Origin of the sequence: Kitasatospora sp. NPDC058218, from assembly GCF_042882445.1 — a bacterium.
In the GTDB taxonomy this organism is placed as follows: Bacteria; Actinomycetota; Actinomycetes; order Streptomycetales; family Streptomycetaceae; genus Kitasatospora.
In genome coordinates this window covers 39809-96871 of record NZ_JBHVWC010000019.1, presented here as the reverse complement: position 1 = coordinate 96871, position 57063 = coordinate 39809, and the positions used below count along the sequence as shown (strand labels likewise).

The window sequence follows — 57063 nt, the reverse complement described above, 5'->3', positions numbered from 1 at the left end:
TGGTTGTCCAGGGTCTTCTGAAGGAGGATCAGAGTCGTGGTTCAGAACCCCGCTCGCCGTACCGCTCTCACCGATGCCGCCATCGACGTGCTCGCCCGTGAGGGCGCCCGCGGGCTCACCTTCCGCGCGGTCGACGCCCAGGCGGGCGTCCCCGCCGGCACCGCGTCCAACTACTTCGCCAACCGCGACGAGCTGCTCCACCAGACCGCCCGCCACATCCATCACCGGCTCACCCCGGAGCCAGCCGTCATCGCCGACCTGCTGCGTGCCCCGCGCGACCGCGACCTGGTCGCCGCTCTGATGCAGGACCTGCTGGGCCGGATCACCGTCGAGCGCGCCGGCTACCTGGCCCTGCTCGAACTGCGCCTGGAGGCCACCCGTCGGCCGGACCTGCGCAGTGAGCTCGGCGAGACGGTCCGCGAGCAGCTGGAGGCGAACATCGCCTACCACGTGGGCGAGGGCCTTCCCGGGGATCGCGACACGGTCGTCGTCCTCTACCTCGCGATGACCGGCCTGATCGTCGAACACCTCACCCTGCCCGAGGTGTTGGGTGCCGATGACCTCGCCGCGCTGGTCGGGACGCTGGTCGAGCGGATCGTGCCGAGCGCGTAGCGGTCCCGGTCGGCGCCCGGTGTCCTGTCGCCGATCGGTGCACGACCATCGCGCGGTCCACGATCGCTGACCGGGCCCCTAGTGACGCTCGTGGTCCGAGCGGTGATCGGTTCCGTGTCGGCGATCTGATCCCGTGTCGGTGCTCGGAGTGCTCCGAGCAGTGCCCGGATCCCTGTCGGCGCCCGGCTCCGGAGCGGGCGCCGCAGTCCGGGTCGACGGCCGCAGAGGCCGCGCGGGAGCTCGCTACCCGCTACCCGCCACGCGCTCAGTCGGCGGGGCCGGCCCAGCTGACGAGCAGCGCGCTGAGGGCGACCCCCGGGCCGAGGCCGAAGACGAGGCCGCGCGCGCCGGTGGCCGGGGGCGTCCGGTGGGTCCGGGCCAGGACGGAGAAGACCGTCGCTCCGCCCAGGTTGCCCTCCTCGGCGAGCACCGCCTTGGAATGCCGGAGGAAGGCCTCGTCCACGCCGAGCAGCGTGCCCAGGCGGTCGACTATGGCGGGCCCGCCGGGATGCAGCACACCGAAGTCGAGCTCCCGGCCGCCGTGCCGGTCCAGCCACGCGAGCAGGGCCGGCCCGAGGTCGGTGACCGAGCGGAGCGAGGCCCGGGTGGAGGCGAAGTGGTCCCCGCGCTCGTCGGTCAGCTTGCGGTACCGGTCGGTGGTCCGCGGGATCGTGTACTCGAAGCTGTGACCGAGGCGCAGCCCGGGCGTGCGCCGCTCGCCGGTGACGACGGCCGCACCGACCGTGTCCCCCCAGAGCCCCTTGTAGATCTGGTCCTCGATCGAGGTCTGGGTGTCCTGGTAGAGCGAGGAGAGGGATTCGCCGGCGACCACCAGGACGACACCCCCGGGGTTCCCGGCCAGGTACTCCTGGGCGGCGATCAGCACGTGCGCGCCGCCCGCGCAGGCCAGCTGCGTCATGGGTCGGCGGCGGATGTCCGGGCGGAGTCCGAGCTGCTGCTGGAGGAGGATGTCCAGCCCCGGCACCCCGTCGCCGGTCGCGCTGCTGACGACGATGCAGTCGACGTCCTCGGCGTTCACGCCCGCGTTCGCCATCGCCTCGGTGGCGGCGTGCTCGGCGGCGGCCAGCAGGTCGGCCATGGTGGTGCTCTTGCGCTCGGCGGCGGTGCGGTCGGGCGAGGTGACGACCTCGTACGGCTGGAAGTACCGGCGGGTGCCGGGCAGGTTGCTCAGGGCCATCCGCACGGTCTGGGCCTGCCGGGGCGGGTAGTCGGGGTTGCGGGCGAGGATGTCGTCGCGGATCCGCTCGGCCGGGACGACGTGGGGGCCCGCGACCAGGGCCGGTCGGCTGACGTACGCGGTGGTCGGGGTAGGCATGTCGCGGTGTCCTCGGAGCGGTCCGTGCCGCGTCCGGGTGGACGGGGCAGCCGGCACCCGTGCGGCGGACGCACGGAGTGCGTCGACATGTCGTGACGCACCGTGACGCTCTCGGGGGCCCCGCCCGGATACTGACGTACACACGCTACCCGCCCATCCCCGGTACTTCCGCCGCACGGTGGGCCTGATGGGGGTCGTGCACCGGCCGGCTCCGGGGCTCCGGTCCAGCGCAGGGCGCCGCTACGGTCACTCAGAGTCGTCATGCGGAATGGGAGTGCTGCGGCCCGCCGCTCCGTTCGGCGCTCTTCCACGGCCCGGGCCTAGCCGCGGCCGACGTAGGGCATGGCGCTCGGCATCACCGTGATCGACGGGATGTTCACGCCGAGCGGCAGCGCCGCCATCGTCACCACGGCCTCCGCGACATGGCGGACGTCCATGGTCGGTTCGACCCGGAGGCTGCCGTCGGCCTGGCGGGCGGCGGGCTGCTCCCTGTCGCCGGGCGTCACGTTCCCGATGTCGATCTGCCCGCAGGCGATGTCGTACCGGCGCCCGTCCAGGGAGAGTGACTTGGTCAGGCCGGCCACCGCGTGCTTCGCGGCGGTGAACGCGATCGAGTCGGGGCGGGGGACGTGGGCCGACGGCGCGCCGTTGTTGATGATCCGTCCGCCGCGCGGCGACTGCTCCTTCATCATCCGGTACGCGGCCTGGGCGCAGAGGAAGCTGCCGGTGGCGATGGACCCGAGCACCCGGCCCCAGTCCTCGGCGGCGACGTCCTCGGTCGGGATGTAGGGCATGGTGTCGGCCGCGTTGTTGAACAGGAGGTCGAGCCGGCCGAAGCGCAGCGCGACCTCGGCGAACAGCCCGCGTACGGCCGCGGGGTCGGTGATGTCCGCGGCCAGCGGAACCAGGCGGTCCGCGAGGGACGGCCCGGCCAGCCGGGCGGTCTCCTCCAGGGCCTCCTTGCGCCGGCCGACCAGGACGACTGACCAGCCGTCCGCCGCCAGGGCCAGCGCGCAGGCCCGTCCGACGTTGCTGCCCGCCCCTGTGACCACCGAGATCTTCCCGATCATGAATGCAACTCCCTCGATATTGCGAGAACATGACGAGAGATCAGTTTTCGATTGAACGGCGATGGTCGTCAAGGGCGTCCATCCGGCCGGGCGCCGACGCTCGCCGGGCCAGCACGACCGGCTCGCCGGTCGGTCGGTCGTGCCCCTACCACCGCAGCCGAACCACTGGGACAGGAAGAGCGGATGACCCCTCGACGGACCTTCAACGCCGTACCCGACGCCGGCACACCGGTGGGGCCCCGGACGGACACCAGCCGAGCCTTGTTCGACCGGGCCGGGAAGTCCCTGGCCGGTGGCGTCAGTTCGTCCTCCCGCATCACCTCCACCGGTCCGCACCCGTACCCCCTGTACATCGAACGCGGCTCCGGCGCGCGCATCTGGGACGCCGACGGCAACGAGTACGTGGACTTCCTGATCTCCTACGGCAGTGCCGTCCTCGGCCACGCCGACCCCGGCCTCGCCCGGGCACTGGGCGGCGTCCTGCAGACCGGCACCATGTTCGGCACCTGCAACCTGCCGGAGATCGAACTGGCCGAGCAGATCCAGCGGATGGTGCCCTGCGCCGACCTGGTGCGGTACGCCAACTCGGGCTCGGAGGCGATCCAGGGGGCGGTCCGGGCGGCCCGTGGCTTCACCGGGCGGTCCAGGATCCTCAAGTTCGAGGGGCACTACCACGGTTGGGTGGACACGCTGGCGATCTCCAACCGGCCGACCGCCGACGAGGCCGGCCCCTACGAGGCGCCGGCGGCCCTGCCGCACTCCCCGGGGATCCCGGCGGGCGTGGTGGCGGACGTGCTGGTCTGCCCGTGGAACGACCCCGCGGCGCTGCGCACCGTGCTGGACGCGCACCAGCGCGAGATCGCGGCGGTGATCTGCGAGCCGATCGTCGCCAACAACGCCTGCACCATGCCGGCTCCGGGCTTCCTGGAGGTGCTGCGCGAGGAGTGCACCAGGCGGGGTCTCCTCCTGATCTTCGACGAGGTGTGTACGGGCTTCCGTACCGGCCCGGGCGGTGCGCAGGCCCTGTTCGGCGTCGTTCCCGACCTGGCGGTCTACTCCAAGGCGCTCGGCGGCGGACTGCCCATCGCGGCCTTCGCCGGCCGGGCCGACGTCATGGGCGAGGTGGCCGCCAACCGGGTGAAGCACGGCGGGACGTACAACGGCTCGCCGCTCTGCGCCACCGCCGCCCTGGTGACGCTCACCCGGCTCGCGGACCCGGCGGTCACCGACCGGATCGACGCGGCCGGCCGGCGCATCATGACCGCCGTCCGCAGGGCCGCCCACGACCACGGCGTCCCGTGCGCGGTGCAGGGCGTCGGTGCGATGTTCCAGGTGGTGTTCTCCGCCGACGGCGCGCCGACCAGGCAGTACCGGGACACCCTCGCGCTGGACCAGGGGCGCTACGACGCCTTCCGGTACGCCCTGGTGACACGCGGCATCCACGTCAACGCGTACGGGCTGGCCTGCTGGTTCGTGTCGGCGGCGGTGACCGAGGACGACATCGGCGCGACCTGTGCGGCGATCGACGAGGCGTTCGCGACGATCCGCTGAGGCCGACGCCCCGCTCGGCCGCCGGGGGCGGCACCGTCCAGGACGCCGCCCCCGGCAGTGCCGCCGCCGCGCGGTGGCTCAGCCCGCCGTCCCGATCGCCGCCTGGCCGAGCCGCTCCGCCAGTTCGCCGAAGGCGGCGCCCAGCTCCTCGTCCGCGACCCCGCCGGCGTAGGCCTGGAAGGCGAGCGCCGCCTGGGCCTGTACAGCCGGGGTGGCGTAGCCGGGGTCGATCGGGTACGGCTCGCCGGGCGGCCAGGGGAAGGGCCAGTGCCGGGGCCACGGGATGCGCCGGTCCGGTGGGGTCGGGCACCAGTCGTCCCCGACCTCGGTGAGGATGGTGCGCGGGTCCCCGCCGGACAGGCGTGCGGTGATGGCCGCGTTGGCCACCGCGTTGACCGTTCCGGCGACGGCCAGGCGCAGTTCGGTCGCGCCGGGCGGGATCGGCTGCGGGTTGAGCCCGGCCTCTCCACTGCCGTGCGCCGCCAGGTGGAGGTGGCGGGTGGGCCCGAGGACGGGCAGGTGCGGGCGGATGCCGTCCAGGGCCTCGGGGTGGAGCCGGCCCAACAGTTGGAGCAGTGTGGCGGCCTGGCTGACGAGGGTCATCGGGAACCCCTTTTCCGGGGTGGTGGGAGTCGCTGCCGGTAGCCGATCGTATGCGGAGCGGGGCGGCGTGCGGGTGGCGACACACCCTCAGTGCGCGGCGGCCAGCAACTCCCTGGTGTAGTCGGTGTGCGGGGCGGTGAACAGCCGGTCGCGGTCGGCGGACTCGACCAGCCGGCCGCCGTGCATCACCGCGACGCGGTCGCAGAAGTGCCGCACCACGGCGAGGTCGTGCGAGACGAACAGGAAGGCGACGCCCAGGCGTTCGCGCAGCTCCATCAGCAGGTTGAGCACCTGGGCCCGGACCGAGACGTCCAGGGCGGAGACCGGTTCGTCGGCGATGATCAGCCGGGGTTCGGGGGCGAGCGCCCGGGCGATGCCGATCCGCTGGCGCTGGCCGCCGGAGAACTCGTGCGGGTAGCGGTCCAGGTGCGCGGCCGGCAGGCCGACCTGCTCCAGCAACTCGGCGGAGCGCTCGCGCCGTTCGGCCGGGCCGAGGGAGGTGTGCAGGCGCAGCGGCGTGTCGAGGGTCTGGGCGACGGTGCGGCGCGGATTGAGCGAGGCGTACGGATCCTGGAAGACCAGCTGGATCTCGCGGCTGAGCCGGCGGCGCAGTGCCCGGTCGGGGGTGGTGGCGTCGACGCCGTCGTAGCGCACCCGGCCGGCGCTCACGGGTTGCAGGCCGGCCAGCACCCGGGAGGTGGTGGACTTGCCGGAGCCGGACTCGCCGACCAGGCCCAGGGTCTCGCCGGGGGCGATCCGCAGGCTCAGCCCCTCCACCGCGCGGACGGGCTCGCCGCGCCGGCCGGTGAGGCCGCGCCGCCCGGGGAAGCGGACGGCGAGGTCCTCGACCTCGACCAGCCAGCGGTCGGGGGCGGCGCTCACCCGTTCCGCGAAGGAGAAGGACGGCGACGGGTCGTCGACGGTCGCCAGCGGTGTGCCCGGCACGGTCTCCCGGGTGAGCGCCGCCCCCACCAGGGCCCGGGTGTAGGGCTGTTGCGGCGCGGCCAGCAGCTCGGCGGTCGGCGCCGACTCCACCTGTTCGCCGTCGCGCAGCACCAGCGTCCGGTCGGTCGTCCCGGCCACCACGCCGAGGTCGTGGCTGACCAGCAGCACCGCCGTGCCGTGCTCGCGCTGCAACTCGCCCAGCAGGTCGAGGACCTGCCGCTGGACGCGGGCGTCCAGCGCGGTGGTCGGCTCGTCGGCGATCAGCACGTCGGGGTCGTTCATCAGCGCCATGGCGATCATCACCCGCTGGCGCATGCCGCCCGAGAAGAGGTGCGGATGGTCGCGGACCCGGGCGGCCGGGATGCCGACCCGGTCCAGCATGGCGGCGGCCCGCCGCCGGGCCTCGGCACGGCCGGCGCCGGGGTGGTGCAGCCGGTACATCTCGGCCAACTGCGCGCCCACGCCGTGGAACGGGCTGAGCGAGGTGAGCGCGTCCTGGAAGACCAGGGCGATTCGGCCGCCGCGCACCTGGCGCAGCACCTCCTCGTCCGCGCCGACCAGCTCCTGGCCGCCAAGCCGGATCGAGCCGGTGACGGTGGTGGTGCGCGGGTCGTGCAGGCCGAGCACGGCGAGGCCGGTCGCGGACTTGCCGGAGCCGGACTCGCCGACCAGGCCGAGGACTTCGCCCCGGGCGAGGTCGAAGGAGAGGCCGCGGACGGCCCGGACGGGCGCGCCGCCGCGCGGGTCGGCGAAGGACACCGACAGGTCGCGGACGCTCAGCACCGCTTCGGTGGAGGGGGTCATCGGAACACTCCAGAGGGGGTCAGCTGAGGCGGATGCGCGGATCGAGCCAGGCCACCGCGAGGTCGGCCAGGGCGACGAACAGCACCACGAAGCAGGCGGCGAGCAGCACGGCGCCGACCACGGCCGGCAGGTCCTGCCCGGAGACGGCCTCGGCGGCGAAGGTGCCGACGCCGTTCAGCCCGAACACGGTCTCGGTGATCACCGCGCCGCCGAGCAGCGCGCCGGCCTCCAGCCCGAGCAGCTGCACGAGCGGGCCGGCGGCGCCGCGCGAGGTGTACTTGAGGTGGGTGCGCAGCCGGCCGAGGCCCTTGCCGCGCGCGGTGCGGACGTACTCCTCGTTCATCGTCTCCAGCAGCTGGGAGCGCGAGAGCCGGGCGAAGACGGCCGAGTTGACGAAGCCGAGGACCAGCCAGGGCAGCAGCATCCCGCCCGCCCAGGCGGCCGGGTCCTCGGTCGGCGGCGTGTAGGAGGGCAACGGCAGCAGGCCGGTCGAGTAGACCAGTGCCCACTGGGCGACGTACCCGAGGAAGTAGATCTGCACGCTGGCACCGACCAGGGTGAAGCCGGATAGCAGCCGGTCCGTCCTGGTCCCGTGGCGCAGGGCGGAGACGAATCCGGTGCCGAGGCCGAGCAGCACCAGGACGGCGAGCGCGCCGGCGGTGAGCGAGAAGGTCACCGGCAGGTGGTCGACCAGGGCCTCGGTGACGGGCTGGTGGAGCCGGTAGGAGTAGCCGAGGCAGGGCGCCTCGCAGTGGATGACCGAGCCGTCGACGTCGGCGATGTCCCGCCCGGCGACGACCCCGGCGAGGTAGTCGGTGTACTGGGTGAGCAGCGGCTGGTCCAGGCCCATGCTCTGGCGGACGGACGCGACCTGGCCGGAGTCGCAGCGCGGGCCGCAGGCCGCGCGGGCCGGGTCGGCGGGGGCGGCGTAGAAGAGGGCGAAGGCGGCGGCGGAGACCGCGACCAGGACGGCGAGGGCCTGGAGGGTCCGCCGCAGGGCGAAGGAGAGCATGGCCGGTCCGGGGTCGAGGAGGGGACGGGAGGAGGGAGGAGGGGAGGGCGAGCGGGAGGAGGGGCGGAAGGGGGGCCGGCGGCCCGGCCCGCCGCACGGGCCGAGCCACCGGGGGCGTCAGGACGTCAGGACTTGAGGTAGAGCCAGGCCAGGCTGACCGAGCCGTAGATCGGGTGGACGAACGCCCCGCCGACGTTGCTGCCGCGCAGCTGGTTCATGGTCGGGTAGGCGAAGGGCAGCACCGGCACGTCCTTCATCACGGTCTGCTCCAGCGCGTACAGCTCCTTGGCCTTGGCACGCGGCTCGCCGATCTGGTTGATCCGGTCGATCTCCTTGTCCACCTCGGCGTTGTGGTAGCGGGCGGAGTTGAGGTCGCTGTTGGCCCGGCCGTCGAAGGAGAACGGGACCAGCGTGGACGGGGTAGGCCAGTCGACCGAGCTGGTCTCCTCGAACAGGTCGTACGGGGAGTCGGCGCGGTGCGCCTCGTCCAGCAGCGCCTTGGCGTCGATCGGCTTCGGCACGATGGTGATCCCGGCCTTGGCGAAGCCCTCGACCAGCACCTGGGCGACCCGCTGCCCGTTCGGCGTGTTGGCGTACGCGTAGGTCAGGGCGGCCGGCGGCTGCTTGGCCTTGGCGAGCTCCTGCTTGGCGGCCTCCGGGTCGCCCTCCGGCTTGGCCGGGTACAGGTCGTACTTCTGCCAGTCGACCAGCGCGGGGGAGCTGAGCGTGGTGGCCAGCTCGCCGACCCGGGTGCCGCCCTGGACCTGGCGCGCCTGCTGGCGCGGGTAGGCGAGGTGCAGCGCCTTGCGGACCTGGACGTCCGGCACCCGCTCGTTGTTGATCACGAGCTGGGTGACGAAGGCGCCCTGCCGGCCGGAGACCACCAGCTCCTTGGCCTCGGGGTCGGTGTCGACGCTCTGGTAGAGCTCGGGGGAGAGCTGGGTGGCCACCGTGGTGGCGTCGGCGCCGCCGTCCCGGCCGGAGAGGATCTCCTGGTTGATGTTGAGCGCCTCCTTGCCGAAGGTGAAGACGAACTTCTCCGGGTACTGGTTGCGGATCGGGTCGGTCTCCGCCTTCCAGTGCGGGTTGCGCTCCAGCACCAGCCGGGTGTTCTGGACGTGCTCGGCGATCCGGTACGGGCCGCTGGAGAACGGCAGGCGGTCGTAGTCCGTGCCGGTGTCCTTGTCCTTGCGCACCGGGGAGGAGGAGGACTGCGCGGCCATGTACGGCACGTCGGCCTGCGGCTGCGGGAAGTGCAGGACGAGGGTGCGGTCGTCCGGGGTCTCGATCGCGGCGAGGTCGCCGTCCTGCGGGCCGCCGTACTTCTTGCGGGCGTCGTCGTAGCTGGCCTCGCCGGTGAGCCACTGCGGCCAGTACGGCGGGCCGACCTCGTAGCCCTTGCCGAAGGAGCGCTCGATGCCGTACTTGACCTGCTGCGAGGTGATCGGCTGGCCGTCCTCCCAGGCCACGCCCTCCTTCAGGCGGTACGTCCAGGTGCGGCCGCCGTCGGCGGAGGTCCCGGTGTCGGTGGCGAGGTCGCCGACCAGCTTGGCCTTGCCGTCCACCACCTGGTACTGGGTCAGCTGGCGGCCCCAGAGCAGCGAGGTGTTGTACGCGGCGCCCGCGTAGACCTTCTGCGGGTCGAGGTGGCGGAAGTCGGTGGTGTTGTAGACGTTCACGGTGCCGCCCGGGCGGGCGCCGGGGACGGCGGGGGCCGGGCCGGCGCTCTCCTTCTCGGTGCCGAGCGCGGCGGTCAGCGGCGAGGATTCCTTGGCGGCGCCGGCGCCGGCGCCGGAGGTGGAGCCCGCGCCGGCCGAGCAGGAGGTCGCCAGCACCGCGGTGGCGATGACGGCGAGGGACGGTTTGATCCAGCGCATGGCGAATCTCTCCTTGCCCCGGGGGCGGGGCGGCTAGGTGAAAGGGAGGAGGGGAAGCGGTTCCGGGAGGAGGGCCGCTCCTCGGCGGAGGGGCCCTCCCGAGGGGGAGGGCGGGGCCGGTCCGAACGAGCGGACGGCGGTGCTCAGCGGGCGGCGCGCGGGTCGAGTGCGTCCCGTACGGCGTCTCCGAGCAGGTTGAAGGCGAGCACGAAGAGCAGCAGCGCCACGCCGGGGAAGAACATGTACGTCGGGTCGGCCTGGAAGACCTCGGAGCCCCGGGCGATCATCCGGCCCCAGTCCGGGATCGGCTCGTTGATGCCGACGCCGAGGAAGGAGAGCACCGCCTCGGAGGCGACGAAGGTCGGCACCGCCATCGTCGCGTGCACCAGGAGCTGCGCCCGGACATTCGGCAGGAGTTCACGGAACACGATATGGAATCCGCTCGCGCCGAGGGCCCGGGCGGACTGCACGAAATCCCTTTCCCGGAGTGACCGCACGGAAGCCCGGAGGGAAAGCGCGAGTGGAATCCAGCCGAACGCGGAGAACACCAGGATCAGGACCAGGAACTGCATCCACTCGGGCTCGGCGGTGTCGGGATCGACCAGCCGGGACTGGATGACGGGGCTGAGCGCGAGCAGCAGGAGCAGCGTCGGAAAGGCCAGCAGCACATTGGAGAGGAAACCGAAGAGCCGGTCGGTGATCCCGCCGAGGTAGCCCACCGCGACTCCGGCCAGCACCCCGAGCGTGGTGGTGACGGCGGCCGAGGCGAAGGCGATCAGCAGCGAGGTGCGGATCCCGTAGAGCAGCTGGGTGAGGACGTCGCGGCCGAGCCCGGGCTCCAGGCCGAACCAGAAGTCGCCCGAGATCCCGCCGTTCGGTGCCATCGGCAGCCCGCCGTCGCTGAGCAGGCCGGGCGTGTTCTGGCCGTAGTGCTCGACCGGGTTCCTGCCGTACAGGGCGGCGATCAGCGGGGCGGCGAGCGCGAGCAGCAGGAAGAGCAGGACGACCACGAGGGCGGTGGCGCCGACCCGGTCGCGCAGGATCCGGCGCAGCGGGCCCCGCGGGGCCGCCGCGGTGGCCGGCGGCCGTCCGGCGGGGGCCTCCTCGGGGGGTGCCTGGCCGGCGGTGTCGGCTCCGGAGGGCTCTGTGACTGTCTCGACCGCTGCCATGAGAGGCGTACTCCCCGAATTCTCCGCCGCCCCGTGGGTGAGGGTGCGCTGGTGTGCATTTCCGGACCGGCCCCGCGGGGGTTTCCCGGTGGCCTGCCGAACGCCATCAGATCGGACACGGCCGGACTTCCGCAAATCATTCCCGGCAGAGTTCGGGTGCAATGTTTCGGGGATTGTGACGGCTTCATTCCGTTGCAATACTGCCGTTGCAGAAGAACGGGCATAGCGGGGCAAAAGCTCCGGTCCGTCCCGCATTCTGAGACCTCCGCCACATCCGCCGGCGCATTGGTACGATCCCGGTGAGTCGCGACTGGCGCGCACGGATGGAATCGACCATCGGGAAGCGGCTCCGTGCACCCGCACGCCATGTTGCCGAGCGCCTGGGCCGTCCGTACTCGTCCATCCGTCACGAGGAGACCGCCTTGGCCACCCCTGCGACCCCCGCCACCCCCGCCGCGCCGCACACCGCCGCCGGCGCCACCGCCAACACCGCCTTCCGCAGCGCCCTCGACGTCGTCCGCGAGGTGGAGCCGCGGATCGCCGCCGCCATCGGGCAGGAGATCGAGGACCAGCGCGCCTCGCTCAAGCTCATCGCCAGCGAGAACTACGCCTCCCCGGCCGTCCTGCTCGCGATGGGCAACTGGCTCAGCGACAAGTACGCCGAGGGCACCGCCGGCCGCCGCTTCTACGCCGGCTGCCGCAACGTCGACACCGTCGAGACGATCGCCGCCGAGCACGCCCGCGCGCTCTTCGGCGCCGACCACGCCTACGTCCAGCCGCACTCCGGCATCGACGCCAACCTGACCGCCTTCTGGGCCGTCCTCTCCCAGCGCGTCGAGAGCCCCGCCCTGAAGCGCGCCGAGGTCCGCAACGTCAACGACCTCACCGAGCAGGACTGGTCCGAGCTGCGCCGCGAGCTCGGCAACCAGCGGATGCTCGGCATGTCCCTGGACACCGGCGGCCACCTCACCCACGGCTTCCGGCCGAACATCTCCGGCAAGATGTTCGAGCAGCGCAGCTACGGCACCGACCCGGTCACCGGACTGATCGACTACGACGCGCTGCGTGCCACCGCCCGCGAGTTCCGCCCGCTGATCCTGGTGGCCGGCTACTCCGCGTACCCGCGGCTGGTCAACTTCCGTACGATGCGCGAGATCGCGGACGAGGTCGGCGCGACCCTGATGGTCGACATGGCGCACTTCGCCGGCCTGGTCGCGGGCAAGGTGCTCACGGGCGACCACGACCCCGTCCCGCACGCCCACATCGTCACCACCACCACCCACAAGTCACTGCGCGGCCCGCGCGGTGGCATGGTGCTCTGCACCGCCGAGCTGGCCGAACACGTCGACCGCGGTTGCCCGCTGGTGCTCGGCGGCCCGCTCTCGCACGTGATGGCCGCCAAGGCGGTCGCCTTCGCCGAGGCCCGCCGCCCCGAGTTCCGGACGTACGCCCGGAGCGTGGTCGACAACGCGCAGGCGCTCGCCGAGGGCCTGCTGCGCCGCGGCGGCACGCTCGTCACCGGCGGCACGGACAACCACCTGGTGCTCGCGGACGTCTCCGGCTACGGGCTCACCGGCCGTCAGGCCGAGGCGGCGCTGCTGGACTCCGGCATCGTCACCAACCGCAACGCCGTCCCGCGGGACCCGAACGGCGCCTGGTACACCTCCGGCGTCCGGCTCGGCACCCCCGCGCTGACCACTCGGGGCCTGGGCGTCGCCGAGATGGACGAGATCGCGGCCCTGATCGACACCGTCCTGCGCGGCACCGCCCCCGTCACCACCGCGGCCGGAGCCCCCTCCAAGGCCCAGTACCTCCTGGACGACACCCTGCGCGAGGGCGTCGCCAATCGCGCCGCCGACCTGCTCGCGGGCTTCCCCCTCTACCCGGGCGTCGAGCTGGTCTGACGCCTGCGCGATCGATGCCCGAGGGGGCCCGGCACCGCCGGGCCCCCGACGTCCTCCGTGCCGCCTCAGTACTGCAGCGACTTGTGCTGCAGGAACTCCGCCAGGCCGTGCCGGCCCAGTTCGCGGCCGAGGCCCGAGTTCTTGTAACCGCCGAACGGGGCCAGCGGGTTGAAGCGGCCGCCGTTGAGGTCGACCTGGCCGGTGTCGAGACGGCGGGCGAAGGCGGCGGCGGTGTCGGTGTCCGCCGCCCAGACGCCGCCGGCCAGGCCGTACTCGGTGCCGTTGGCCAGTTCGGCGGCGTGTTCCTCGTCGCGGTAGGCCAGGACGGCCAGCACCGGTCCGAAGACCTCCTCCTGAGCCACCGTCATGTCGTTGGTGACATCGGCGAGTACGGTCGGCCGGACGTAGAAGCCGGTGTCCAGGCCCGCCGGGGCGTCCGCGCCGCCGACGACCAGACGGGCGCCCTCGGCGAGCGCGCCGGTGATGTAGCCGCGCACCCGCTCCCGCTGCCGGGCGCTGACCACCGGCCCGATCCGGGTCCGCGGATCGGCCGGGTCGCCCGGGAGGTACTTGGCGGCGGCCTTCGCGGCGAGCGCCACCGCCTCCTCGTACTGGTCCTGGTGCACCAGTAACCTGGTCCAGGCGCTGCACGTCTGGCCGGAGTTGGCGAAGACGTTGGCGACGTTGACGTTGACCGCACGGGCCAGGTCGGCGCCGGGCAGCACCACGTTGGCGGACTTGCCGCCCAGCTCCAGCGCCACCCGCTTGATGCCCCGGCCGGCGGTCTCGGCGACGGTCCGGCCGACGGCGGTGGAGCCGGTGAACGAGACCACGTCCACCTCCGGGTGCCCGACCAGTGCCGTCCCGGCCGCCGCGCCGGTACCGGTCACCAGGTTGAACACCCCGGCGGGGAAGCCGGCCTCGTGGACCAGTCGCGCGAACAGCCGGGCGACCAGCGGGGCGTCCTCGGCGGGCTTGAGCACCACCGGGCACCCGGCGGCCAGGGCCGGCACGACCTTGGCCACGATCTGGTGCAGCGGATAGTTCCACGGCGTGATCGCCGCGACGACCCCGGCCGGCTCGGCGAGCACCACCGAGTTGCCGATCCGCTCCTCGAAGGGGTACTCGGCGAGCAGCGCGAGGTACGAGCCGGCGACGGCCAGCGGCAGGCCGGCGTGCACGGCGGTCGCGAAGCCGATGGGCGCGCCCAGTTCGGCGACCACGGTGGCGGCTATCTCCTCCTGGCACCCGGCCAGGCCGTCCCGCAGCCGGGTGAGCAGCGCCAGCCGGTCCTCGCGGGAGGTGGCGGCCCAACTCCGGGCCGCGCGGCGGGCGGCGGCCACGGCGGCGGCCACGTCGGCCGTGCCGCCGGCGGGGACGGTGGCGAGCACCTGTTCGGTCGCCGGGTTCAGTACCGGGATCGACCCGGCGTCCAGGGAGGGCCGCCATTCGCCGTCGATGTACTGGTCGCCGTAGTGGGTGCCCTGCTCCGCGTCCTGCTGCACCGGGTGGTCCTCTCGTCCGATCGTCCGCTTAACGAGCGTCGCTAGCCAAAGGGCCAGTCAAGGGCGCCCGGGCAGCCCGGCGCAAGAGCCGGATCCCCCCGGACCGCCACGCCCCTGACGAGCGCCGGCCCACGCCCCGCGCCGAGCACGCCCCACGCCCCGCGCCACACCCGCCCCCGCCCCGCGCGCCGGGCCCTCCCGCAGCCGCTCAGCGCGGCGCGAACCGCGCCGTGTACTCGTCGAACGGCTCGATCCCGACGGCCGCCCGCCGTTCGTCCAGCCGCGCCGGCTCCTCGCACGGCCACGGCACCGGCCGCCCGTCCGCCACCGCACCGATCTGGGTGCCGTACCGCTGCTCCCGCCCCTCGTTCACGGCAAGCCGGTCGGCCAGGAAGGCCAGGTCCCGCGCGCTCGCCGCGCCGTCCGCCACCGCGGCCGTCATCAGGGACACCGCCCGGCGCTGCACGTCGAGTTGGCGGTCGGCGTGCTGCGCGATCAGCCAGGCGGCCCGGGCCGCCTCGGCGCCGACCAGGGGCTCCGCCGGCCAGCCGTGCGCGGCCATGACCGCCCCGAGCCGGTCGCCGTTCCGCGCGGTCAGCCGCCGCCAGGCCGCCTGCTCCGCGAGGTCGGCGCTGTTGGCGAGATGGGTGGCCGCCTGGTCCTCGGCCATCATCCCCAGCAGCTCCGCGGCCAGTACCTGTCCTGCCGTGGTGGTCATTCTCCGCTCCCGTCGTCCGCGGCCCCCCGGTCCGGGGCGGCCCGGGACAACGGTAGGCGCGCGCGCCGCGACGAAGATCGTTCCGCTGGATGGTGACAAACCGGGCGCGCGGGCGGCAGTATGGACGAACCGGCCCTCCCCGGGCCGCTGTCTCCCCGAGTGCTCAGAATCGCGCATTGGACGAAAACACCCGCGCGACATCTCCTCAACTCCGGACAGCGGGCGGTAGATTGCGGCGCACTCCGGCGCGCGTGGCTACCGTGGGCAGCGGGTTCGAGCGGCGTCCGTCCACGCCGGTCCACAGGCTGCTCCGGAAACGCCGGGCGGTGACCTCCGTCGCCGGCTCGTGCACCCCGTGCCGCGCGTGTCCGCGCCGGAGATCGTTCCCACTGGTCGTCCGCACCGTGTAAGGAGCAACTTCGTGACCGACGCCGCGTTGAGCGCCGAGCAGCACCGGCCCACCGAGCCGGCCCTGCTCGATGACGTCCCCGGCTGGTTCTGGGACCACGACCGTCACCTCTTCGAGTGGTTCCTCGGCCGCCAGGGGAGGACCGGCGTCACCGGTGACCTGCTGGAGATGGGCGCCTACCTGGGGCGCAGCGCGATCGTGATCGGCGGCCACCGGCAGCCCACCGAGAGCTTCACGGTCTGCGACCTGTTCGACCTGGACGCCCCGGACGACGAGAACGCCGCCGAGATGTCCATGTCCTACCGCAAGTCGCTGACCCGGACGGCGTTCGAGTCCAACTACCTCTCCTTCCACGACACGCTTCCGGAGATCATCCAGGCGCCCACCTCGGTGCTCGCCGACGGCCGCCTCCCGGCCGGCGCCTTCCGCTTCATCCACATCGACGCCTCGCACCTGTACGAGCACGTGGTGGACGACCTCCGGGTGGCCCGGGCGGCGCTGCAACCGCAGGGCGTGGTGGTCCTGGACGACTACCGCTCCGCCCACACGCCCGGCGTCGCCGCGGCCACCTGGGAGGCGGTGTTCAACCACGGCCTCACCCCGATCGTGCTGACCGAGAGCAAGTTCTACGGCACCTGGGGCGATCCGGAGCCCGCCCAGCAGGACCTGCTGGACCGGGTCGGACTGGCCGAGGGCTGCCGGCTCGCCGTCGAGACCCTGAACGGGCGGCGGCTGGTGCGGATCGGCGGCAGCTCCGAAGGCATCGAGCCGTTCCGGCCCTCGCGCCACCGCGACCGGCTGGCCGCCGAGGCCGCCCGGCGGGAGGCCGAGCGGGCGGAGGCGGAGGCGTTGCGCGCGCAGCAGGAGGCCGACGTCGACCTCGCCGTCCGCCGCGTCCGGGCGGCCGAACTCCGCCGCCCGGCCAACGTGGCCAAGCGCGTCGCCGGAGACCTCCTCCCGCCGGTGGTGACCGCCGCCATCCGCCGCGCCCGCCGCGGTTGACCACGCCGCGACCGACGCCCCCCGCAGGAGCGGAGAAGGCCCGGGGGCGTGCCGAGTGCTCGGCACGCCCCCGGGCCGTGTGGTGCGGCCGCGTCCAGGACCCGTCAGACCCGCGAGGGCTCCCCGCTCTGCCGGGGGAGAGCGGCGCCGGCTTCGGCGGCCTCGGCGGCCAGCTCGCGCTTGACGGCCTCCAGCGAGGGGTTGGCCCAGGCGCTGGCCACGCCCCAGCGGTAGAAGGCGAGCCCGATCGCGGCGACGATCAGCAGGTCCCAGCCCTCGGGGAGGTAGCCCTGGCCGCCGAAGTCGGTGCTGCCGGCCCACGAGACGGCGGCCATCACGAACAGGTAGGCGATCATCCAGGCGCCGGCCTTGAGGTGCGGCTTGAGCTCGGCCCACGGCTTGCGCAGCTCGTACCAGGCCCAGATCGGCAGGCCGGCGGCCATCAGCAGGATGACCTTGCCGGTCAGCGGCCAGCGGGCCCAGTAGAGCACCAGCGAGCCGAAGACCATCGCCACCGGGGCGATCACCGGCATCGCGCGCAGCCGGACGGGTCGCGGCAGCTCGGGCGCGAGGCGGCGCAGCGCCATCACCGCGACCGGGCCGGTGACGTAGGAGATCACGGTGGCGACCGAGACGATCTCGGCGAGCGAGCCCCAGCCGCGGAAGACGGCCAGGAACAGGAAGGCGATCAGCAGGTTGAGCAGCAGGGCCGGCCGCGGGATGCCGGTCCTGGGGTCCACCCGGCCGAAGATCCTGGGCAGGTGGCCGTTCTCCTGCACGCCGTGGATCATGCGCGAGGTGGTGGCGGCGTAGATCATGCCGGTGCCGCTGGGGGAGACGAAGGCGTCCGCGTACAGCAGCAGGGCGAGCCAGTTGAGGCCCCAGGCGATCGACAGGTCGGCCAGCGGGGAGGTGTAGCCGAGCCCGCTCCAGCCGTTGCTCAGGTCCGCCGTCGGGACGGCGCCCAGGAAGGCCACCTGCAGCGCGACGTAGATCACCAGGGCGATCAGGATCGAGCCGATCACCGCCTTGGGCAGCGACTTGCCGGGGTTGCGCGCCTCGCCCGCCAGGTTCAGCGGGGACTGGAACCCGTTGAACGCCCAGACGATGCCGGAGACGGCGACGGCCGTGAACACCGCGCTCCAGCCGTTCGGCGCGAAGCCGCCGTGGTCGGTGAAGTGGGCGGTGTCGAAGTGGGCCAGCAGCAGGGCGCCCGCCGTCAGCGTCGGCACGACCACCTTGAACACCGTGATCGCGGTGTTGGTCTTGGCGAACAGCGTGATCGCGAACCAGTTCAGCGCGAAGTAGCCGACCAGCAGCACGCTCGCCACGGCGACCCCGCTGGCCGAGAGTTCCTGCCCGTCGAACAGGTCCTTCGCCCAGCCGAAGTGCCAGGAGCTCATGTACTGCACCGAGGCCGTGGCCTCGCCCGGGATCACCGAGACGATGGCGATCCAGTTGGCCCAGGCCGCCAGGTACCCGGCGAGCGAGCCGTGCGAGTACTGCCCGTACCGCACCATGCCGCCGGCCTTGGGGAACATCGACCCGAGTTCGCTGTAGGTCAGGGCGATGGTGAGCGCGACCGCGGCGCCGATCACCCAGGCGACGATCGAGGCCGGTCCGGCGAGCCGGGCGGCCCGCTCGGCTCCGAAGAGCCAGCCGGATCCGATGATCGAGCCCAGCCCGACGGCTGTGAGGCTGATGGTGCCGAGCGAGCGGCGGTAGTGCTGATGGGATGCCGTCGTCGACTCAGGCGCGCTCAACGTATCGGTCCTCTGTCTCCTGTGGTTCCGGACAAACGCACAGCAGACTATGGTGCGAAATAGGACGAAAACCTCAGATGAAGCTCAGATCATCCGATTGTTGCCATCTCGTGTCCGATGATCGGATACGCACGGACCCGCCACCACCACGGGCCCCAGGTGTTCCCGCCCCGTGCCCGCACGTGCTCCCGACGGGCTCGCAGTCCGTGCGCCGACCGGCCCCGACGCGGCCCCACCGACATGCCCCCGGACATGCCCCCCGACGTACTCCGGGCAAAAAGAAATTCCCCGTGGAAACTCTTTCGAGTTCCCACGGGGAATTGTTCTGTGTCCGAGGGGGGACTTGAACCCCCACGCCCGATAAAGGGCACTAGCACCTCAAGCTAGCGCGTCTGCCATTCCGCCACCCGGACCGGGTGTGTGCTTCGGGGGCTTTCTGCTCGCCCCCTCGGCGACAGAGAGAACATTACCAGGGTTCTGGAGTGCTTCTCACCTGCGTTTCCCCGGCGGGGACCACCGGGGTGGCAGGGATGGGTCGCAGGGGTGAGCGAAGCGGTGGATCAGGGGCGGGAAACGGTCGGACCGGGAGCCGCGTGCGGTCAGGAACGGGCGGGAGCGGTCCGACACGGGCAAGTTGTCGACGGTGCGGCCGCGTCAGGGGCGGCTCTCCTAGCCTCTGTGCACCGAGGGCGCCATGAGCGGAACGCCTGATTCCCGGGGTCGCGGACGAAGGGCGGCTGGACGTGGAGCAGATCAGCGGGGCGGCGGAGGCCGAGCCGAGACGTGCGGAGAGCGGGCCCGGACGTGCGGGCGCGGGGCCGGGACCGGTGGTCGCGACGCGATCGGCGGCCGGGCCCAGGCGGGCGGGGACCGGGCGGGCGGGGGCCGGGCCGCTCGAAGGGGTGTGGCGGTTCCCCGTGCCGGCGGTGGAGGCCTCGGTGCCGCGGACCAGGCACGCGGTGCGGGACCGGCTGCTGGCGCAGGGGATGGCGGGGGTGCGCTACCAGGAGCTGGTGGACGACCTGCTGCTGATCGTCTCCGAGCTGGTGGGCAACGCCGTGACGCACGCCGCCGAGCTGTCGCCCGAGGTGACCACCGAGCTCACCGTCGCGGCGGGCTGGGTGCGGGTGTCGGTCGAGGACGGCGACCCGTACCGGCCGAAGGCCCTGGAGAGCGACGCCGGGCGGACCGGCGGGCGGGGGCTGCTGCTGGTGAAGAGCGTCACGCTGCAGGCGGGCGGGGTCTGCGACGTGGAGCGGACGGGGGAGGGCGGCAAGGTGGTCTGGGCCTCGCTGCCCGTCCCCCGGGAGGACGCGCGGTAGCGGGCGGACTACCAGTCCCGGCCGGCGATCTCGCGGATGCCGGGCAGCGCGGCCTCGAAGACGGTGTTGAACCAGACCGAGAACGGGCGCTCCTCCTGGAGCTCGCGCAGCTCCTGCGCGGACACGAAGGCGAAGTCGTCCACCTCGTCGGGGTTCGGCTCGACCGGGGCGGTGACCAGGCCGACGAACAGGTGGTTCCACTCCCGCTCGATCAGGCCGGAGGCCTCGTCCGGCAGGTCGTACCGGACGGTACCGGCCTCGCAGAGGAGTGCCGGTGCGACGCCCAGCTCCTCGGCGGTGCGCCGGGCGGCGGCGACGAACGGCGGCTCGTCGGGGTACGGGTGACCGCAGCAGGTGTTCGACCAGACCCCGGGGGAGTGGTACTTGCCCAGCGCGCGGCGCTGGAGCAGGAGCCGGCCCTGGCGGTCGAAGAGGAACACCGAGAACGCCCGGTGCAGCCGGCCCGGCTGCTGGTGGGCCCAGAGCTTCTCGGCGGTGCCGACGGTGACGCCCTCGTCGTCGACGAGCTCCAGCAGGATCTCGGCGCCCGCGGGGGCCCCGGCCGCGGCTCGGGGGTCGGCCGTCACGTCGGTCTCCACGTCGAGACCGGTGTCGATCTCCGAGGTGAAGTGCGTCGGGTTGGTCGGCAGACTCTGGGGCATGAGGCCTCTTTCGGGGGCAATGGGAGCACCGGTGGCGTCGTGCCCCAGTCTGCCGTACGGGTGGCGGTCCGCAGGCGTCCCACACACAACAGGGCGGATCATGACCGTTCCCGCACCATTCCTGGCATCGGAATGGGCGCCGGATTAGCAGGGGCGTTCGGAATCCGTTCGGCGGCCGTTCGATTCGGGTGGGCCCGGGCGGAGAACGGACACCTGGACGCCACCCCTCCTTCACGGGGGCCCGGCCCGGTGCCCGCCCGGCCCCCGGCCGCGTTCGGGCTGGTCGCCGCGGTCGCCTACCATCACATACGACACGGTGCCCGCATCCTCGCCGGCATCGGCGCGCCACCCCGACGGTCTGCGGCGGCGCACGGTCCGACGGCTTGCGGCAGCGCACCGCCCGACGGCCGGCGGCAGCGCTCGGCCCGACGGACCAGCACAGCACGACGGATCAGGAGACCCCGCATGATCGGCCTCGTTCTGGCAGCCGGCGCCGGCCGCCGGCTGCGCCCGTACACCGACACCCTGCCGAAGGCGCTGGTGCCGGTCGACGGGGAGCGGACCGTCCTGGACCTCACCCTCGGCAACTTCGCCGAGGTCGGCCTGCGCGAGGCGGCGATCGTCGTCGGCTACCGCAAGGAGGCGGTCCGGGACCGCAAGGCGGCCCTGGAGCAGAAGTACGGCGTGAAGCTCACCCTGGTCGAGAACGACAAGGCCGAGGAGTGGAACAACGCCTACTCGCTCTGGTGCGCGCGCGAGCTGTTCGGCGAGGGCCTGCTGCTGGCCAACGGCGACACCGTCCACCCGGCCTCCGTCCAGCGGACCATGCTGGAGGGCAACCTGCGCCTCGCCGAGCAGGGCCGCGCCCCCGGCATCCTGCTCGCCCTCGACACGGTGAAGAAGCTCGCCGACGAGGAGATGAAGGTCGTCGTCGACCCGGCCACCGGCGTGCGGCGCATCACCAAGCTGATGGAGCCGGCGGAGGCGACCGGCGAGTACATCGGCCTCACCGTGATCAACCCCTCCGCCGCCGCCGACCTCACCGACGCGCTGCGCACCACCTACGAGCGCGACCCCCAGCTGTACTACGAGGACGGCTACCAGGAGATGGTCGACCGCGGCCTGCGGATCGACGTGCAGCCGATCGGCGAGGTGTCCTGGGTCGAGGTCGACAACCACGACGACCTGGCCAAGGCGCGGGAGATCGCGTGCCAGTACTGACGCGCCTGGTGCCGTCGCCGGTCTTCGTCGAGATCCGCTCGGGGGCGCTGGACGCGCTCGGCGGCATCCTCGCCGACCAGCGGCTCTCGGCCTCGGGCCGGATCGCGGTGGCGATCAGCAACGGCTCGGGGGCGGTGCTGCGCGAGCGGCTGGAGCCGGCCCTGCCGGGGGCCGACTGGTACAACGTCGACGACGGCAGCCTCGACAGTGCGGTGCGCCTGGCGGAGGCGATGCGCGGCGGTCACTACGACGCGATCGTCGGCCTCGGCGGCGGCAAGATCATCGACGCCGCCAAGTACGCCGCGGCCCGGGTCGGCCTGCCGCTGGTCGCGGTCGCCACCAACCTCGCCCACGACGGCATCTGCTCACCCGTCTCCACCCTCGACAACGACGCCGGCCGGGGCTCCTACGGGGTGCCGGGTCCGATCGGCATCGTGGTCGACCTCGACGTGATCCGGCAGGCCCCGCCGCGCTTCGTGGCGGCGGGCATCGGCGACGTCATCTCCAACATCTCGGCCTGCGCGGACTGGGAGCTGTCCCAGGCCGAGACCGGCGAGCCGGTGGACGGACTGGCCGTGGCGATGGCCCGCTCGGCCGGCGAGAACCTGCTGCGGCACCCAGGAAACCTTCAGGATCAGGACCTCCTCACGGCGCTCGCGGAAGCCCTGGTACTGTCCGGCATCGCGATGAACATCGCTGGCAGCACCCGGCCCTCGTCGGGCGCCTGCCACGAGATCTCGCACGCCCTGGACGTGCTGTACCCCAAGCGATCCGCCCAGCACGGCGAACAGGTCGGCCTCGGGGCCGCCTTCGCCAGCTTCCTGCGGGGCGAGCGCGAGCTGACCGGTCTGATCGTGGAGCGCCTGACGCGCCACGGCCTGCCGGTGACCGCAGCTCAGATCGGCTTCACCGAGGCGGAGTTCACCGAGGCGGTGCACTACGCTCCGAACACCCGCCCGGGCCGCTTCACCATTCTTGAGCACCTCGACCTCTCCCCATCAGCGATCAGGGACGCGTACGCCGACTATGTCCAAGCCGTCAACAGCTGACCCCGCCACGAAGGGTTCGACCCCGGCCCCGGTGGATCTGACCCGCCGCCCCTCCGTCGAGGAGCTGCGCGCGGTGATCCACCCGGAGGGCATGCTCCAGCGCCGCAGCGCGGAGCACTGGGCCGGCCGCCTCTACATGCGGCGGATCTCGCTGCGGATCACCCGCGTGCTCTCCACCGTGACGGCGATCACGCCCAACGGCCTGACCTATCTGATGATGGTCACCGGCGTCCTGGCCGGCGTGGCGCTGATCGTCCCGGGCCTCACCGGCGCGGTCCTCGGCGCCCTGCTCATCCAGGTCTACTTGCTGCTGGACTGCGTGGACGGCGAGGTGGCCCGCTGGCGCCGGCAGACCTCGCTCACCGGCGTCTACCTGGACCGGGTCGGCCACTACATGTCCGAGGCGGCCCTGCTGACCGGTCTCGGTCTGCGCGGCTGCGACCTCTTCCACCGGACCGGCGACACCGCGCACTGGGAGTGGGCCTTCCTCGGCACGCTGGCCGCGCTCGGCGCCATCCTGATCAAGTCCGAGACGGACCTGGTGGACGTGGCCCGGGCCCGCAGCGGCCTGACGGCGGTCGAGGACAGCGCCTCGGTGCCGCGCTCGTCCGGGGTCGCCAAGGCCCGCCGGGCGGCCTCCTTCCTCAAGTTCCACCGCCTGGTGGGCGCGGTCGAGGCCTCGCTGCTCATCCTCGCCGCGGGCGTCGCGGACGTCCTGCACGGCGGGCTGTTCTTCACCCGGATCGCGGTGGTCGTCCTGGCGGCGATCGCCATGCTGCAGACCGTGCTGCACCTGCTGAGCATCGTCCTGTCCAGCAGGCTCCGGTGAGCGCCGTGAGCACGACCACCGACACCTTCCGGCTCGGCGCGGTCATCATCACCATGGGCAACCGTCCGGCCGAGCTGAACGCCCTGATCGAGTCGGTCCGCGCCCAGGAGGGCCCGGCCGTCGAGCTGGCCGTGGTCGCCAACGGCGCCCCGCTGCCGCCGCTGCCGGCGGACGTGCGCAGCGTCGAGCTGCCGGAGAACCTCGGCATCCCGGGCGGCCGCAACGTCGGCATCGAGCTGTTCGGCAAGGACGGCCGGGAGGTCGACGCCGTCCTCTTCCTGGACGACGACGGCCGGCTGCCGGGCACCGACTCGGCCCGGCTGCTGCGCGAGGCCTTCACCGCCGATCCGCGGCTGGGCATCGTCAGCTTCCGGATCGCCGACCCCGACACCGGCGTCACCCAGCGCCGGCACGTCCCCCGGCTGCGCGCCAGCGACCCGCTGCGCTCCTCCCGGGTGACCACCTTCCTGGGCGGCGCGAGCGCCGTGCGCTGCACGGTGTTCGAACAGGCCGGCCAGCTGCCCGCCGAGTTCTTCTACGCGCACGAGGAGACCGACCTCGCGTGGCGCGCGCTGGACGCCGGCTGGGCCATCGACTACCGGGCCGACGTGGTGCTGCACCACCCGACCACCTCGCCCGCCCGGCACGCCTCGTACTTCCACAACGTGGCCCGCAACAGGGTGTGGCTCGCCCGACGGAACCTTCCGGCCCTGTTCGTGCCTCTCTATCTGGGAACCTGGTTCCTGCTGACCCTGGCCCGCCGCCCCTCCCCGGAGGCGCTGAAGGCCTGGTGGGGCGGGTTCCGGGCGGGCTGGCGCGAACCCTGCGGTGCGCGGCGGCCCATGCGATGGCGTACCGTTTGGCGACTGACCAGGCTGGGTCGACCGCCAGTCATCTGATCGTATGGTCGGGCGACCCTACGGTGATTTGAACCGTGCGGTTCAGACGTCGTACGGTCGTCCGATCGCCATGGCCGGTGGAGCACGCACCGGCCGGACTCCCCCGTGATCCGAGTGGATCCCCCTCGGCGCAAGGCCGGCGGACCCCCGCCGACCGGCCCGCCCCGACCCGATCCCGCGCGAAGGACGAATGTGTCGACAGTGAGTGAACCCGTCAGCCTCTCGGCCCCGAGGGGGGCGGACGCGGGCCTGACCCCCAAGCAGCTTGCGGACAAGTACGGTCTCGCGGTCAGCGGCAGACGGCCCGGCCTGATCGCCTACTCCAAGCAGCTGTGGGCCCGGCGGCACTTCATCTGGGCCTTCGCCACCGCCCGCCTGGTGGCCCAGTACACCGACGCCAAGCTCGGCCAGCTCTGGCAGGTCGTGACCCCGCTGCTGAACTGCGCGGTGTTCTACCTGGTCTTCGGTGTGATCCTGAAGAGCAAGGACGGCTTCCCGGACGGCACCTACACCGCGTGGCTCTGCATCGGTGTGTTCGTCTTCCAGTTCACCCAGAACGCGGTGCAGTCCGGCACCCGGGCGATCTCCGACAACCTCGGGCTGATCCGCGCGCTGCACTTCCCCCGGGCCTCGCTGCCGATCGCCTTCACCGTGATCCAGCTCCAGCAGCTGCTGATCTCGATGGTGGTGCTGGTCGGTGTCGTGCTGGCCAGCGGGATCGAGCCGGGCCGGACCTGGCTCGCGGTGATCCCGGCCCTGCTGCTGCAGTCGATGTTCAACACCGGCGTGGCCCTGGTGATGGCCCGGATCGGTGCCAAGACCAGCGACATCTCCCAGCTGATCCCGTTCGCCATGCGCGCCTGGATGTTCCTCTCCGGCGTCATGTTCAGCATCCAGGACAAGATCAGCACCTGGCCGGAGTTCTGGCAGAAGGTGATGCAGTTCAACCCGGCCTCGGTCTACATGGACCTGCTCCGGCACGCCTTCGCGCCGGTGATCTACAACAAGCACGTCCCCCAGCACCAGGAGTTCCCGCCGCACCAGTGGACGTACGGCATCGCCTGGGCGGTCGGGATGTTCGTGATCGGATACGTCTTCTTCTGGAAGGCCGAGGAGGAGTACGGCCGTGGCTGACACCGACCTGCGAAAGGGCCTGACCGTGCAGGACGCCGACGTCGCCCGCGAGCCCACCGTCGTCGTCGACGACGTGCACATCGTCTACCGGGTGCACGGCGCCGGCTCCGGCAAGGGCAGCGCGACCTCCGCCGTCAGCCGCATCCTCAGCCGCAAGCGCTCCGCCGGCGTGCGCGAGGTGCACGCGGTGCGCGGGGTCAGCTTCACCGCGTACAAGGGCGAGGCGATCGGCCTGATCGGCTCCAACGGCTCCGGCAAGTCGACCATGCTGGCCGCCATCGCGGGCCTGCTGCCGACCGAGAAGGGCGGCATCTACACCAACGGCCAGCCCTCGCTGCTGGGCGTCAACGCGGCGCTGATGAACGAGCTCACCGGCGAGCGCAACGTCGTCCTCGGCTGCCTGGCGATGGGGATGACCCCGGCCCAGGTGCGCGAGCGCTACAACGACATCGTCGAGTTCTCGGGCATCAACGACAAGGGCGACTTCATCTCGCTGCCGATGCGCACCTACTCCTCCGGCATGGGGGCCCGGCTGCGGTTCTCCATCGCGGCGGCGAAGACCCACGACGTGCTGCTGATCGACGAGGCGCTGGCCACCGGCGACCAGGCGTTCCAGCAGCGCAGCAAGAAGCGGATCGACGAGCTGCGCGGCTCCGCCGGTACGGTCTTCCTGGTCAGCCACGACAACAGCTCGATCCGCGAGGTCTGCGAGCGGACCATCTGGATCGAGGCCGGCGAGCTGGTGATGGACGGCCCGACCGAGGAGGTCGTGAGCCGCTACGAGCGCGGCGACCGGCCGTAACGCCGCAGGGCCCGTACGGAGGGCCGGTGACCGGGGCAGCCCGGCCGCCGGCCCTCCGTCGTTCGTCCACCCCCGGGCCCGGCCCCGCGGGCACCCCGCGGTACCCCGGGTGGCCCGCCGCTGGGCGGGTGAGCGCCCCGCGCGCCGGGTGGGGCGCCCTTCTCCGGCGCGGCCGGTGGTGTCAGGCTGTAAGGCGCGGGGGTGGTGTGTCGGACGTGACCCCCGATATCGGACGCGTGTCCGACTCGGGCCGGTCGTACCGGGCGGTGTAGAACGGGGGAGTGACAGCAGTGTCGGCTTCGGCCCAGCCCAGTGGTGAGTCCCGGCCCGATGACGGGACGGTGGACCGTTCAGCGGGAGTGACGCTGGACAAGGCGAGCGCGGAGAACTTCCCGGTCGCCCCGTTCTTCCTGCCCGCCGCCTGGCGCGACGACCTGATGGCGGTCTACGGATTCGCCCGACTGGTGGACGACGCCGGCGACGGGGACCTGGCCGATCCGGCCGGCGCCGCCCGGCTGCTCGGGGTGGCCGAGCCGCCCCCGGTCACTCCTTCGGCCCAGCCCGGCCCGCCGGGTCCGGCGGAGGTCGCCTTCCGGCTCGCGCTGCTCGACGGGCTGGAGCGGGACCTCGACCGCGTCTTCGAGACCGCCCTGCACCCCGGGGCCGCCGAGGCCCCCCGCCACCCGCTGATGCGCGGTCTCGTCCCGCTGGTGGACCGGCACGCGCTGACCCCGGAGCCCTTCCGCCGTCTGATCGAGGCCAATCGGGTGGACCAGACCACCGCCCGCTACGCCACCTACCGGGACCTGATCGGCTACTGCACGCTCTCCGCCGACCCGGTCGGCCGCCTGGTGCTGGCCATCGCGGGCGTCGCCACCCCCGAGCGGATCGAGCTCTCCGACGCCGTCTGCAGCGGCCTCCAGGTGGTCGAGCACCTCCAGGACGTCGCCGAGGACCTCGCCCGCGGCCGGATCTACCTCCCGGCCGAGGACCTGGCCCGCTTCGGCGTCACCGAGGCCGAGCTCGCCGCCCCGGTCGCGAGCGGTCCGGTGCGCGAGCTGGTCGCCCACGAGGTCGAACGGGCCCGCACCCTGCTGGACCGCGGCGCGCCATTGGTAGGTACGGTTCGGGGGAGGCTTCGACTGCTCCTGGCGGGATTCACCGCCGGCGGGTACGCGGCCCTGGCGGCCATCGAGGACGCCGGGTACGACGTACTGGCCCAGCAGACGAAGCCGGACAAGCGCCGCCTCGCAGCGAAGGCGGCGGCCATCTTCGCGAAGGGAAGGTGAACGCCCGAGTGGCGGCATCACCACTGGCGTCGGCGCAGGTCATGGCGGCGTACCGGTACTGCGAGGCAGTCACCGGACTGCAGGCCCGCAACTTCAGCTACGGCATCCGCCTGCTGCCGGAGCCGAAGCGGCTGGCCATGTCGGCCCTGTACGCCCTGGCGCGGCGGGTCGACGACATCGGCGACGGCGAGCTCCCCGCCGATCGCAAGGCCGAGGCGCTGCTCCGCACGCGCGAGCTGCTGGACGAGGTCCGTGCCGGCGCGGTCGCGGAGGACGACACCGACCCGATCAAGATCGCCCTGGCGGACGCCGCCCGGCGCTTCCCGATCCCGCTCGGCGGCTTCGACGAACTGATCGACGGCGTCGAGATGGACCTCAAGGGCGCCGAGTACCAGACGTACGAGGAGCTCCAGGTCTACTGCCGCTGCGTCGCCGGCGCGATCGGCCGGCTCTCGCTCGGCGTGTACGGCTGCGACGACCCCGAGCGCGGGGCGCAGTACGCCGACACCCTGGGCCTGGCGCTCCAGCTCACCAACATCCTGCGCGACCTGCGCGAGGACGCCCTCAACGGCCGCACCTACCTGCCCGCCGAGGACCTCGCCCGGTTCGGCTGCGAGCAGGGCTTCGCGCTGCCCAGGCCGCCGGTCGGCGCCGACTTCACCGGTCTGGTGGCCTTCGAGGCCGCCCGGGCCCAGGCCGCATTCGAGGAGGGCCTGCGGCTGCTGCCGATGCTCGACCGTCGCAGCCGGGCCTGCACCGCGGCGATGGCCGGCATCTACCACCGGCTGCTCGGTCGGATCGCGGCCGATCCGGAGTCGGTGTTGCGCGGCCGGGTCTCGCTGCCGGGCTGGGAGAAGGCGTACGTGGCGCTTTCCGGGCTCGCCGGGGGGCGTTCTTGATTCTCGCCGCAGTTCTGTCACGCTGTGTCAGCGGGGAATCACTTATGGGTAGAGCCGTGTTGACCACCGTGTTGGACACGACCGTGTTGACCACGAGCGCCCCGGCCCGGACCGGGTCGGGCGCCGGATGCGAGGGGGAGGGCCGATGACCGGGCGAGCCGATGCCGCGCGCCCGGCCGCCGTCGTGGTCGGCGGCGGCCTCGCGGGCATCACCGCCGCACTGCGGCTGGCCGAGGCCGACCACCGGGTCACCCTGGTCGAGGGCCGCCCCCGGCTGGGCGGCCTGGCCTTCTCCTTCCAGCGCGGCGAGCTGACCGTCGACAACGGCCAGCACGTCTACCTGCGCTGCTGCACCGCCTACCGGGGCCTGGTCGACCGGCTCGGCGCGAGCCGGCTGGTCCACCTCCAGGACCGGCTGGACGTCCCGGTGCTCGGCGTCGCCGGGCCCGCCGACGCGCCGGTGCGCACGCTCGGCCGGCTCCGCCGGGCGGGCCTGCCCGTCCCGCTGCACCTGGCGGCCAGCCTGGCCCGCTACCCGCACCTGGGCCCGGTCGACCGAGCCCGGGTGGTCCGCGGCGCGCTCGCCCTGCAGGGCCTCGACCTCGCCGACCCGGCGCTGGACGCGCTCTCCTTCGGTGACTGGCTGCGCCGCAACGGGCAGAACGAGCGCACCCTCGCCGCCCTCTGGGACCTGGTCGGCGTGGCCACCCTGAACGCCCGGGCCGACCAGGTGTCGCTGGCGCTGGCCGCGATGGTCTTCAAGACCGGCCTGCTCTCCGACCCTGGCGCCTCCGACATCGGCATGGCGGCCGTCCCGCTCGGCGTGATCCACCACGACCGGGCGCTCGCCGAGCTGGAGCGCGCCGGCGTGAAGGTGCTGCTGCGCGCCCGTGCGACCGAGCTCAAGCCCTCCGCGCCCCAGCACGCCGTCCGGCTGGAGAGCGGCGAGCTGCTCACCGCCGACACGGTGGTGCTGGCCGGCGCCCAGGACACCGCGGCCGCCCTGCTGCCGCCCGACGCCGTCGACGCCCAGCAGCGGCTGGCCGGCTTCGGCACCGCGCCGATCCTCAACGTGCACGTGGTCTACGACCGCAAGGTGCTGCGCCGCCCGTTCTTCGCCGCGCTCGGCTCGCCGGTGCAGTGGGTCTTCGACCGCACCGCGCACTCCGGGCTGGCCGGTACCGAGCTGGGCCGGGCCCACCCCGGTGCCCAGTACCTGGCGCTCTCCCAGTCCGCCGTCCAGGACGAGATCGACCTGCCGGTCGCCGAACTTCGCCGCCGCTACCTGCCGGAGCTGGCCCGCCTGCTCCCCGCCGCCGGCGGGGCCGAGGTGCTGGACTTCTTCGTCACCCGCGAGCGCACCGCCACCTTCGACCCGGCCCCGGGCACGGCGGCCGTGCGCCCGCCGGCCCGGACGAACGTCCCGGGCCTGCTGCTGGCCGGCGCGTGGACGGCCACCGGCTGGCCCGCGACCATGGAAGGTGCCGTTCGCAGCGGCCACGCCGCGGCCGACGCGGCGCTCGCCGGCGCCGGCACCCGGCTTCCGGTGGACCGGGGCGACGGGAGGTGGCCCAGGTGACGCAGGGCCCCACCGCCGGCCCCGGCGACCCCGCGAGATCCGGCGGCCCCACCGCCGGCCGCACCGGTCTCATCGACATCGCAAGCGCCCGGCCGTCCCGTGCGGCCCGGCACCACCAGGGAGAGGGAACGCACGTGGAGTCACGCACCGGCACTGCCGTCGGAGGCACGGCGCACGCCGAACCGGTCTCGGTGCCGGAGCTGCTCGCCCGGAGCCGCACGCTCTGCACCCCGCCGCTGCGGGCCGCCGTCGCCCGTCTGGCCGCACCGATGGACACCGTGGCGGCCTACCACTTCGGCTGGATCGACCGGGACGGCACGCCGTCCGCGGGGGACGGCGGCAAGGCCGTCCGCCCGGCCCTGGCACTGCTCTCGGCCCAGGCCGTCGGCGCCCCGGCGGAGGCCGGTGTGCCCGGTGGGGTGGCCGTTGAACTGGTGCACAACTTCTCCCTGCTCCATGATGATCTGATGGACGGTGACGAGACCAGACGGCACCGGGCCACCGCCTGGACGGTCTTCGGACCGGCCCAGGCGATCCTGGTGGGTGACGCCCTGGCGACGCTCGGTACGGAGGTGCTGCTCGACGCCGCCACCGCCGGTGGCGCGAGCCCGACCGACGCCGCGCGCGCCGTCCGCCTGCTCACCACCGCCACCCGCCGGCTCATCGACGGCCAGGCCATGGACGTCGCCTTCGAACAGCGGGACAGCGTCACCGTCGCCGAGTGCCTGGAGATGGAGGGCGGCAAGACCGCCGCCCTGCTCGCCGCGGCCTCCGCGATCGGCGCCGTCCTGGCCGGCGCCGACGACCGGGTCTCCGACGCCCTCCAGCGCTACGGCCACCACCTGGGCCTGGCCTTCCAGGCGGTGGACGACCTGCTCGGCATCTGGGGGGCCACCGAGGTCACCGGCAAGCCGCACTGGGGGGACCTCCGCCAGCGCAAGAAGTCCCTGCCGGTCGCCGCGGCGCTCGCCGAGGGCGGCTCGGCCTCGCGCCGGCTCGCCGGACAGCTGGCCGACCCGTCGGGGCGCGGAGAGGAGAGCGAGCCCGAACTCGCCGCCCGCGCCGCGCTGATCGAGGAGGCCGGCGGCCGCGCCTGGACCCAGGAGGAGGCCCGCCGCCAGCACACGACTGCCCTCGCCGCCCTGGACGAGGTGCCCATGCCCGATGTGGTGCGCGAGCACTTCGTCGCACTCGCCGAATTCGTGGTGGTACGAGAGAGGTGACGTTACGTTGACAGCAACCGCGGACGGCCGGCTCGACCCTGAGTACGATTCCGAGCCGGTCGCGGTGGGCGACCGCCCCCCGGCGCTGCTGAGCGCCGGGCGGTGGCAGCCCGCAGGGCCCGAGGCCGACCGGTCGGCCGACCGGCCCGACCAGGAGCAGGAGGGCCCGGTCTCGGCCGAAGAGGCACTGGCCCGCGCCACCACCCACCTGCTCTCGCTGCAGAGCTCCGAGGGCTGGTGGAAGGGGGACCTGGAGACCAACGTCACCATGGACGCCGAGGATTTACTGCTCCGGCAGTTCCTCGGAATCCGGACGGAGGAACAGACCAAGGCCACCGCCGAGTGGATCCGCTCCCAGCAACGGGAGGACGGCACCTGGTCCACCTTCCACGGCGGACCGGCCGAGCTCTCCACCACGGTCGAGGCCTACGTCGCCCTCAAGCTCGCCGGTGACGACCCCGCCGCCCCGCACATGCTCGCCGCCGCCCGCTACGTCCGGTCCGCCGGCGGCATCGCGGCCGCCCGGGTCTTCACCCGGATCTGGCTCGCGCTCTTCGGCTGGTGGCCCTGGGCACGGTTGCCCGAGATGCCACCGGAGATCATCTTCCTGCCCAAGTGGCTCCCGCTGAACATCTACGCCTTCGGCTGCTGGGCCCGGCAGACCATCGTGCCGCTCACCATCGTCTCGGCCCACCGCCCGGTGCGGCCCGCGCCGTTCCCGCTGACCGAGCTGCACACCGACCCGGAGCACCCCTTCCCCGAGCGTCCGCTCTCCCCCGCCACCACCTGGGACGGCGTCTTCGAACGCCTGGACAAGGTGCTGCACGCCTACCACCGCCGGGCGCTGCGCCCACTGCGCCGGCTCGCGCTCTCGCAGGCCTGCCGCTGGATCGTCGAGCGGCAGGAGGCGGACGGCTGCTGGGGCGGCATCCAGCCGCCCGCCGTCTACTCCCTGATCGCCCTGCACCTGGAGGGCTACGAGCTGGAACACCCGGTGATGCAGGCCGGGCTCTCCTCCTTCGACCGCTTCACCGTGCACACCGAGGACGGCCGGCGCTGGCTGGAGGCCTGCCAGTCCCCGGTCTGGGACACCTGCCTGGCCACCGTCGCGCTGGCCGACGCCGGGCTGCCGGCCGACCACCCCGCACTGGTCTCCGCCGTCGACTGGATGCTCGCCGAGGAGATCACCCGGCGCGGCGACTGGTCCGTCCAGCGGCCCTCGCTCGCCCCCGGCGGCTGGGCGTTCGAATTCGAGAACGACACCTACCCCGACATCGACGACACCGCCGAGGTGGTGCTCGCCCTGCGCCGGGTCGCCCACCCCGACCCGGCCAAGGTGGCCGGCGCGGTCGACCGAGGGGTCGACTGGAACCTCGGCATGCAGTCCAAGAACGGCGCCTGGGGCGCGTTCGACGTCGACAACACCAGCACCCTGCCGAACAAGCTGCCGTTCTGCGACTTCGGCGAGGTGGTCGACCCGCCGTCCGCCGACGTCACCGCCCACGTCGTCGAGATGCTCGCCGAGGTCGGCAAGGGCAAGGACCCGCGCACCCGCCGGGGCGTGGAGTGGCTGCTGCGCAACCAGGAGGCCGACGGCTCCTGGTTCGGCCGCTGGGGCACCAACTACATCTACGGCACCGGCTCGGTGCTGCCCGCCCTGGTGGCGGCCGGCGTCCCGGACGAGCACCCGGCGATCCGCCGCGCCGTCCGCTGGCTGGAGGACCGGCAGAACACCGACGGCGGCTGGGGCGAGGACATGCGCTCCTACGAGGACCCGGCCCGCTGGGCCGGGCGCGGCGACTCCACCGCCTCGCAGACCGCGTGGGCGCTGATGGCGCTGCTCGCGGCCGGCGAGGGCCCGGACGGCCGGGCCAACCCGGCGGTCGAGCGCGGGGTCGACTGGCTGGTCCGCACCCAGCTGCCCGAGGGCACCTGGGACGAGCCGCAGTTCACCGGCACCGGATTCCCGTGGGACTTCTCCATCAACTACCACCTCTACCGGCTGGTCTTCCCGGTCACCGCGCTCGGCCGGTACGTGCACGGCAGTCCCGCCACCGGCCGGGACGCCGCCCCCGGCGCCAAGGGCACCGGCGCCACCGGCAGCCCGACGATCGGGGCGGCCCGGTGAAGCCCGCCCCTCTGCTGGTGCTCTGCGCGCTGGGCCCCGAGGTCTGGGCCCTGCGCGGCGGGGACTGGCGCGGCGCGGCCGGCGGACCGCCGGTGCTGGTCCGCACCGGCGTCGGCCGGCGCCGGGCCGGCCACACCGTCCGACGACTGCTCACCTCGGCCCCCGGCGGCTACGGCGCCGTCGTGGTGGCCGGCTTCGGGGCCGCCGTCGCCCCGGGAATAACACCCGGTGACGTGATCGTTGCGGACGGGGTGCGCGATGCCGAAGGGAACCTCTTCGCGGTCGACTCCGGGCCCGAGCTCAGCCGGGCGCTGAAGACGCGTGGGCTGACGGCCCACACCGGTGTGCACCACACCGCCGACCACGTGGTGCGCGGCCTGGAACGGCGCGCCCTGCACCTGCAGGGCGCACTCGCCGTCGACATGGAGGCCGCCGCGGTCCTCGCCGCCCTCCAGGAGATCCGCCCGGCCCTGCCCGCCGCCGTCCTGCGGGTGGTGGTCGACACCCCCGAGCGCGAGCTGCTGCGCCCGGGGACCCTGCCGGCCGGCGTCCGCGCCTGGCGGACGCTGCGGGCCACCGTGCCCGCGCTGGTCGACTGGCACGAGCAGAACCGGCCGCGGCAGGGCGGCCCGCTGTCCGCAACCCTCAACCACCCCACACCCTCGACGCTCCCTCAGGAGGCGAGCTAGCCATGGCCATGCCGTTGCGCCAAACCGTGCGGGTCGGCACCTATCTCATGCAGCAGAAGCTCAAGCGCCGGGACAAGTTCCCGCTGATCGTCGAACTGGAGCCGCTCTTCGCCTGCAACCTCGCCTGTGAGGGGTGCGGCAAGATCCAGCACCCGGCGGGCGTGCTGAAGCAGCGCATGCCGGTCGCCCAGGCGGTCGGCGCGGTGCTGGAGTCGGGTGCCCCGATGGTCTCGATCGCCGGCGGCGAGCCGCTGATGCACCCGCAGATCGACGAGATCGTCCGCCAGCTGGTCGCGCGCCGCAAGTACGTCTTCCTCTGCACCAACGCGCTGCTGCTGCGCAAGAAGCTGGACAAGTTCACCCCCTCGCCGTACTTCACCTTCACCGTGCACATCGACGGACTGCGCGAGCGGCACGACGCCTCGGTGGCCAAGGAGGGGACCTTCGACGAGGCGGTGGAGGCGATCAAGGAGGCCAAGCGGCGCGGCTTCCGGGTCACCACCAACAGCACCTTCTTCAACACCGACACCGCGCAGACCATCATCGACGTGCTGGACTACCTCAACGACGACCTCAAGGTCGACGAGATGATGATCTCCCCGGCGTTCGCCTACGAGAAGGCCCCCGACCAGGAGCACTTCCTCGGCGTCGAACAGACCAGGGAGCTCTTCCGCAAGACCTTCGCCGGCGGCAACCGGCGGCGCTGGCGCCTCAACCACAGCCCGCTCTTCCTGGACTTCCTGGAGGGCAAGGTCGACTTCGAGTGCACCGCCTGGGGGATCCCCAACTACTCGCTCTTCGGCTGGCAGCGCCCCTGCTACCTGATGGCCGACGGGTACGTGCCCACCTACCGCGAGCTGATCGAGAAGACCGACTGGGCCAAGTACGGCCGCGGCAAGGACGCACGCTGCGCCAACTGCATGGCGCACTGCGGCTACGAGCCGACCGCCGTCCTCGCCACCATGGGCTCGCTCAAGGAGTCGCTGCGCGCGCTCACCGAGACCGTCGGTGCCAACCGCGGTCACTGACCGCACGCCGCCCGGCACGGGGCACCCCGCGCCGGGCGGTCCCACCACAGGGGGGCACCACAGCACCGCTCCGAGTCGTGAGGTGAACACATGTCACTCCTGTCCGGCGTCACGTCCCCGGCCGACCTGCGGAAGATCCCGGCCGCCGACCTCCCGCTCCTCGCCGACGAGATCCGCGCCTTCCTGATCGACGCCGTCACCCGGACCGGCGGCCACCTCGGCCCGAACCTCGGCGTGGTCGAGCTGACCATCGCGCTGCACCGGGTGTTCGACTCGCCGTACGACCGGATCGTCTGGGACACCGGCCACCAGAGCTACGTCCACAAACTGCTCACCGGCCGCCAGGACTTCTCGAAACTGCGCTCCAGAGGCGGCCTGTCCGGCTATCCCTCGCGTGCGGAGTCCGAGCACGACCTGGTCGAGAACTCGCACGCCTCCACCGCCCTCTCCTACGCCGACGGCCTCGCCAAGGCCGCCCAGCTGCTCGGCCAGTACGACCGGCAGACCGTCGCGGTGATCGGCGACGGGGCGCTCACCGGCGGGCTCGCCTGGGAGGCGCTCAACAACATCGCCGAGGCCCGGGACCGGCCGCTGGTCATCGTCGTCAACGACAACGAGCGCTCCTACGCCAGGACCATCGGCGGCCTCGCCAACCACCTCGCCACGCTGCGCACCACCCAGGGGTACGAGCGCTTCCTCGCCCTCGGCAAGGGGGCGCTGCAGCGCACCCCGCTGGTCGGGCAGCCGATCTTCGAGGCGCTGCACGGCGCCAAGAAGGGATTCAAGGACGCCTTCGCCCCGCAGGGCATGTTCGAGGACCTCGGGCTCAAGTACCTCGGCCCGATCGACGGCCACGACCTGGGCGCGGTCGAGCAGGCGCTGCGCCAGGCACGCGGTTTCGGCGGCCCGGTCATCGTGCACTGCCTGACCGTGAAGGGCCGCGGCTACCGCCCGGCCGAGCAGGACGAGGCGGACCGCTTCCACGCCGTCAACCCGATCGACCCGTACACCTGCCTGCCCATCTCGCCCAGCGTCGGGGTCTCCTGGACGTCCGTCTTCGGCGAGGAGATGCTCGCGCTCGGCGCGGAGCGGCCGGACGTGGTCGCGATCACCGCCGCGATGCTCCAGCCGGTGGGCCTCGGCGCGTTCGCCAAGGCCCACCCGGAGCGGACCTTCGACGTCGGGATCGCCGAGCAGCACGCCGTGACCAGTGCGGCCGGGCTGGCCACCGGCGGGCTGCACCCGGTGGTCGCGGTGTACGCGACCTTCCTCAACCGGGCCTTCGACCAGGTCCTGATGGACGTCGCCCTGCACCGGCTGGGTGTGACCTTCGTCCTCGACCGCTCCGGGGTGACAGGGCCGGACGGCGCCTCCCACAACGGCATGTGGGACATGTCGATCCTGCAGGTCGTGCCCGGTCTGCGGCTGGCCGCCCCGCGCGACGCCGACCAGCTGCGGGCGCAGCTGCGCGAGGCGGTGGACGTGGCGGACGCGCCGACGGTGGTCCGGTTCCCGAAGGGGAACATCGGGCCGGCCGTCCCGGCCGTGGAGCGCGTCGGCGGGGTGGACGTGTTGCTGCGGACCGGGGAGCTGCCGGAGATCCTGCTGGTCGCCGTGGGCACCACCGCGGCCGCCGGGCTGGACGCGGCGCGGCTGCTGCTGGCCGAGGGGTTCACCGCGACGGTCGTCGACCCGCGCTGGGTCAAGCCGGTCGACCCGGCCCTGCCCGCGCTGGCCGCCGCGCACCGGCTGGTCGTCACGGTCGAGGACAACGGCCGGACCGGCGGCGTCGGCGCGGCCGTCGCCCAGGCGCTGCGGGACGCCGACGTGGACGTCCCGGTGCGGGTGCTCGGCCTGCCGCAGGAGTTCCTCGGCCACGCCGCCCGGGGCGAGATCCTGGAGGAGACCGGTCTGACCGGCACCGGGGTCGCCGCGCAGACCGCGGCCTTCGCCAAGAACCTGCTACCGACCAGAGGAGCGAACCAGCGCCATGCCGGCTGACCCCGACAGCACCGAGCCCCGCTTCGACCTCGCCGCCCTGCTCGCCGAGCGCGGTGGCGAACGGTACGAGTTGCACAGCCGCTACCTCAATCCGCAGCTGCCGCGGATGCTGCACACCATCGGCTTCGACAAGTACTACGAGCGCGCCGAGGGCCCGTACTTCTATGACGCGGAGGGGAACGAGTACCTCGACATGCTGGCCGGGTTCGGCATCTTCGCGCTGGGCCGGCACCACCCGGTGGTGCGCGGGGCCGTCCAGCAGGTGATGGACCTCGACCTGCCCGACCTCGTCCGGTTCGACTGTTCGCCGCTGCCCGGTCTGCTCGCGGAGCGGCTGCTCTCCCACGCGCCCGGGCTGGACCGGGTCTTCTTCGGCAACAGCGGCACCGAGGCGGTGGAGACGGCGCTGAAGTTCGCGCGCTACGCCACCGGGCGCCGGCGCGTGCTCTACGCCGACCACGCCTTCCACGGGCTGACCACCGGTTCGCTCTCGGTCAACGGCGAGAGCGGCTTCCGCAAGGGCTTCGACCCGCTGCTGCCGGACACGGCGATCCCGCTCGGCGACCTCGGGGCACTGGCCAAGGAGTTGAAGAAGGGCGATGTCGCGGCGCTGATCGTGGAGCCGATCCAGGGCAAGGGCGTCCTGGCCCCCCCGCCCGGCTGGCTGCGCGCGGCGCAGGACCTGCTGCACGAGCACAAGGCACTGCTGATCTGCGACGAGGTGCAGACCGGCATCGGCCGGACCGGGGAGTTCTTCGCCTACCAGCACGAGGAGGGGGTGCTGCCCGACCTGGTCTGCGCGGCCAAGGCGCTCTCCGGCGGGTACGTGCCGGTCGGGGCGACGCTCGGCAAGAGCTGGATCTTCGAGAAGGTCTACTCCTCGATGGACCGGGTGCTGGTCCACTCGGCCAGCTTCGGTTCCAACGCGCAGGCGATGGCGGCGGGCCTGGCGACCCTGGAGGTGATGCGGGACGAGAAGGTGGTGGAGAACGCCCGCGCCGTCGGGGACCGGTTCCGGGAGCGGCTGGCCGCGCTGGTCGACCGGTACGAGCTGCTGGCCGAGGTCCGCGGCCGGGGCCTGATGATCGGCATCGAGTTCGGCCGGCCGAAGTCGCTGAAGCTGCGGACCGGGTGGACGGCCCTGCAGGCGGCGCGCAAGGGCCTGTTCGCGCAGATGGTGGTCGTCCCGCTGTTGCAGCGGCACCGGATCCTCACCCAGGTCTCCGGGGACCACCTGGAGGTGATCAAGCTGATCCCGCCGTTGATCATCACCGATCGGGACGTGGACCGCTTCATCGACGCCTTCACCGACGTGATGGACGACGCGCACCGCGGGAGCGGCCTGATGTGGGACTTCGGGCGGACGCTGGTGAAGCAGGCGGTCGGCAACCGCTGAGCGTGCGCGGCGGCGGCGGAGCGGGAAGTCGGGCGGGCCGACTTCCCACTCCGTGGGAGATACCGCGTCAGAGCTCGGTCCGGCGGCGCCGGATGACGACGACGAGATCGACGACGGCGAACAGGGTGAGGATTCCGCAGGCCACCGCGAATCCGGTGAGGGTGCCCCGGCTGGGCGCGCCGTACGCCGGTGAGTTGGCGGCCCAGACCGCGAAGGCCACCGTGGCGATGGCGAACAGCGGTGTGAACGTCAGCGAGAGCAGATAGCGCAGTTTGAGGTCGCTCCGGGCGGTTCTGGGTTCGGTGCCGCTCCGCCAGCGCCGCGGTGTGGTGGCTCGCATGCCCGTGCACCTCCCGTCGGCCGGGTGCGGTCTACGATTCCAGCGTACGTCCGGGGCACGAGCGGGGGAGGGGCGATGACGGAAGCGGACGCGGAGGGCTACGCGGGGCTGCGGGTGGAGCGGGCGGAGGAGCTGGCCCGTCGGCACGGTTGGGCATCGGTGCGGGTGCTGCCGCCCGGGGCGATGATGACCATGGACCACCGGGAGGGGCGGCTCAACCTCGCGGTGCGCGACGGGGTCGTGGAACGCAGCTGGGAGGGGTGAGCGCGGGCCCGTACCGCCGGGCGAGCCGGCTCTCGACGGCGCTCACCAGGGGCTCCAGCAGGGGCAGTGAGAGCAGCACCAGCAGGCCGGCGGCCCAGCCGGCCAGCACGTCGGTGACCCAGTGGGTCCCGAGGTAGACGGTGGTGAGCCCGACCGAGCCGGCGGTGGCAGCCGCGAGCACCGCGCCGCAGCGCCGCCAGCGGACCGCCAGGTACGCCAGCACCCCCCAGGTGACCACGGCGTTGGCGGTGTGTCCGGAGGGGAATATGGTGCCGCCCGAGAAGAGCTCGGGCGAGCCGACGTAGTGGGCGTAGTGCGGGCCCAGCCGGCCGGTGACGATCTTCACCGCGCCGACCGTGACATTGAGCAGCAGCAGGGCGGTGCCCGTCACCAGCAGCGGGCGCAGCCGCCGCAGCCGGTGGGCCCGCCAGCCGAGCCAGGCGAAGGCCGCGACGGCGGACGGGCCGCGCTGCCCGGCCACCACCCAGTTGTCGAGCAGCGGTTCGAGGCTGGGCCACCGTTCGTAGGGGCGGGCGAGGCGCACCGTCCAGTCGAGGTCGACCAGCGGGGTGTCGAGGAGGACGCCCGCCACCACCACCAGGTAGCCGAGCGCGGTGAGGGCCAGCAGGCCGATCCGCCGCCGGGCGAGCGGTGGCCAGCCGGATTCTCCGGGGGTGCGGTGTGGGAGTCCCCGGGGGGTGATCGGGTTCTCCTGCAATTCACTCGGCGCTTGCACGCCGGTGACCCTACCCAGCAGGTCGGGGCGGCTCCCGGCGGAATCCGGAATTCTTCGGGGAGGCGTTTGAATGACCGGATCGTCGTCATTCCCGTCTGATTTTCCGACATTCTCTTATCGAATGTCCGAGCGATACTCGATCGTGGATTCCCAAGGGCCGGCAAAGCGAACGGAGTGGGAGACCGGCCTCGCCGGTTCCCACTCCGTGGTAACCCTGTGTAGGTTCGGTGGCTCAGTCGAGGGGGCCGCCGGCCACGTAGATGACCTGGCCGGACACGAATCCGGCGCCCTCGCCGGCCAGGAACGAGATGGTGTTCGCGACGTCCTCGGGCACGCCGACCCGCTGGACCGGGATCTGCGAGGCGGCGGCGCGCTTGAACTCCTCGAACTCCATCCCGACCCGGGCCGCGGTGGCCGCCGTCATGTCGGTGGCGATGAATCCGGGGGCGACGGCATTGGCGGTGATGCCGAACCGGCCCAGTTCGATCGCCAGGGTCTTGGTGAAGCCCTGCAGGCCGGCCTTGGCGGCGGAGTAGTTGGCCTGCCCGCGGTTGCCCTGGGCCGAGGACGAGGAAAGGTTGATCACGCGGCCGAAGCCGGCGTCCACCATGTGCTTCTGCACCGCGCGGGTCATCAGGAACGCGCCGCGCAGGTGAACGTTCATGACCGTGTCCCAGTCGGACTCGGACATCTTGAAGATCAGGTTGTCGCGCAGCACGCCCGCGTTGTTCACGAGGACGACCGGGGCGCCCAGTTCGGCGGCGATCCGGTCGACCGCGGCCTGCACCTGTCCGGCGTCCGAGACGTCCGCGCCGACGGCGACGGCCCGCCCGCCGGCGGCGGTGATCCGGTCGACGACGTCCTTGCCGGCCGCCTCCTCCAGGTCCAGCACGGCGACGGCGTAGCCGTCCGCCGCGAGGCGCTCGGCGGTGGCGGCGCCCAAGCCGCGTGCGGCGCCGGTGACGACGGCGACCCTGGGGGCGGTGCTCTGCTCGGTCATGCTCGCTCTCGTCTCTCTCGGATCTCGCCGGGAGGCTCCCGCGGAGTCGCCCGGCGGGGGTGGACCGCTGAGTGGGCCATACCCTACCGGCGAGTAGGGTGCGCGGCCAGGGCGGAAGACGCAGGTGACCGAGGGTAAGGACCGGCCGGTCGGCTTTCTCCTGCGAACGGGTTACCGCCGGGTCGGCACGGCGCGTAAATATGCCAATGTTGCCGAACCTGCGTCTACTATCCGCCCCCGCCTGCCAGCGAGGGCCAGCCGTTTGTATAGTGTCCGCCAGCAGCCACCGGCTGCACGGCTGGAGCGCCCTCCCTCACAGCGGGACGCCCACTCGCCGTTACTGCCCCACCCGGGTGTCCCACACACACCGGGTGTGACATCGGGACGGATACATGGTGCTGGGGGAGATCCCGACGACCCGCGTGTCCGCGCGACTGCAGCAGTCGCCCGGGCACCTGATCCGCGTTGCACAGCAGGTACACACCCGTCTGTGGTCCGAACACGTCGGAGCCGATCTCACGGCTCCGCAGTTCGCCGTTCTGCTGGTCCTCGCCCTCGAACCGGGTGCTGACCAGCGGACGGTCGGCGAGCGCGCCTCGCTGGACAAGGCCACGATGGCCGAGATGGTCGCCCGGCTGGTCCGGCGCGGCCTGGTGCTGCGACGCCGCGATCCGGCCGACGGCCGGCGCAAACTGCTCGCTCTCTCGCAGAGCGGCGCACAGGCGGTGCGCGAGGCCACCGGCGGAGTGGTCCGCGTGCAGCGCACGCTCTTCGAGCCGCTCGCGGCCGAGGAGCAGCTGGAGATTGTCCGGGTGATGGCCAAGATAGCCAGGCTTGAACCCGCTGCGGTCGCCGTCCTCACCGACGCGCGGCCGATGCTGGACGCCCAGCGGGCGATCGGCTATCTGATCAGGGTGAGCCAGCAGGTGCACACCAAGCTCTGGTCGGAGCACGTCGGTTCGGAGCTGACGGCGCCGCAGTACGCGGTGCTCGACGCCCTCGAACTGGAACCGGGCGCGGACCAGCGCACGGTCGGGGAGCTGGCCTCGCTGGACAAGGCCACGATGGCCGAGATGGTCAGCCGGCTGGTCCGGCGCGGCCTCGTGCAGCGCCGGCGCGACCCCTCGGACGGGCGGCGCAACCTGCTGTCGCTCTCGCCGGCGGGTCAGGACCTGCTGCACCGCTCGGCGGCGGGCGTCGCCCAGGTCCAGCGGTTGCTGCTCGCTCCGCTGGACGAGGACGAGCACGAACCCGCGATGGCGCTGATCGCCAAGGCGGCCAGGCTCTAGGCTTCGCCGTCGAGTTCCAGCCAAAACGATTCGCCAACGTACCGAAGGCCGCCGACCCGAATGTGGGAAGGCGGCCTTCGGTGTTGACGCTCCCTCAGGGGCGCGGCACCGGCGCGGTGCTCACCGAGGGTGTCAGTTCCAGTCGAACTCCTGCGGGTCCGGGCCGATCCGCACGCCGGTGGCGACGCCGGCGATCGCGGCGAGGTCGGCGCCGTCCAGCTCGAAGCCGGTCACGTCCAGGTTCTCCTTGATCCGGGACGGGGTGACCGACTTGGGGATCGCGACGATGTCGCTCTGCAGGTGCCAGCGGAGCACCACCTGGGCCACCGTGCGGCCGTGCTTCTCGGCGATCTGCACCAGCGCGGGGTCGGCGAGCAGCTCCTTGCCCTGGCCCAGCGGGCTCCAGGCCTCGGTGGCGATGCCGTGCCGCGAGTGGAAGGCGCGCAGCTCGTCCTGCGGGAAGTACGGGTGCAGCTCGACCTGGTTCAGCGCGGGGGCGACGGAGGCGTCGCCGAGCAGGCGGGTGAGCTGCTCGGTGCCGAAGTTGGAGACGCCGATCGACTTGACCCGGCCGTCGGCCCGGAGCTGCTCGAAGGCCTTCCAGACGTTCAGGTAGCTGCCGTGCATCGGGCGCGGCCAGTGGATCAGGTAGAGGTCGAGGTACTCCAGGCCCAGCTTGGCCAGCGAGGCGTCGAACTCGCGCAGCACCGCGTCACGGCCCTGCGGGCCGGACCAGTCGCGGGTGCCCGAGTTCCACAGCTTGGTGGTGATGTAGAGGTCCTCGCGGGCGACGACGCCGCCCGCGATCGCCTCGGTGATCGCCTGGCCGGTGCCGGCCTCGTTCTCGTAGATCGCCGCGGTGTCGATCGAGCGGTAGCCCGTCTCGATGGCGGTGCGGACGGCGGCCGTGGCCTCGGCGTCCGGCACCTGCCACACGCCGAAGCCCAGCTGCGGGATCTGCGAGCCGTTGTTGAGGGTGACGCTGGGGATGCTGCTCACGGGAAGGGGTGCCCTCCTGGTTGTCCATATGGTTCGAGTGGATCAACCGGCGCCTTGTCCGGATTGTTCCCGGCCCGCCAAAGAATTTTCCGACGCGTTGTACCAGCGTGCGCAGGCTGTACCGAGGGGGCGCGCGCAGCGGAAAACCTGTTGCGCAGATCACACCCGGCTTGGCAGGCTCGCTGCCATGACCTCCTGACCTGCCCCGGCCGTGACCGCACCGGCCCCTCCTCCCGTGCTCCCGGCGCCACCGCGCGACGAGCACGTCCGTGCCAATCGCCCGTACCACCCGCAACGGAGCGTCATGCCGCTCAAGACCCTGCCGCTGGCCGATCCCGGCGACCCGGACCTCTCCTCCCCCCTCGCCTTCCTGCGCTGGCTGCAGCGCAGCCAGCGGCGCGGGCAGGTGCTCGCCACCTGCTGGTCGCTGCTGGAGATGGGCAGCCGGGCGGCCCTGCCCGTCCCGCTCGGCCTGGGCGTCCAGGCCGCCGTGGACGGTGACACCGCTGGCATCCGGTGGGCCGGCGCCGCCGTGCTGGCCCTGGCCGCCGTCGCCGCCCTCGGCGCCGTCATGCTGCACCGCCAGGCGGTGTGGAACTGGATCCACGCCGCCACCCAGATCCGCCAGCTGGTGTCCCGTCAGGCCTCCCACCTCGGCGCCGGCCTGTCCCGGCGGATCGCCACCGGCGAGATCGTCGCGGTCGGCAGCGGGGACGTCGAGAAGATCGGCTGGTACGTCGAGCTGGTCGCCCGGCTCCGCGGCGCGGTGATCGTCTGGCTGGCGGTCAGCGCCGCCGTGCTGGTCGCCGAGCCCGTGCTCGGCCTCGCCGTCCTGCTCGGCGTCCCGGTGCTGGCCGCCTCCGTCTGGCCGCTGCTGGGCCCGTTCGAGCGGCGCTACTCCGAACAGCGCGCGCTCGGCGGCAAGGCGACCGAGCTGGCCGCCGACACCGTGGCCGGGCTCCGGGTGCTGCGCGGCATCGGCGGCGAGGAGCTGTTCCTCGACCGCTACCGGGCGGCCTCCCAGAAGGTCCGTGCGGCCGCCGTCCGCTCGGCCCGGATCTGGTCGCTGATGCAGGCCCAGCAGGTCCTGCTGCCGGGGCTGTTCGTGGTCGGCGTCACCTGGTACGGCGCCCGGCTGGCCGCGCGCGGAGAGATCGGGATCGGCACCCTCGTCGCCGTGTACGGCGCCACCGCCTACCTGGCCTCGCCGCTGCGCATCCTCGGCGAGGCCGCGCACGCCTGGAGCGTCGCCCGGGTCTCCGCCGGGCGGGCCGTCCGGGTGCTCTCGCTCAGCCGGACGACCGGCACCGCCGAGGCCGTGCTGACCGGGCCCGGCGAGGCAGACCTGTACGACCCGGTCTCCGGGCTGACCGTCCGGGCCGGCGAGCTGACCGCCGTCGTCTGCGGCGACCCGGACTTCGCCGGGGCGCTCGCCGGCCGGCTCGGCGGGCACGTCCCGCTGGGTGAGGGCGAGCAGCCGCAGTCCTCCGTCCGGCTGGGCGGCACCGAGCTGGACGCCGTCCCGCTGGCCGAGGCCCGGGCGGCGGTGCTGGTCCACGACAAGGAGCCGGTGCTGCTCTCCGGCACCCTGGCCGAGCTGTTCGACATCCCCGCCTCGGGCCGGGTCACGCCCGCCGAGGCACTGGCCGCCGCCCGCGCCGAGGACGTCCTGGACGCGCTGGTCGACGGCTCGCCCGAGTGCGGGGGCGACGCCATGCGGGCGGGGATCACCGAGCGCGGCCGCTCGCTCTCCGGCGGCCAGCGCCAGCGGCTGGCGCTCGCCCGCGCGCTGCTGGCCGACCCGCCGGTGCTCGTCCTGGACGAGCCCACCAGCGCGGTCGACGCCCACACCGAGTCCCGGATCGCGACCGGGCTGCGCAAGAGCCGGGAGGGGCGCACCACGGTGGTGTTCGCCACCAGCCCGCTGCTGCTCGACCAGGCGGACCGGGTGGTGCTGGTCCAGGACGGCCGGGCCGCCGCGGCGGGACGCCACCGCGAGCTGATGCACACCGAACCCGCCTACCGCGCCGTGGTCACCCGCGACGAGGAGCCGGCAGCCGTCGGGGAGAGCGTGTGAACCGCGCCCCCGTCCGCCGTCCCGCCCAGCCCAGGAGCACCGTATGAAGCCCCCCGTCCATCAGGAGCAAGGGCCGGCCACCACCCTGCCGGTCGGCTCCCCGACCGCCGTCCGGGCCTACCTGCGGCTGCTCGCCCGGCGGCACCGGGCCGGCTTCTCCGCGGTGGTGGGCCTGCACTCGGTGGCCACCGTGGCCGGGCTGGTCGGCCCCTGGGTGCTCGGCACGCTGGTCGAGTCGCTGGCCACCGGCACCGCCGAGTCCACCATCGCGGTCGCCGTCGCCTGGTACCTGCTGGCGCTGGTCGTGCAGTCCGCCTTCACCTGGTGGTCGCGGCTGCGCGGCAGCGTCCTCGGTGAACGCGTGCTGGCCGACCTCCGGGAGGACTTCCTGGTCCGGTCGGTGACGCTGCCGACCGGCGTCCTGGAGCGGGCCGGCACCGGGGACCTCGTCTCCCGGGGCACCACCGACATCGACCGGCTCGACAAGTCGGTCCGCGAGGCGGTGCCCGAGCTGGCCGTCGCCGTGGTCTCGCTGCTGCTGGTGATCGGCGCCCTGGTGGTGACCTCGCCGCTGCTCGCGCTCACCTCTCTGATCGGCCTGCCACTGCTGCTGGTGAGCTCCCGCTGGTACTTCCGGCGGGCCCCGCAGTCCTACCGCAACGAGTCGGCCGGCTACGCCGCGGTGAACACCGTGCTCGCGGAGACGGTCGACGCCGGGCGGACGGTCGAGACGCTGCGCCTCGGCGACGAGCGGGTCCGGCTGACGGACCGCAAGCTCGGTGAGTGGCTCGCCTGGGAGCGGTACACCCTCTGGCTGCGCTCGGTCTGGTTCCCGACCATCGACGCGGTCTACACCCTGGCCGTGCTCGGGACCTTGCTGCTCGGCGGCCTGTTCACCCTGCGGGGCTGGATCACCGTCGGCCAGCTGACCACCGGGGTGCTCTACGCCCAGGCGCTGACCGGCCCGGTCGACCTGATCCTGCGCTGGTACGACGAGCTGCAGATCGGGCAGGCCTCGCTGGCCCGGCTGGTCGGGGTGCGCGAGGTGCCGGAGCACGAGAGCGACGAGGACGCCCACCCGGACGGCCGGCACGTCCGGGCGGACGGCGTCCGGTTCGGCTACCGCGAGGGCGCCGACGTGCTGCACGGCATCAGCCTGGACGTCGCCCCGGGCAGCCGGGTCGCGCTGGTCGGGCCCTCCGGCGCGGGGAAGTCCACCCTGGGCCGGCTGCTGGCCGGGATCTACGCACCCGGCCGGGGCACCGTGACGCTCGGCGGGGCGGCGCTCTCGCGGATGCCGGCCGAGCGGGTCCGGGCCCAGGTGGCGCTGGTCAACCAGGAGCACCACGTCTTCGTCGGCACCCTGCGGGACAACCTCCGGCTGGCCGCGCCGGACGCCGCCGACACCGAGCTGCGCGCCGCGCTGGACGCGGTGGACGCCGGGGACTGGGTGGACGCGCTGGCGCACGGGCTGGACACCGAGGTCGGTTCGGGCGGCACCGCACTGACCGCGCCGCAGGCCCAGCAGCTGGCGCTGGCCCGGCTGGTGCTGGCCGACCCGCACACCCTGGTCCTGGACGAGGCCACCTCGCTGCTGGACCCGAGGGCCGCCCGGCACCTGGAGCGCTCGCTCTCCCGGGTGCTGGAGGGCCGGACGGTGATCGCCATCGCGCACCGGCTGCACACCGCGCACGACGCGGACGTGATCGCCGTGGTCGAGGGCGGGCGGATCAGCGAGTACGGCAGCCACCCCGAGCTGGTCGCGGCCGGCGGTCCGTACGCGGCGCTCTGGCGGTCCTGGCGGGACGAGCGGTGACCGGCGGGCCCACCGACGCCCGGTGACGCCGCGCAAACCCGCACGGGGAAGGGTTGCCCCGTGCGGGTTACTCCCGGGCGCGTAACCGGACAAGTCGGCCGACCGGCCCGCAGACTGCGCGTGTGACCAAGATTTCAGACGGCTCGGCCGGCTCCAAGCGCAACGAGATCGGTGGCATCCCCACCCGGTACATCGGGATCGGCGTCATCGTCGTGCTCGCGGTGTGGTTCCTGTTCGCCAACCTCGACAAGGTGAAGATCCAGTTCTGGGTGTTCACCGTCACCGCGCCGCTCTGGATCGCCCTGCTCGCCACCCTCGTCGCGGGTGGCGCGCTGGGCTGGCTGCTGAAGGGGCGGCGCGGAAAGTGACGGCGGCGCCGGCGCCGGGGCCGCCGGCCTTCGAGCCGCTGATCGAGCTGCGCGGCGTCAACAAGCACTTCGGCGAACTGCACGTGCTGCAGGACATCGAGCTGACGGTGGGGCGCGGCGAGGTCGTGGTGGTGATCGGCCCCTCCGGCTCCGGGAAGTCCACCCTCTGCCGGGCGATCAACCGGCTGGAGCCGATCGAGTCCGGCACCATCTCGATCGACGGCCGGCCGCTGCCCGAGGAGGGCAAGGGCCTCGCCCTGCTGCGCGCCGATGTCGGGATGGTGTTCCAGTCCTTCAACCTGTTCGCCCACAAGACCGTGCTGCAGAACGTCTCGCTGGCGCAGATCAAGGTCCGCGGCCGGTCGCGGGCGGAGGCGGACGCGAAGTCCCGGGCCCTGCTGGAGCGGGTCGGGCTGGTCGCCCAGGCGGACAAGTACCCGGCGCAGCTCTCCGGGGGGCAGCAGCAGCGCGTGGCGATCGCGCGCGCGCTCGCCATGGAGCCCAAGGCGCTGCTCTTCGACGAGCCCACCTCCGCCCTCGACCCCGAGATGATCAACGAGGTGCTGGACGTCATGCGCCAGCTCGCGCACGAGGGCATGACCATGGTGGTGGTCACCCACGAGATGGGGTTCGCCCGTGCGTCTGCCAACCGGGTGGTGTTCATGGCCGACGGGCGGATCGTCGAGGACCGCGCCCCCGAGGACTTCTTCGGCGCTCCGGAGAGCGACCGTGCCCGGGACTTCCTGTCCAAGATCCTCAAGCACTGAGGCGGCGCCGTGACGAGGAAGTGGATGCTCGCCGCCGCGGCCGTGATCGCCCTGCTGGCCGGCTGCGGCAAGGAGGGCACCCCGGCACCGAAGGGACCGCAGCCCAGCGCGCTGCCCAGCTACCAGGTGCAGGACGGCGCCGGCATCACCGGCTCGCCCACCCTGGACGCGGCGCGCGCCCGGGGCCACCTGGTGGTGGGGGCCAAGGAGGACCAGCCCTACCTGGGCCAGAAGAACCCGGCCACCGGGCAGTACTCCGGCTTCGACATCGAGATCGCCAAGATGGTCGGCGCCGACCTGGGCTTCGCCCCCGACCGGATCGAGTTCCGGACGATCGCCTCCGCCAACCGGGAGACCGCCCTGCAGAACGGGCAGGTGGACTACTACGTCGGCACGTACACCATCAACGACAACCGCAAGAAGCTGGTCGGCTTCGCGGGGCCGTACTACCTGGCCGGCCAGTCGCTGCTGGTGCGCAGGAACGACGAGACCATCCACGGCCCGCAGGACCTGAACGGCAAGAAGGTCTGTTCGGCGGCGGGCTCCACCCCGTACCAGCGGATCCAGAAGCAGTACCCCGAGGTCAGGCTGATCGGCTACGACACCTACTCGGCTTGCGTGGACAACCTGATCACCGGCCAGGTGGACGCCGTCACCACGGACAACACGATCCTGATGGGCTACGCGGCCAAGGTGCCGGACGAGCTCAAGGTGGTCGGACCGCTGTTCTCCGAGGAGCCGTACGGGATCGGCACGCCGAAGGACGACACGGTGCTGCGCGGCGCGCTGAACGACGCCCTGGCGCGCCACGAGGAGAACGGCGACTGGAAGAAGGCCTACGACGCCACCCTCGGCCTGTCCGGGGTGCCCGCGCCCACCCCGCCGCCGATCGACCGGTACTGAGAGGGCCGCGCCGTGAAAACGCTGACCGACAACTGGTCGACCTACTGGGAGGGCTTCCTCGGCACCCTCTCGCTGTTCGCGGTGAGTGCCGTGCTCTCCCTGGTGCTGGGGGTGCTGATCGCCGGCTTCCGGGTCTCACCGGTGCGGCCGTTGCGGGTGTTCGGGACGGTCTGGGTGACGCTGCTGCGCAACACGCCGCTGACCCTGCTCTTCTTCATCGTGGTGCTGGGCCTGCCGCGGTTCGACATCACGCTGCCGTTCTTCACCTTCGCGGTGCTCGCGCTCGGCTGCTACACCTCGGCGTTCGTCTGCGAGGCGATGCGGGCGGGGGTCAACACCGTGCCGGGAGGCCAGGGCGAGGCGGCCCGGAGCCTGGGCATGACCTTCGGCCAGACGATGAGCCTGGTGGTGCTGCCCCAGGCGTACCGGTCGGTGGTCGCCCCGATCGGCAGTGTGATGATCGCGCTGGCCAAGAACACCGCGATCGCCGGCTCGTTCAGCGTGACCGAACTGCTCGGCAGCTACCGGACCATCAACGAGCTGGGGTACAGCATCGTCTGGACCTTCGTCTGGATCGCCGTCGGCTACCTGATCATCACCCTGGCCGTCAGTGCCGTCTTCAACGTGCTGGAACGACGAGTGGCGGTGTCGCGATGACGGTGGAAGCCTCGGCGCTCTACGACATCCCCGGTCCGAAGGCGCTCGCCCGGCACCGGCTGTACGGCCTGATCGCCCTGTTGGCGATCGCCGCGCTGCTCGGGTGGATCGTCTACATGCTGTTCCACACCAACCAGTTCACCTACCAGAAGTGGATGGCCTTCGAGTACCAGGGCGTGCAGGAGCTGCTGCTGCGCGGGCTGGGGAACACGCTCAAGGCCTTCGGGTGGACGGTGCTGTTCGCGCTGCCGTTCGGCGCGCTGTTCGCGGCCGGGCGGCTCTCCGACCACCGGGTGGTGCGCTGGTTCTCCACGCTGGTGGTCGAGTTCTTCCGGGCCATGCCGGTGCTGGTGATGATCTTCTTCATCTTCGTCGCGCTCAAGGTGGAGCCGCTCTGGGCGCTGGTGGCCGGCCTGGTGCTGTACAACGGCTCGGTGCTGGCCGAGGTGTTCCGGGCCGGCGTGCTGGCGGTGCCCGCCGGGCAGCGCGAGGCGGCGTACGCGCTGGGCATGCGCAAGACCCAGGTGATGTCGTACGTCCTGGTGCCGCAGGCCAACCGGGCGATGCTGCCGGCCATCATCAGCCAGCTGGTGGTGGCGCTCAAGGACACCTCGCTGGGCTTCCTGATCACCTACGAGGAGTTCCTGCACGCGGGCAAGCTGATCGCCACCAACCTGGACTACGACCTGCCGTTCATCCCGGTGGTGATGGTGATCGCGCCGATCTACATCGGGATGTGTCTGGCGCTCTCCTGGCTGGCCCGCTGGGTCGAGCGCCGCACCCGGCGCAGCCCGAGCACGCAGGGCGGCGCGCCGGTGGCCGAGGCCGGGCTGGTGCTCGGGCTGCCACCGGAGGAGTAGGAGCCGGCGGGGCGGAAGCTCCGCAGGTGAACCATAGGTACGAGCGGGATCAGCGCCGAGACCTCCAAAGTCTGCTTATGATTCCCTGGGACCAGGGGAGCAGGCAGGGGGAGGGGCAGTGGAGCCGGTATTCGACTCGCGGCACATCAGGACCTTTCACGAGGTCGTCCGGGCCGGCTCCTACTCGGCCGCCGCCCGCGAGCTCGGCTACACCCAGCCCGCCATCACCCAGCAGATGAAGGCGCTGGAGCGGTCCGTCGGAGTGCCGCTGTTCACCCGGGCCGGGCGCGGGCTGCGCCTCACCGAGGCCGGCGAGGCACTCGCCCGGCACGCCGAGCTGATCCTCGGCAGCCTCTCCGCCGCCCAGCAGCAACTCGCCGCGCTCGCCCGGCTGCGCGCCGGGAGAGTCCGGGTCTGCGCGTTCCCGAGCGCCAACGCGACCCTGATACCCCAGGCGATGGCGCGGCTGCTGGCCGACCACCCCGGCGTCCGGGTCGAACTGCTGGAGGCCGAACCGCCCGACTCCGTGCAGCGGCTGCTGCGCGGCGAGTGCGACATCGCGCTGTCCTTCCGCTACCCGGGCGCCGCCGTCGAGCTGCCGCCCGAGCTGGACGAGATACCGCTGATGGAGGACCTGCTGACCGTGCTGCTGCCGGTCGGCCACCCGCTGGGCCGCCGGCACGCCGTCCGGCTCGCCGACCTCGACGGCGAACGCTGGATCGCCGGCTGCCCGCGTTGTCGGGCCAACCTGCTGCACGTCTGTGCGGAGGAGGGCTACGCACCCGACATCGTCTTCTCCACCGACGACAACCTGGCGGTGCAGAGCCTGGTCGCCGCCGGGGTCGGGATCGCGCTGATGCCCGCGCTGGTGCTCTCCTTCATGTGCCACCGCAAGGTCACCGGGCGCGCCGTCGAGCCGCACCTGCGCCGGCACGTGAGCGCGTACGTGCTCCGTGAGCACCGCCGGATCCCGGCCACCGCGCTGGTGCTGGACCAGCTGCGGTCCGCGGCGGCGGCGAGGGTCGGCTGCTGATCCCCGCCGACCCATAAGCGGGCTTTGGGAGAACGCGAAAGAACCCTCCTTGGACGTGATGGGTCGGCCGGGTCGAACCTGCTGGCATGACACCCTCAGCCACGGTCGGCAGCGACCGGCTCACCGAGCGAATGACCGCCCTGGTCGGCGAGATCCGCGCGGTCGTGGACCGCGGCCTGCCGCCGGAACTCACCGCCTACCTGGTCGGCGAGCGGCTCGCCCCGCACCTGGGGGACGCCGACCTGCTCACCGACGAGCAGCGCGAGGGGGATCCGGAGCGCTACCGCCAGCACGTCCTGCACGCCGAGGCCGACGGCGGCTTCTCCGTCGTCGCCCTGGTCTGGCTGCCCGGCCAGCAGACCCCGATCCACGACCACGTGTCCTGGTGCGTGGCCGGCGTCCACCGGGGCCAGGAGAGCGAGACCCGCTACCGGCTGGTCTCCGACGGGCGCACCGCCCACCTGGTGGAGACCGAGCACGTGGTCGGCCCGGCCGGCACCGTCGCCGCCTTCGCCCCACCCGGCGACATCCACCTCGTCCGCAACGCCTGTTCCTCCACCGCCATCTCGATCCACGTCTACGGCGCCGACGTCGCCCGGCTGGGCACCAGCATCCGGCGCGTCTACCGGCTGCCCGCCGACGACCAGCGGTGAGCGCGCCGTGGCACTGACCATTCGGGACCGCGGCGTCCGCACCCGCGCACTGCCCCCGCTCGGCGGCGATGCCCCCGGGCTGCTGCTCGCCGCGCTCGGCGTGGCCGCCGCGCTCGCCGTCCACCAGGCCGTCCCCGCCGTGCCCAAGCTCACCGCCGCCGTGGTGCTCGGCATGGCCGCCGCCCACCTGCCCGGACTGCGGCCGGTGGTCCGGGGGGTGGCCCGGCCCGGCCTCTCCACCGCCGGGCGGCGGCTGATGCGGCTCGGCATCGTCCTGCTCGGACTCAAGCTCGGCCTGGGCGACGTGGTCGGCCTCGGCTGGGCCACCGTCGCCATGGTGATCGCCGTCGTCGCCGCCACCTTCGCCGGCACCATCTGGCTCGGGCGCCGGCTCGGCCTGCCCGGCGACCAGCCGCTGCTCGTCGCCACCGGGTACTCGATCTGCGGGGCCTCGGCGATCGGCGCGGTCAGCCAGGCCGCCGGCAGTGAGGAGGAGGACGTCGCCGCCTCCGTCGCGCTGGTCACCCTCTGCGGCACCCTCGCCATCGCCGTCCTCCCGCTGCTCCACCAGCCGCTCGGGCTCGGCGAGGCCGAGTTCGGGCGCTGGGTCGGTGCCAGCGTGCACGACGTCGGCCAGGTGGTCGCCACCGCGCAGACCGGTGGCGCGGGCGCGCTGCGCGAGGCGGTCCTGGTCAAGCTGATGCGGGTGGTGCTGCTGGCGCCGCTGGTCGCCGGGGTCGCCGTCGCGGTGCGGCGCTCGCGCCGGGGCGCCACCGCGACCGTCGGCAAGCGGCCGCCGATCGTGCCGCTCTTCGTGGCCGGCTTCCTCGCGATGATCGTGCTGCGGACCACCGGCGTCCTGCCCGAACGGGCGCTCACCCTGGCCGGGGACGCGCAGGAGCTGCTGCTGGCGGCCGCGCTGTTCGGCCTCGGCAGCGCCGTGCACCTGCCCACCCTGCTGCGAACCGGCGGGCGGATCGCCCTGCTGGGCCTGGCCTCCTGGGTGATGGTCGCGGGTGTCAGCTACGCGGGGGTGCTGATCACGACGTGACCGGTCGGGCCGGGGCCTCCGCTATTGTCGGGCGGGTGCTCGTTCGCCGAGCCGTTCGCACCCGCACCCGCACCTGGGAGGAAGCGCCGCATGTCCACCGCACTGCCCGAACGGGACGGCCAGGAGGCCGTTGTCACGCTCGACCGGCGGGAGGGTCCGTTCGGCGAGGTGGTCCTGCGCCGGCGCGGACGGCAGTTCGAGATCATCGCCAACGGCTGCTTCCTGATGGACACCGCCGACGGCCGCTCCGAGCGGCTGCTGATCCAGGCGGCGCTGGACGAGCTGGACCGGACCGGCACCGCGGTGGAGCGGCCCGCGGTGCTGATCGGCGGGCTCGGCGTGGGCTTCTCGCTGGCGTACGCGGTGGCCGAGCCGCGCTGGGGCCGGATCGCGATCGTCGAGCGCGAGAACGCGATCATCGACTGGCACCGGAGCGGTCCGCTGGGCGCCTTCTCGGCCGGCGCGCTGGAGGACGAGCGGGTGGCGGTGCTCCACACCGACCTGCTGGAGTACCTGGCGGCGGCCGACGGCGAGCGCTACCACGCGCTCTGCCTGGACATCGACAACGGTCCGGACTGGACGGTCACCGACTCCAACGCCGGGCTCTACGGCGCCGACGGGCTGGCGGTGCTCCGGCACCGGCTGCGGCCCGGCGGGGTGCTGGCGGTCTGGAGCGCGCAGCCCTCCCCGGCCTTCGAGGAGGCGCTGCGCGCGGCGGGCTTCTCGGACGTGGCCACCCACGAGGTCGCGGTCGCCCGGGGTGTGCCGGACGTGGTCCACCTGGCCCGCCGCGCCGACTGAGCGGCTCGCCGGGCCAGGCGGGGTCTCCGCGTTACTTCAGGCCGTTGTCCACCGCGGCCATCAGCTCGCCGTTGGGCGTGTCACCGTCGAAGGCCCACACCATCGCGCCGGCCAGCCCCTGGGACTTGATCCAGGCGGTCTTGCGGGCGATCTCGATCGGGTCGTCGTAGGTGTAGAAGACGGACCCGTTGTAGATGTACGCGTGGCCGGCCACCGGATCCCGGTAGATGGTGTAACCGCCGCCGGTGGCCATCTGCTTGAGCTTCTTGTAGTCCTCGAACCCGGCCTCGTAGGTCCCCGGGCCGGGGCCGGTGGCGGGCTGGAAGAGGCCGTTGGTGGTGCCGCGCGGCACGCCCGTCCAGCCGCGTCCGTAGAACGGGATGCCCAGGGTCAGCTTGCTCTTCGGAGCGCCGCCGGTGACGTAGGCGCCGATGGCGATCTCCGAACTGAACTGGCGGTCCGGGGTGCTCGGGTCGCCCGCCGCGAGCTTGACGGCGGACTGCTGGTTGGTGCTCATCTCCCAGCCGCCGTGGTAGTCGTAGCCCTGGATGGTGGCGAAGTCGAAGGCGCCGAACAGACCGGGGATGTCGATGCCCGCGGTGATCTTCGCCGGGTCGGCCGGGAGGAAGGCGCTCAGCGTGTAGTGCTTGCCGGTGGTGGTGCCGAGCGCGTCCAGCTGGCGGCGGAACTCCTGGGCCAGCAGGGTGTAGTTGGCCTTGTCGGTGGGCCGGAAGATGTTCCCGTCGTGCCCGCCGGAGGCCGGCCACTCCCAGTCGAGGTCGATGCCGTCGAAGATGCCGGCCGCGCTGCCCGCGCCGCCGCGCCCGTCGATGACCGGCAGGTTCCCCTTGATGTACATGTCGATGCAGGAGCTGACCAGCGCCTTGCGGGAGGCGTCGGTGGCGGCCGCGTCGGAGAACCACTTGCTGTACGACCAACCGCCCAGCGAGATCTGGATCTTGAGGTTGGGGTACTTGGCCTTGAGCTGCTTCAACTGGTTGAAGTTGCCGGCCAGCTTCTGGTCCCAGGTGTCGGTGGTGCCGGCCACCGAGCTGCCCGCGTCCCAGCCCTTGCCGAAGTCGGCCCAGGCGTCACCGGCGCCGTCGCCCGCGTTCGGGTCGTTGTCCGGCCCGGCCGCCTTGTTGGTGATGAAGCACTGCTTGGTGGTCGGGTGGATGTTGGCGAAGGCGTAGTTGAGCGTGGTGAGGCGGCCGGCCGAGCCGGAGGTGTCGAGCTGCTTCACGCTGTAGCCGCGGGCGTAGATGCTCCACTGGGTGAAGTAGCCGATCTTCAGCGCGCCGGGGTTGCTCCCGCCGGGCTGGGTCTTGCCGCTCACCGGGTTCGAGGCCGGGGAGACGTTGCCGGCCGCGTCGCGGGCCTTCACGGTGAAGGTGTACGAGGTGTCCGGTGCCAGGTTGCCCACGGTGGCGGAGGTGCCGGTGACGGTCGCGGCGAGCGCGGTGCCGTTGTAGACGTCGTAGGCGGTGACGTCGACGTTGTCGGTGCTGGCCCCCCAGGTGAGCGAGATGCTGTTGGCGTCCGAGCCGGTGACGACCGGCGTGCCGGGCGTGCTCGGGGCCTGCTTGTCCGGGTCGGTCGGCGGCTTGGTGGTGGCGCTCACCGGGCCGGCGGCGGCCGAGTGGTTGCCCGCCGCGTCGAAGGCCTGCACGGTGAACTGGTAGGCGGTGCCGGCGGTCAGGCCCTGGACGGTGACGCCGGTGGCGCTGCCGTCCGTGGTGGCCACCTTGGTGGCGCCCTGGTACACGTCGTACCCGGTGACCGCGACGTTGTCGGTGCTCGCCGTCCAGGACAGGTCGACCGTGGTCTGGGTGGTGGTGCCGGCCTGGAGGTTGCCCGGGACGGTCGGCGCGCTCTGGTCGCCGCCGGTGCCGTCGCACGGCTGGCCGTTCAGCTTGCAGTTGAGCAGCGGCTTGTAAGTGCCCGAATAGGCGATGTTGAAGCCGAAGTTGTACGTGCCGCCGGGCGGGAGGTTGGCGGCCCAGCCGGGGTTCTTGACCGTGACGTGCGAACTCGCCGTCGTGTAGCTCGCGTTCCAGAGCGAGGCGACCGTGTTGGCGGCCGGCAGGTCGAACTCCAGGGTCCAGCCGTTGATGGCGGTGCCGGAGCCGTTGGTGATGGTGTAACTGCCCTCGTAGCCGCTGCCCCAGTCGCTGCCCTTGGTGAGGGCCGCGGTGGCGGACCCGGCGGCGTGGGCGGCGGTGCTGGGCAGGGAGACGGCGAGCAGCGGGACGATCAGGGTCCCGGCGGCCAGCAGCGGCAGCTTGATCCGACGTCTGCGCATGGGTGTGGCTCCTGTCCTGGGGCCTCCGGGCATGCCGGGTCGCCCCGTTACCTGTGGGGAGGTGTCAGGTGCGTGGAGCGAGCGTGCGGGAGCTCCGGGCCGTGGGCGGCGCGGAACCGGAGACCTCGGGCCGTCGGGGTGCCGTGAGGATCCTGTGCTCCCCGAGGGTAGGGAGCCGGTCGGCAACTGGCAATAGGTCTGTACCAGTTGGTGGTGGTGAACATGGCAGGACGGCACGGCGCCGGCGGGCGCCCCCGGTGGGGCGGCCGCCGGCGGGGCCGTGCTCGGTCGAGGGGGCCGGTCTCAGCCGAAGGGGCTGGTCTCCGGCGCCGCGGGTGGTGCGGCCTCGGGGGCGGTGAGGGTGTCGGGCGGCAGCGGGGCGAAGGGGTTGAAGTCCGGCGGCGGCACCATCACGGGCGTGCCCTTGGGCCGGCGCTCCGGGTCGTCCGGCCCGTCCTCGGCCGCCGGGTCGGCGGTCGGCAGGGTGACGGTCGGCGCGGGAACGGCCGGCGGGGCCGTGGGCGGCGGCGGGACGGCCGCGGGCTGCTGCGGGACGGTGGTCCCGAACGGGTCGTTCGGCTGGTCGGCCGTCACCGTGCCGAAGGGGTCGACGGCCTGGACGGCGGGTGGTGCGGCCTCGGGGGCGGTGAGGGTGTCGGGCGGCAGCGGGGCGAAGGGGTTGAAGTCCGGCGGCGGCACCATCACGGGCGTGCCCTT

General features: G+C 72.8%; 49 protein-coding genes, 1 tRNA gene, 2 pseudogenes and 1 riboswitch. Of the genes and pseudogenes, 34 read left to right on the top strand and 18 right to left on the bottom strand.

Annotated elements, in window-relative coordinates; translation table 11 throughout:
* The first annotated feature begins 36 nt into the window (after positions 1-36).
* Positions 37-612: a TetR/AcrR family transcriptional regulator gene (locus ACFVYI_RS14635; protein ID WP_387885009.1), complete on the top strand. Its 576-nt coding sequence runs from the start codon at positions 37-39 to the stop codon at positions 610-612.
* A gap of 265 nt (positions 613-877) precedes the next feature.
* Here ACFVYI_RS14635 and ACFVYI_RS14630 read toward each other — a convergent pair whose 3' ends face one another.
* Complete coding sequence (locus ACFVYI_RS14630; RefSeq protein WP_387885006.1) at positions 878-1948, bottom strand: PhlD; 1071 nt, start codon at positions 1946-1948, stop codon at positions 878-880.
* Positions 1949-2268: 320 nt separating this feature from the next.
* Complete coding sequence (locus tag ACFVYI_RS14625) at positions 2269-3018, bottom strand: SDR family oxidoreductase (protein WP_387885003.1); 750 nt, start codon at positions 3016-3018, stop codon at positions 2269-2271.
* A gap of 183 nt (positions 3019-3201) precedes the next feature.
* Here ACFVYI_RS14625 and ACFVYI_RS14620 point away from each other — a divergent pair, with 183 nt between their 5' ends.
* The gene (locus ACFVYI_RS14620) at positions 3202-4569 is read left to right on the top strand and encodes an aspartate aminotransferase family protein (RefSeq protein WP_387885001.1); all 1368 of its coding nucleotides are present in this window, start codon (positions 3202-3204) and stop codon (positions 4567-4569) included.
* 78 nt (positions 4570-4647) lie between these two features.
* Here ACFVYI_RS14620 and ACFVYI_RS14615 read toward each other — a convergent pair whose 3' ends face one another.
* The 5 genes from ACFVYI_RS14615 to ACFVYI_RS14595 all read right to left on the bottom strand — a co-directional run bounded on the left by ACFVYI_RS14615 (position 4648) and on the right by ACFVYI_RS14595 (position 10979).
* The gene (locus tag ACFVYI_RS14615; protein ID WP_387884998.1) at positions 4648-5172 is read right to left on the bottom strand and encodes a hypothetical protein; all 525 of its coding nucleotides are present in this window, start codon (positions 5170-5172) and stop codon (positions 4648-4650) included.
* An 87-nt stretch (positions 5173-5259) separates the two neighbouring features.
* Positions 5260-6921 (bottom strand): dipeptide ABC transporter ATP-binding protein, encoded by a 1662-nt coding sequence (locus ACFVYI_RS14610; protein ID WP_387884995.1) that lies wholly within the window; start codon positions 6919-6921, stop codon positions 5260-5262.
* Between the two features lie 19 nt (positions 6922-6940).
* The gene (locus ACFVYI_RS14605) at positions 6941-7933 is read right to left on the bottom strand and encodes an ABC transporter permease (protein ID WP_387884993.1); all 993 of its coding nucleotides are present in this window, start codon (positions 7931-7933) and stop codon (positions 6941-6943) included.
* Positions 7934-8058: 125 nt separating this feature from the next.
* Positions 8059-9810, bottom strand: a complete 1752-nt coding sequence (locus tag ACFVYI_RS14600) for an ABC transporter substrate-binding protein (protein WP_387884990.1) — start codon at positions 9808-9810, stop codon at positions 8059-8061.
* A 143-nt stretch (positions 9811-9953) separates the two neighbouring features.
* A complete protein-coding gene (locus ACFVYI_RS14595; protein WP_387884987.1) occupies positions 9954-10979 on the bottom strand; it encodes an ABC transporter permease in 1026 nt (341 codons plus the stop codon).
* Between the two features lie 296 nt (positions 10980-11275).
* Positions 11276-11372, top strand: a riboswitch (ZMP/ZTP riboswitch).
* A 29-nt stretch (positions 11373-11401) separates the two neighbouring features.
* Between ACFVYI_RS14595 and ACFVYI_RS14590 the strand changes: the two genes are divergently transcribed.
* Positions 11402-12883, top strand: a complete 1482-nt coding sequence (locus ACFVYI_RS14590) for a glycine hydroxymethyltransferase (protein WP_387884984.1) — start codon at positions 11402-11404, stop codon at positions 12881-12883.
* Positions 12884-12948: 65 nt separating this feature from the next.
* Here ACFVYI_RS14590 and ACFVYI_RS14585 read toward each other — a convergent pair whose 3' ends face one another.
* Together ACFVYI_RS14585 and ACFVYI_RS14580 are read right to left on the bottom strand one after the other, a co-directional pair.
* Entirely contained in the window at positions 12949-14388 is a 1440-nt protein-coding gene (locus tag ACFVYI_RS14585) for an aldehyde dehydrogenase family protein (protein WP_387884981.1), read from the bottom strand.
* 208 nt (positions 14389-14596) lie between these two features.
* Positions 14597-15106 (bottom strand): DUF6624 domain-containing protein, encoded by a 510-nt coding sequence (locus ACFVYI_RS14580; RefSeq protein ID WP_387884978.1) that lies wholly within the window; start codon positions 15104-15106, stop codon positions 14597-14599.
* 421 nt (positions 15107-15527) lie between these two features.
* Here ACFVYI_RS14580 and ACFVYI_RS14575 point away from each other — a divergent pair, with 421 nt between their 5' ends.
* The gene (locus ACFVYI_RS14575) at positions 15528-16517 is read left to right on the top strand and encodes a class I SAM-dependent methyltransferase (protein WP_387884975.1); all 990 of its coding nucleotides are present in this window, start codon (positions 15528-15530) and stop codon (positions 16515-16517) included.
* A 104-nt stretch (positions 16518-16621) separates the two neighbouring features.
* Here the strand turns inward: ACFVYI_RS14575 and ACFVYI_RS14570 are convergent, their stop codons facing one another.
* Entirely contained in the window at positions 16622-18280 is a 1659-nt protein-coding gene (locus ACFVYI_RS14570; protein ID WP_387884974.1) for an APC family permease, read from the bottom strand.
* A 328-nt stretch (positions 18281-18608) separates the two neighbouring features.
* A tRNA-Leu gene (locus tag ACFVYI_RS14565) sits at positions 18609-18693 on the bottom strand.
* Between the two features lie 414 nt (positions 18694-19107).
* Here ACFVYI_RS14565 and ACFVYI_RS14560 point away from each other — a divergent pair.
* Positions 19108-19602, top strand: a complete 495-nt coding sequence (locus ACFVYI_RS14560; protein WP_387885102.1) for an ATP-binding protein — start codon at positions 19108-19110, stop codon at positions 19600-19602.
* Between the two features lie 8 nt (positions 19603-19610).
* On the opposite strand, the gene idi is transcribed toward ACFVYI_RS14560, so the two are convergent.
* Positions 19611-20264, bottom strand: a complete 654-nt coding sequence (idi, locus tag ACFVYI_RS14555; protein WP_387884973.1) for an isopentenyl-diphosphate Delta-isomerase — start codon at positions 20262-20264, stop codon at positions 19611-19613.
* A 132-nt stretch (positions 20265-20396) separates the two neighbouring features.
* Between idi and ACFVYI_RS14550 the strand changes: the two are divergent.
* The 16 genes and pseudogenes from ACFVYI_RS14550 to ACFVYI_RS14475 form a co-directional block, all read left to right on the top strand.
* Positions 20397-20627 (top strand): annotated as a pseudogene (locus ACFVYI_RS14550) (DUF5941 domain-containing protein); the annotation flags it as partial.
* Positions 20628-20729: 102 nt separating this feature from the next.
* Positions 20730-21485 carry a sugar phosphate nucleotidyltransferase gene (locus ACFVYI_RS14545; protein WP_387885099.1) on the top strand — a complete coding sequence of 252 codons (756 nt, stop codon included), beginning with the start codon at positions 20730-20732 and terminating at the stop codon, positions 21483-21485.
* Entirely contained in the window at positions 21473-22534 is a 1062-nt protein-coding gene (locus ACFVYI_RS14540) for an iron-containing alcohol dehydrogenase family protein (protein WP_387884970.1), read from the top strand. Before ACFVYI_RS14545 ends, ACFVYI_RS14540 begins: the two co-directional genes overlap by 13 nt.
* Positions 22535-22625: 91 nt before the next feature.
* A complete protein-coding gene (locus tag ACFVYI_RS14535; protein ID WP_387885097.1) occupies positions 22626-23363 on the top strand; it encodes a CDP-alcohol phosphatidyltransferase family protein in 738 nt (245 codons plus the stop codon).
* Between the two features lie 53 nt (positions 23364-23416).
* Positions 23417-24262, top strand: coding sequence for a glycosyltransferase family 2 protein (locus ACFVYI_RS14530; protein WP_387885095.1), 846 nt, complete (start codon positions 23417-23419; stop codon positions 24260-24262).
* 192 nt (positions 24263-24454) lie between these two features.
* Positions 24455-25396, top strand: coding sequence for an ABC transporter permease (locus tag ACFVYI_RS14525; RefSeq protein WP_387884967.1), 942 nt, complete (start codon positions 24455-24457; stop codon positions 25394-25396).
* Positions 25389-26198, top strand: a complete 810-nt coding sequence (locus tag ACFVYI_RS14520) for an ABC transporter ATP-binding protein (protein WP_387884965.1) — start codon at positions 25389-25391, stop codon at positions 26196-26198. The genes ACFVYI_RS14525 and ACFVYI_RS14520 overlap by 8 nt, the downstream gene beginning before the upstream one ends.
* Positions 26199-26539: 341 nt before the next feature.
* A complete protein-coding gene (gene hpnC, locus ACFVYI_RS14515; RefSeq protein ID WP_387884962.1) occupies positions 26540-27487 on the top strand; it encodes a squalene synthase HpnC in 948 nt (315 codons plus the stop codon).
* 41 nt (positions 27488-27528) lie between these two features.
* Positions 27529-28386: a presqualene diphosphate synthase HpnD gene (gene hpnD, locus ACFVYI_RS14510; protein ID WP_387885093.1), complete on the top strand. Its 858-nt coding sequence runs from the start codon at positions 27529-27531 to the stop codon at positions 28384-28386.
* 145 nt (positions 28387-28531) lie between these two features.
* Positions 28532-29965 carry a hydroxysqualene dehydroxylase HpnE gene (gene hpnE, locus ACFVYI_RS14505; RefSeq protein WP_387884959.1) on the top strand — a complete coding sequence of 478 codons (1434 nt, stop codon included), beginning with the start codon at positions 28532-28534 and terminating at the stop codon, positions 29963-29965.
* A 134-nt stretch (positions 29966-30099) separates the two neighbouring features.
* On the top strand, positions 30100-31188 hold the full coding sequence (locus tag ACFVYI_RS14500; RefSeq protein WP_387884956.1) for a polyprenyl synthetase family protein: 1089 nt from the start codon (positions 30100-30102) through the stop codon (positions 31186-31188).
* Positions 31189-31195: 7 nt separating this feature from the next.
* Entirely contained in the window at positions 31196-33316 is a 2121-nt protein-coding gene (gene shc / locus ACFVYI_RS14495; protein WP_387884953.1) for a squalene--hopene cyclase, read from the top strand.
* The gene (locus ACFVYI_RS14490; RefSeq protein WP_387884952.1) at positions 33313-34005 is read left to right on the top strand and encodes a 1-hydroxy-2-methyl-2-butenyl 4-diphosphate reductase; all 693 of its coding nucleotides are present in this window, start codon (positions 33313-33315) and stop codon (positions 34003-34005) included. The genes shc and ACFVYI_RS14490 overlap by 4 nt, the downstream gene beginning before the upstream one ends.
* A gap of 2 nt (positions 34006-34007) precedes the next feature.
* Positions 34008-35033, top strand: a complete 1026-nt coding sequence (hpnH, locus tag ACFVYI_RS14485) for an adenosyl-hopene transferase HpnH (RefSeq protein WP_387884949.1) — start codon at positions 34008-34010, stop codon at positions 35031-35033.
* A gap of 90 nt (positions 35034-35123) precedes the next feature.
* On the top strand, positions 35124-37034 hold the full coding sequence (gene dxs / locus ACFVYI_RS14480; RefSeq protein WP_387884947.1) for a 1-deoxy-D-xylulose-5-phosphate synthase: 1911 nt from the start codon (positions 35124-35126) through the stop codon (positions 37032-37034).
* Positions 37024-38430, top strand: a complete 1407-nt coding sequence (locus ACFVYI_RS14475) for an aspartate aminotransferase family protein (protein WP_387884944.1) — start codon at positions 37024-37026, stop codon at positions 38428-38430. The genes dxs and ACFVYI_RS14475 overlap by 11 nt, the downstream gene beginning before the upstream one ends.
* 67 nt (positions 38431-38497) lie before the next feature.
* On the opposite strand, the gene ACFVYI_RS14470 is transcribed toward ACFVYI_RS14475, so the two are convergent.
* On the bottom strand, positions 38498-38770 hold the full coding sequence (locus ACFVYI_RS14470) for a DUF6343 family protein (protein ID WP_387884942.1): 273 nt from the start codon (positions 38768-38770) through the stop codon (positions 38498-38500).
* 75 nt (positions 38771-38845) lie between these two features.
* On the opposite strand from ACFVYI_RS14470, the gene ACFVYI_RS14465 reads away from it, so the two are divergent.
* A complete protein-coding gene (locus ACFVYI_RS14465; RefSeq protein WP_360643763.1) occupies positions 38846-39034 on the top strand; it encodes an I78 family peptidase inhibitor in 189 nt (62 codons plus the stop codon).
* Here the strand turns inward: ACFVYI_RS14465 and ACFVYI_RS14460 are convergent.
* Together ACFVYI_RS14460 and fabG are read right to left on the bottom strand one after the other, a co-directional pair.
* Entirely contained in the window at positions 38985-39770 is a 786-nt protein-coding gene (locus ACFVYI_RS14460; RefSeq protein WP_387884940.1) for a phosphatase PAP2 family protein, read from the bottom strand. The two genes, ACFVYI_RS14465 and ACFVYI_RS14460, sit on opposite strands and share 50 nt — an antisense overlap.
* A 232-nt stretch (positions 39771-40002) precedes the next feature.
* Positions 40003-40770 (bottom strand): 3-oxoacyl-ACP reductase FabG, encoded by a 768-nt coding sequence (fabG, locus tag ACFVYI_RS14455; protein ID WP_387884938.1) that lies wholly within the window; start codon positions 40768-40770, stop codon positions 40003-40005.
* Positions 40771-41162: 392 nt separating this feature from the next.
* Here fabG and ACFVYI_RS14450 point away from each other — a divergent pair, with 392 nt between their 5' ends.
* Positions 41163-42059 carry a MarR family winged helix-turn-helix transcriptional regulator gene (locus tag ACFVYI_RS14450; protein ID WP_360643754.1) on the top strand — a complete coding sequence of 299 codons (897 nt, stop codon included), beginning with the start codon at positions 41163-41165 and terminating at the stop codon, positions 42057-42059.
* 132 nt (positions 42060-42191) lie between these two features.
* Here ACFVYI_RS14450 and ACFVYI_RS14445 read toward each other — a convergent pair whose 3' ends face one another.
* Positions 42192-43058: an aldo/keto reductase gene (locus tag ACFVYI_RS14445; protein WP_387884935.1), complete on the bottom strand. Its 867-nt coding sequence runs from the start codon at positions 43056-43058 to the stop codon at positions 42192-42194.
* A gap of 304 nt (positions 43059-43362) precedes the next feature.
* On the opposite strand from ACFVYI_RS14445, the gene ACFVYI_RS14440 reads away from it, so the two are divergent.
* The 11 genes from ACFVYI_RS14440 (at position 43363) to ACFVYI_RS14390 (ending at position 54044) form a co-directional block, all read left to right on the top strand.
* Entirely contained in the window at positions 43363-45135 is a 1773-nt protein-coding gene (locus tag ACFVYI_RS14440; RefSeq protein WP_387884933.1) for an ABC transporter transmembrane domain-containing protein, read from the top strand.
* A 43-nt stretch (positions 45136-45178) separates the two neighbouring features.
* A complete protein-coding gene (locus ACFVYI_RS14435; protein ID WP_387884931.1) occupies positions 45179-46951 on the top strand; it encodes an ABC transporter ATP-binding protein in 1773 nt (590 codons plus the stop codon).
* A gap of 122 nt (positions 46952-47073) precedes the next feature.
* Complete coding sequence (locus ACFVYI_RS14430; RefSeq protein WP_387884928.1) at positions 47074-47319, top strand: LapA family protein; 246 nt, start codon at positions 47074-47076, stop codon at positions 47317-47319.
* A gap of 38 nt (positions 47320-47357) precedes the next feature.
* Positions 47358-48086: an amino acid ABC transporter ATP-binding protein gene (locus tag ACFVYI_RS14425; RefSeq protein WP_387885091.1), complete on the top strand. Its 729-nt coding sequence runs from the start codon at positions 47358-47360 to the stop codon at positions 48084-48086.
* A 24-nt stretch (positions 48087-48110) separates the two neighbouring features.
* Positions 48111-48989 (top strand): glutamate ABC transporter substrate-binding protein, encoded by an 879-nt coding sequence (locus ACFVYI_RS14420; RefSeq protein WP_387885087.1) that lies wholly within the window; start codon positions 48111-48113, stop codon positions 48987-48989.
* Between the two features lie 12 nt (positions 48990-49001).
* Positions 49002-49646 (top strand): amino acid ABC transporter permease, encoded by a 645-nt coding sequence (locus tag ACFVYI_RS14415; RefSeq protein WP_387884925.1) that lies wholly within the window; start codon positions 49002-49004, stop codon positions 49644-49646.
* Complete coding sequence (locus ACFVYI_RS14410; RefSeq protein WP_387884922.1) at positions 49643-50506, top strand: amino acid ABC transporter permease; 864 nt, start codon at positions 49643-49645, stop codon at positions 50504-50506. The genes ACFVYI_RS14415 and ACFVYI_RS14410 overlap by 4 nt, the downstream gene beginning before the upstream one ends.
* 118 nt (positions 50507-50624) lie before the next feature.
* Positions 50625-51539 carry a LysR family transcriptional regulator gene (locus tag ACFVYI_RS14405; protein ID WP_360643733.1) on the top strand — a complete coding sequence of 305 codons (915 nt, stop codon included), beginning with the start codon at positions 50625-50627 and terminating at the stop codon, positions 51537-51539.
* 86 nt (positions 51540-51625) lie between these two features.
* Positions 51626-52192, top strand: a complete 567-nt coding sequence (locus ACFVYI_RS14400; protein ID WP_387884919.1) for a cysteine dioxygenase — start codon at positions 51626-51628, stop codon at positions 52190-52192.
* A 13-nt stretch (positions 52193-52205) separates the two neighbouring features.
* Complete coding sequence (locus ACFVYI_RS14395; RefSeq protein ID WP_387885084.1) at positions 52206-53243, top strand: YeiH family protein; 1038 nt, start codon at positions 52206-52208, stop codon at positions 53241-53243.
* A 90-nt stretch (positions 53244-53333) separates the two neighbouring features.
* Positions 53334-54044, top strand: a complete 711-nt coding sequence (locus tag ACFVYI_RS14390) for a spermidine synthase (RefSeq protein WP_387884916.1) — start codon at positions 53334-53336, stop codon at positions 54042-54044.
* Between the two features lie 31 nt (positions 54045-54075).
* Here ACFVYI_RS14390 and ACFVYI_RS14385 read toward each other — a convergent pair whose 3' ends face one another.
* Both ACFVYI_RS14385 and ACFVYI_RS14380 read right to left on the bottom strand, forming a co-directional pair.
* Entirely contained in the window at positions 54076-56346 is a 2271-nt protein-coding gene (locus ACFVYI_RS14385) for a glycosyl hydrolase family 18 protein (RefSeq protein WP_387884913.1), read from the bottom strand.
* A gap of 303 nt (positions 56347-56649) precedes the next feature.
* Positions 56650-57063: pseudogene (locus ACFVYI_RS14380) on the bottom strand (hypothetical protein); the annotation flags it as partial.

Bases quoted from the DNA above. Each gene is read 5' to 3' on its own strand.
- ACFVYI_RS14630 (WP_387885006.1), bottom strand. From the start codon at position 1,948: ATGCCTACCCCGACCACCGCGTACGTCAGCCGACCGGCCCTGGTCGCG.
- ACFVYI_RS14625 (WP_387885003.1), bottom strand. From the start codon at position 3,018: ATGATCGGGAAGATCTCGGTGGTCACAGGGGCGGGCAGCAACGTCGGA.
- ACFVYI_RS14620 (WP_387885001.1), top strand. From the start codon at position 3,202: ATGACCCCTCGACGGACCTTCAACGCCGTACCCGACGCCGGCACACCG.
- ACFVYI_RS14615 (WP_387884998.1), bottom strand. From the start codon at position 5,172: ATGACCCTCGTCAGCCAGGCCGCCACACTGCTCCAACTGTTGGGCCGG.
- ACFVYI_RS14610 (WP_387884995.1), bottom strand. From the start codon at position 6,921: ATGACCCCCTCCACCGAAGCGGTGCTGAGCGTCCGCGACCTGTCGGTG.
- ACFVYI_RS14605 (WP_387884993.1), bottom strand. From the start codon at position 7,933: ATGCTCTCCTTCGCCCTGCGGCGGACCCTCCAGGCCCTCGCCGTCCTG.
- ACFVYI_RS14600 (WP_387884990.1), bottom strand. From the start codon at position 9,810: ATGCGCTGGATCAAACCGTCCCTCGCCGTCATCGCCACCGCGGTGCTG.
- ACFVYI_RS14595 (WP_387884987.1), bottom strand. From the start codon at position 10,979: ATGGCAGCGGTCGAGACAGTCACAGAGCCCTCCGGAGCCGACACCGCC.
- ACFVYI_RS14580 (WP_387884978.1), bottom strand. From the start codon at position 15,106: ATGACCACCACGGCAGGACAGGTACTGGCCGCGGAGCTGCTGGGGATG.
- idi (WP_387884973.1), bottom strand. From the start codon at position 20,264: ATGCCCCAGAGTCTGCCGACCAACCCGACGCACTTCACCTCGGAGATC.
- ACFVYI_RS14545 (WP_387885099.1), top strand. From the start codon at position 20,730: ATGATCGGCCTCGTTCTGGCAGCCGGCGCCGGCCGCCGGCTGCGCCCG.
- ACFVYI_RS14535 (WP_387885097.1), top strand. From the start codon at position 22,626: ATGCTCCAGCGCCGCAGCGCGGAGCACTGGGCCGGCCGCCTCTACATG.
- ACFVYI_RS14530 (WP_387885095.1), top strand. From the start codon at position 23,417: ATGGGCAACCGTCCGGCCGAGCTGAACGCCCTGATCGAGTCGGTCCGC.
- hpnD (WP_387885093.1), top strand. From the start codon at position 27,529: ATGGCGGCGTACCGGTACTGCGAGGCAGTCACCGGACTGCAGGCCCGC.
- hpnE (WP_387884959.1), top strand. From the start codon at position 28,532: ATGACCGGGCGAGCCGATGCCGCGCGCCCGGCCGCCGTCGTGGTCGGC.
- hpnH (WP_387884949.1), top strand. From the start codon at position 34,008: ATGGCCATGCCGTTGCGCCAAACCGTGCGGGTCGGCACCTATCTCATG.
- dxs (WP_387884947.1), top strand. From the start codon at position 35,124: ATGTCACTCCTGTCCGGCGTCACGTCCCCGGCCGACCTGCGGAAGATC.
- ACFVYI_RS14475 (WP_387884944.1), top strand. From the start codon at position 37,024: ATGCCGGCTGACCCCGACAGCACCGAGCCCCGCTTCGACCTCGCCGCC.
- ACFVYI_RS14470 (WP_387884942.1), bottom strand. From the start codon at position 38,770: ATGCGAGCCACCACACCGCGGCGCTGGCGGAGCGGCACCGAACCCAGA.
- ACFVYI_RS14465 (WP_360643763.1), top strand. From the start codon at position 38,846: ATGACGGAAGCGGACGCGGAGGGCTACGCGGGGCTGCGGGTGGAGCGG.
- fabG (WP_387884938.1), bottom strand. From the start codon at position 40,770: ATGACCGAGCAGAGCACCGCCCCCAGGGTCGCCGTCGTCACCGGCGCC.
- ACFVYI_RS14450 (WP_360643754.1), top strand. From the start codon at position 41,163: ATGGTGCTGGGGGAGATCCCGACGACCCGCGTGTCCGCGCGACTGCAG.
- ACFVYI_RS14440 (WP_387884933.1), top strand. From the start codon at position 43,363: ATGCCGCTCAAGACCCTGCCGCTGGCCGATCCCGGCGACCCGGACCTC.
- ACFVYI_RS14435 (WP_387884931.1), top strand. From the start codon at position 45,179: ATGAAGCCCCCCGTCCATCAGGAGCAAGGGCCGGCCACCACCCTGCCG.
- ACFVYI_RS14420 (WP_387885087.1), top strand. From the start codon at position 48,111: ATGCTCGCCGCCGCGGCCGTGATCGCCCTGCTGGCCGGCTGCGGCAAG.
- ACFVYI_RS14410 (WP_387884922.1), top strand. From the start codon at position 49,643: ATGACGGTGGAAGCCTCGGCGCTCTACGACATCCCCGGTCCGAAGGCG.
- ACFVYI_RS14400 (WP_387884919.1), top strand. From the start codon at position 51,626: ATGACACCCTCAGCCACGGTCGGCAGCGACCGGCTCACCGAGCGAATG.
- ACFVYI_RS14390 (WP_387884916.1), top strand. From the start codon at position 53,334: ATGTCCACCGCACTGCCCGAACGGGACGGCCAGGAGGCCGTTGTCACG.
- ACFVYI_RS14385 (WP_387884913.1), bottom strand. From the start codon at position 56,346: ATGCGCAGACGTCGGATCAAGCTGCCGCTGCTGGCCGCCGGGACCCTG.